This is a genomic window from Xylanimonas oleitrophica, assembly GCF_003244315.1.
GTDB classification, from domain to species: Bacteria; Actinomycetota; Actinomycetes; order Actinomycetales; family Cellulomonadaceae; genus Xylanimonas_A; species Xylanimonas_A oleitrophica.
This window is the reverse complement of the sequence record NZ_QKWH01000012.1, coordinates 57,507-109,764: the sequence shown is the minus strand read 5'-3', so window position 1 is coordinate 109,764 and position 52,258 is coordinate 57,507. Positions and strand designations below refer to the sequence as shown.

The 52,258-nt window shown below is 74.9% G+C and carries 51 protein-coding genes and 1 riboswitch (1 of these 52 running past the window's edge); of the genes, 28 read left to right on the top strand and 23 right to left on the bottom strand.

Going from position 1 to position 52,258, the window contains the following annotated elements; translation table 11 throughout:
- Positions 1–156: 156 nt before the first annotated feature.
- A complete protein-coding gene (locus DNL40_RS13400; RefSeq protein ID WP_111251750.1) occupies positions 157–861 on the bottom strand; it encodes a YqjF family protein in 705 nt (234 codons plus the stop codon).
- Positions 862–997: 136 nt separating this feature from the next.
- Between DNL40_RS13400 and DNL40_RS13395 the strand changes: the two genes are divergently transcribed.
- The 3 genes from DNL40_RS13395 (at position 998) to DNL40_RS13385 (ending at position 3,448) form a co-directional block, all read left to right on the top strand.
- On the top strand, positions 998–1,879 hold the full coding sequence (locus DNL40_RS13395; RefSeq protein WP_111251749.1) for a manganese catalase: 882 nt from the start codon (positions 998–1,000) through the stop codon (positions 1,877–1,879).
- Positions 1,880–2,216: 337 nt separating this feature from the next.
- On the top strand, positions 2,217–2,492 hold the full coding sequence (locus DNL40_RS13390) for a hypothetical protein (protein WP_111251748.1): 276 nt from the start codon (positions 2,217–2,219) through the stop codon (positions 2,490–2,492).
- Complete coding sequence (locus DNL40_RS13385) at positions 2,489–3,448, top strand: UDP-glucuronic acid decarboxylase family protein (RefSeq protein WP_111251747.1); 960 nt, start codon at positions 2,489–2,491, stop codon at positions 3,446–3,448. The genes DNL40_RS13390 and DNL40_RS13385 overlap by 4 nt, the downstream gene beginning before the upstream one ends.
- A 293-nt stretch (positions 3,449–3,741) precedes the next feature.
- Here the strand turns inward: DNL40_RS13385 and DNL40_RS13380 are convergent, their stop codons facing one another.
- The 9 genes from DNL40_RS13380 to DNL40_RS13335 are packed head-to-tail and all read right to left on the bottom strand — an operon-like array spanning position 3,742 to position 14,512.
- Positions 3,742–4,878, bottom strand: coding sequence for a glycosyltransferase family 9 protein (locus tag DNL40_RS13380; protein ID WP_245885922.1), 1,137 nt, complete (start codon positions 4,876–4,878; stop codon positions 3,742–3,744).
- The gene (locus DNL40_RS13370; protein WP_111251746.1) at positions 4,875–5,615 is read right to left on the bottom strand and encodes an SDR family oxidoreductase; all 741 of its coding nucleotides are present in this window, start codon (positions 5,613–5,615) and stop codon (positions 4,875–4,877) included. Before DNL40_RS13370 ends, DNL40_RS13380 begins: the two co-directional genes overlap by 4 nt.
- 47 nt (positions 5,616–5,662) lie before the next feature.
- Positions 5,663–7,150: a PfkB family carbohydrate kinase gene (locus DNL40_RS13365; protein ID WP_111251745.1), complete on the bottom strand. Its 1,488-nt coding sequence runs from the start codon at positions 7,148–7,150 to the stop codon at positions 5,663–5,665.
- Positions 7,147–7,833, bottom strand: coding sequence for a D-sedoheptulose-7-phosphate isomerase (locus DNL40_RS13360; RefSeq protein WP_111251744.1), 687 nt, complete (start codon positions 7,831–7,833; stop codon positions 7,147–7,149). The genes DNL40_RS13365 and DNL40_RS13360 overlap by 4 nt, the downstream gene beginning before the upstream one ends.
- Positions 7,830–9,122 (bottom strand): glycosyltransferase, encoded by a 1,293-nt coding sequence (locus DNL40_RS13355; RefSeq protein WP_111251743.1) that lies wholly within the window; start codon positions 9,120–9,122, stop codon positions 7,830–7,832. The genes DNL40_RS13360 and DNL40_RS13355 overlap by 4 nt, the downstream gene beginning before the upstream one ends.
- Positions 9,123–9,136: 14 nt before the next feature.
- The gene (locus DNL40_RS13350; protein ID WP_245885921.1) at positions 9,137–10,186 is read right to left on the bottom strand and encodes a glycosyltransferase; all 1,050 of its coding nucleotides are present in this window, start codon (positions 10,184–10,186) and stop codon (positions 9,137–9,139) included.
- Positions 10,183–11,232, bottom strand: coding sequence for a glycosyltransferase family 9 protein (locus DNL40_RS13345; protein WP_218926071.1), 1,050 nt, complete (start codon positions 11,230–11,232; stop codon positions 10,183–10,185). The genes DNL40_RS13350 and DNL40_RS13345 overlap by 4 nt, the downstream gene beginning before the upstream one ends.
- Complete coding sequence (locus tag DNL40_RS13340) at positions 11,229–12,818, bottom strand: HAD-IIIA family hydrolase (protein ID WP_111251741.1); 1,590 nt, start codon at positions 12,816–12,818, stop codon at positions 11,229–11,231. The genes DNL40_RS13345 and DNL40_RS13340 overlap by 4 nt, the downstream gene beginning before the upstream one ends.
- Entirely contained in the window at positions 12,815–14,512 is a 1,698-nt protein-coding gene (locus DNL40_RS13335) for a carbamoyltransferase family protein (protein ID WP_111251740.1), read from the bottom strand. The genes DNL40_RS13340 and DNL40_RS13335 overlap by 4 nt, the downstream gene beginning before the upstream one ends.
- Positions 14,513–14,837: 325 nt before the next feature.
- On the opposite strand from DNL40_RS13335, the gene DNL40_RS13330 reads away from it, so the two are divergent.
- Entirely contained in the window at positions 14,838–15,590 is a 753-nt protein-coding gene (locus DNL40_RS13330; RefSeq protein ID WP_111251739.1) for a PAS domain-containing protein, read from the top strand.
- Between the two features lie 136 nt (positions 15,591–15,726).
- Here the strand turns inward: DNL40_RS13330 and DNL40_RS13325 are convergent, their stop codons facing one another.
- Positions 15,727–15,999, bottom strand: a complete 273-nt coding sequence (locus DNL40_RS13325; protein WP_111251738.1) for a DUF4235 domain-containing protein — start codon at positions 15,997–15,999, stop codon at positions 15,727–15,729.
- Positions 16,000–16,097: 98 nt separating this feature from the next.
- A riboswitch (TPP riboswitch) is annotated at positions 16,098–16,201 on the top strand.
- A gap of 84 nt (positions 16,202–16,285) precedes the next feature.
- On the opposite strand from DNL40_RS13325, the gene DNL40_RS13320 reads away from it, so the two are divergent.
- From DNL40_RS13320 to DNL40_RS13305, 4 genes are read left to right on the top strand one after another with little or no spacing between them, the layout of a single operon-like run.
- Positions 16,286–17,374 (top strand): thiamine ABC transporter substrate-binding protein, encoded by a 1,089-nt coding sequence (locus tag DNL40_RS13320; RefSeq protein WP_111251737.1) that lies wholly within the window; start codon positions 16,286–16,288, stop codon positions 17,372–17,374.
- 20 nt (positions 17,375–17,394) lie between these two features.
- The gene (locus tag DNL40_RS13315) at positions 17,395–19,125 is read left to right on the top strand and encodes an ABC transporter permease (RefSeq protein ID WP_111251769.1); all 1,731 of its coding nucleotides are present in this window, start codon (positions 17,395–17,397) and stop codon (positions 19,123–19,125) included.
- Positions 19,125–20,144, top strand: a complete 1,020-nt coding sequence (locus DNL40_RS13310; protein ID WP_111251736.1) for an ABC transporter ATP-binding protein — start codon at positions 19,125–19,127, stop codon at positions 20,142–20,144. The genes DNL40_RS13315 and DNL40_RS13310 overlap by 1 nt, the downstream gene beginning before the upstream one ends.
- 44 nt (positions 20,145–20,188) lie before the next feature.
- Positions 20,189–20,494, top strand: a complete 306-nt coding sequence (locus tag DNL40_RS13305; RefSeq protein ID WP_111251735.1) for a DUF4235 domain-containing protein — start codon at positions 20,189–20,191, stop codon at positions 20,492–20,494.
- 22 nt (positions 20,495–20,516) lie between these two features.
- Here the strand turns inward: DNL40_RS13305 and DNL40_RS13300 are convergent, their stop codons facing one another.
- From DNL40_RS13300 to pgi, 3 genes are all read right to left on the bottom strand, one after another.
- On the bottom strand, positions 20,517–21,662 hold the full coding sequence (locus tag DNL40_RS13300) for a PrsW family intramembrane metalloprotease (RefSeq protein ID WP_111251734.1): 1,146 nt from the start codon (positions 21,660–21,662) through the stop codon (positions 20,517–20,519).
- Positions 21,663–21,774: 112 nt separating this feature from the next.
- Entirely contained in the window at positions 21,775–22,644 is an 870-nt protein-coding gene (locus DNL40_RS13295; protein WP_111251733.1) for an aldo/keto reductase, read from the bottom strand.
- A gap of 26 nt (positions 22,645–22,670) precedes the next feature.
- Positions 22,671–24,386, bottom strand: coding sequence for a glucose-6-phosphate isomerase (pgi, locus tag DNL40_RS13290; RefSeq protein WP_111251732.1), 1,716 nt, complete (start codon positions 24,384–24,386; stop codon positions 22,671–22,673).
- A gap of 129 nt (positions 24,387–24,515) precedes the next feature.
- Here pgi and DNL40_RS13285 point away from each other — a divergent pair, with 129 nt between their 5' ends.
- Positions 24,516–25,325 carry a copper homeostasis protein CutC gene (locus DNL40_RS13285; RefSeq protein WP_111251731.1) on the top strand — a complete coding sequence of 270 codons (810 nt, stop codon included), beginning with the start codon at positions 24,516–24,518 and terminating at the stop codon, positions 25,323–25,325.
- A gap of 19 nt (positions 25,326–25,344) precedes the next feature.
- On the opposite strand, the gene DNL40_RS13280 is transcribed toward DNL40_RS13285, so the two are convergent.
- A complete protein-coding gene (locus DNL40_RS13280) occupies positions 25,345–26,334 on the bottom strand; it encodes a LacI family DNA-binding transcriptional regulator (protein ID WP_425450784.1) in 990 nt (329 codons plus the stop codon).
- A 207-nt stretch (positions 26,335–26,541) separates the two neighbouring features.
- Between DNL40_RS13280 and DNL40_RS13275 the strand changes: the two genes are divergently transcribed.
- The 8 genes from DNL40_RS13275 to DNL40_RS13240 all read left to right on the top strand — a co-directional run bounded on the left by DNL40_RS13275 (position 26,542) and on the right by DNL40_RS13240 (position 35,439).
- Positions 26,542–27,849, top strand: a complete 1,308-nt coding sequence (locus DNL40_RS13275; RefSeq protein ID WP_111251729.1) for an extracellular solute-binding protein — start codon at positions 26,542–26,544, stop codon at positions 27,847–27,849.
- Positions 27,850–27,854: 5 nt separating this feature from the next.
- Positions 27,855–28,910: a carbohydrate ABC transporter permease gene (locus DNL40_RS13270; RefSeq protein WP_111251768.1), complete on the top strand. Its 1,056-nt coding sequence runs from the start codon at positions 27,855–27,857 to the stop codon at positions 28,908–28,910.
- Between the two features lie 59 nt (positions 28,911–28,969).
- Positions 28,970–29,770: a carbohydrate ABC transporter permease gene (locus tag DNL40_RS13265; protein ID WP_245885928.1), complete on the top strand. Its 801-nt coding sequence runs from the start codon at positions 28,970–28,972 to the stop codon at positions 29,768–29,770.
- A 208-nt stretch (positions 29,771–29,978) separates the two neighbouring features.
- The gene (locus DNL40_RS13260) at positions 29,979–32,375 is read left to right on the top strand and encodes a beta-xylosidase/alpha-l-arabinosidase (protein ID WP_111251766.1); all 2,397 of its coding nucleotides are present in this window, start codon (positions 29,979–29,981) and stop codon (positions 32,373–32,375) included.
- Between the two features lie 82 nt (positions 32,376–32,457).
- On the top strand, positions 32,458–32,820 hold the full coding sequence (locus tag DNL40_RS13255) for an RNA-binding S4 domain-containing protein (protein WP_111251728.1): 363 nt from the start codon (positions 32,458–32,460) through the stop codon (positions 32,818–32,820).
- 36 nt (positions 32,821–32,856) lie between these two features.
- Positions 32,857–34,050 carry a dipeptidase gene (locus tag DNL40_RS13250; RefSeq protein WP_111251727.1) on the top strand — a complete coding sequence of 398 codons (1,194 nt, stop codon included), beginning with the start codon at positions 32,857–32,859 and terminating at the stop codon, positions 34,048–34,050.
- A 144-nt stretch (positions 34,051–34,194) separates the two neighbouring features.
- Positions 34,195–34,731, top strand: coding sequence for a hypothetical protein (locus DNL40_RS13245; protein ID WP_111251726.1), 537 nt, complete (start codon positions 34,195–34,197; stop codon positions 34,729–34,731).
- A gap of 45 nt (positions 34,732–34,776) precedes the next feature.
- The gene (locus DNL40_RS13240; RefSeq protein ID WP_111251765.1) at positions 34,777–35,439 is read left to right on the top strand and encodes a response regulator; all 663 of its coding nucleotides are present in this window, start codon (positions 34,777–34,779) and stop codon (positions 35,437–35,439) included.
- On the opposite strand, the gene DNL40_RS13235 is transcribed toward DNL40_RS13240, so the two are convergent.
- Positions 35,436–37,214, bottom strand: a complete 1,779-nt coding sequence (locus DNL40_RS13235) for a sensor histidine kinase (protein WP_245885919.1) — start codon at positions 37,212–37,214, stop codon at positions 35,436–35,438. The two genes, DNL40_RS13240 and DNL40_RS13235, sit on opposite strands and share 4 nt — an antisense overlap.
- A gap of 168 nt (positions 37,215–37,382) precedes the next feature.
- Between DNL40_RS13235 and DNL40_RS13230 the strand changes: the two genes are divergently transcribed.
- The gene (locus DNL40_RS13230) at positions 37,383–38,267 is read left to right on the top strand and encodes a universal stress protein (protein WP_111251725.1); all 885 of its coding nucleotides are present in this window, start codon (positions 37,383–37,385) and stop codon (positions 38,265–38,267) included.
- An 8-nt stretch (positions 38,268–38,275) separates the two neighbouring features.
- On the opposite strand, the gene DNL40_RS13225 is transcribed toward DNL40_RS13230, so the two are convergent.
- The 3 genes from DNL40_RS13225 to DNL40_RS13215 form a co-directional block, all read right to left on the bottom strand.
- A complete protein-coding gene (locus DNL40_RS13225) occupies positions 38,276–38,518 on the bottom strand; it encodes a hypothetical protein (RefSeq protein ID WP_245885918.1) in 243 nt (80 codons plus the stop codon).
- Positions 38,519–38,665: 147 nt separating this feature from the next.
- On the bottom strand, positions 38,666–39,232 hold the full coding sequence (locus DNL40_RS13220; RefSeq protein ID WP_245885917.1) for a GNAT family N-acetyltransferase: 567 nt from the start codon (positions 39,230–39,232) through the stop codon (positions 38,666–38,668).
- Positions 39,233–39,296: 64 nt separating this feature from the next.
- Positions 39,297–39,884, bottom strand: a complete 588-nt coding sequence (locus tag DNL40_RS13215) for a 1-acyl-sn-glycerol-3-phosphate acyltransferase (RefSeq protein WP_111251723.1) — start codon at positions 39,882–39,884, stop codon at positions 39,297–39,299.
- Between the two features lie 182 nt (positions 39,885–40,066).
- On the opposite strand from DNL40_RS13215, the gene DNL40_RS13210 reads away from it, so the two are divergent.
- Positions 40,067–40,564 (top strand): CinA family protein, encoded by a 498-nt coding sequence (locus DNL40_RS13210; RefSeq protein WP_111251722.1) that lies wholly within the window; start codon positions 40,067–40,069, stop codon positions 40,562–40,564.
- Positions 40,565–40,638: 74 nt separating this feature from the next.
- Positions 40,639–41,391 carry a hypothetical protein gene (locus DNL40_RS13205; RefSeq protein WP_111251721.1) on the top strand — a complete coding sequence of 251 codons (753 nt, stop codon included), beginning with the start codon at positions 40,639–40,641 and terminating at the stop codon, positions 41,389–41,391.
- Positions 41,392–41,440: 49 nt separating this feature from the next.
- Here the strand turns inward: DNL40_RS13205 and DNL40_RS13200 are convergent, their stop codons facing one another.
- Positions 41,441–42,289, bottom strand: a complete 849-nt coding sequence (locus tag DNL40_RS13200; protein ID WP_111251720.1) for a GAP family protein — start codon at positions 42,287–42,289, stop codon at positions 41,441–41,443.
- A 111-nt stretch (positions 42,290–42,400) separates the two neighbouring features.
- Between DNL40_RS13200 and DNL40_RS13195 the strand changes: the two genes are divergently transcribed.
- The 3 genes from DNL40_RS13195 (at position 42,401) to DNL40_RS13185 (ending at position 44,978) form a co-directional block, all read left to right on the top strand.
- Positions 42,401–42,841 carry a GNAT family N-acetyltransferase gene (locus tag DNL40_RS13195; RefSeq protein WP_111251719.1) on the top strand — a complete coding sequence of 147 codons (441 nt, stop codon included), beginning with the start codon at positions 42,401–42,403 and terminating at the stop codon, positions 42,839–42,841.
- Between the two features lie 65 nt (positions 42,842–42,906).
- On the top strand, positions 42,907–44,238 hold the full coding sequence (locus DNL40_RS13190) for a sensor histidine kinase (RefSeq protein ID WP_111251718.1): 1,332 nt from the start codon (positions 42,907–42,909) through the stop codon (positions 44,236–44,238).
- 80 nt (positions 44,239–44,318) lie between these two features.
- On the top strand, positions 44,319–44,978 hold the full coding sequence (locus tag DNL40_RS13185) for a response regulator (protein ID WP_245885916.1): 660 nt from the start codon (positions 44,319–44,321) through the stop codon (positions 44,976–44,978).
- Between the two features lie 24 nt (positions 44,979–45,002).
- On the opposite strand, the gene yidC is transcribed toward DNL40_RS13185, so the two are convergent.
- The gene (gene yidC, locus DNL40_RS13180) at positions 45,003–45,872 is read right to left on the bottom strand and encodes a membrane protein insertase YidC (RefSeq protein WP_179951081.1); all 870 of its coding nucleotides are present in this window, start codon (positions 45,870–45,872) and stop codon (positions 45,003–45,005) included.
- Positions 45,873–46,004: 132 nt separating this feature from the next.
- Positions 46,005–46,364 carry a hypothetical protein gene (locus DNL40_RS13175; RefSeq protein WP_218926070.1) on the bottom strand — a complete coding sequence of 120 codons (360 nt, stop codon included), beginning with the start codon at positions 46,362–46,364 and terminating at the stop codon, positions 46,005–46,007.
- 248 nt (positions 46,365–46,612) lie between these two features.
- Here DNL40_RS13175 and DNL40_RS16915 point away from each other — a divergent pair, with 248 nt between their 5' ends.
- From DNL40_RS16915 to DNL40_RS13150, 5 genes are all read left to right on the top strand, one after another.
- Positions 46,613–47,542, top strand: coding sequence for a cold-shock protein (locus tag DNL40_RS16915; protein WP_111251716.1), 930 nt, complete (start codon positions 46,613–46,615; stop codon positions 47,540–47,542).
- A gap of 133 nt (positions 47,543–47,675) precedes the next feature.
- On the top strand, positions 47,676–49,550 hold the full coding sequence (gene dnaK, locus DNL40_RS13165; RefSeq protein WP_111251715.1) for a molecular chaperone DnaK: 1,875 nt from the start codon (positions 47,676–47,678) through the stop codon (positions 49,548–49,550).
- Positions 49,547–50,173 carry a nucleotide exchange factor GrpE gene (gene grpE, locus DNL40_RS13160; protein ID WP_111251714.1) on the top strand — a complete coding sequence of 209 codons (627 nt, stop codon included), beginning with the start codon at positions 49,547–49,549 and terminating at the stop codon, positions 50,171–50,173. Before dnaK ends, grpE begins: the two co-directional genes overlap by 4 nt.
- A gap of 125 nt (positions 50,174–50,298) precedes the next feature.
- The gene (locus tag DNL40_RS13155; RefSeq protein ID WP_111251713.1) at positions 50,299–51,327 is read left to right on the top strand and encodes a DnaJ C-terminal domain-containing protein; all 1,029 of its coding nucleotides are present in this window, start codon (positions 50,299–50,301) and stop codon (positions 51,325–51,327) included.
- 80 nt (positions 51,328–51,407) lie between these two features.
- Positions 51,408–51,866, top strand: coding sequence for a heat shock protein transcriptional repressor HspR (locus DNL40_RS13150; protein WP_111251712.1), 459 nt, complete (start codon positions 51,408–51,410; stop codon positions 51,864–51,866).
- Between the two features lie 225 nt (positions 51,867–52,091).
- Here the strand turns inward: DNL40_RS13150 and DNL40_RS13145 are convergent, their stop codons facing one another.
- On the bottom strand, positions 52,092–52,258 hold the final stretch of the coding sequence (locus DNL40_RS13145) for a hypothetical protein (protein WP_245885915.1). 598 nt of this gene lie beyond the right edge of the window; only the last 167 of its 765 coding nucleotides appear in the window; the start codon falls outside the window, past its right edge; the stop codon is at positions 52,092–52,094.

The window sequence follows — 52,258 nt, the reverse complement described above, 5'->3', positions numbered from 1 at the left end:
GGAAGCTCAGCCCTACAGCGCCGATGGTACTGCCCTGGAGACGGGGTGGGAGAGTAGGACGCCGCCGGACACCCTTTCACCGAAGGCCCGCACCACATGGTGCGGGCCTTCGGCATACCCCCACACAACCAGAACGCCCGCCACGGCGACGGCTCGTTACGGTTCCGTGGCGGTACTCCGCACGCGTCGTGGCGCACCTATCCGGACAGGTACGCCGGGGGAGTGGTGGACCCACGGCTCGTCCTGAGGTTCGGGCAACCCGGTGGCGTTCCACAGGTCGGTGTGCAGCGAGAGCAGCCGTGCGTCGTGGAGCGGCCACGGAGGATGGGATATCGGCACCCGGAGCAGCGTGCCGAGATGACGGCTGTACGCGTTCCACCGGCCTGTGAGTCTCCCGGCAAGCGGTGAGGCACCGATGCGGGCACCCACGGTGACCTCTGCGCGGGTGTTCCCGATCGCGTACCGGACTGTCGCTCCAGTGAGCTCGACATGCCCGCTGCGGTACACGTACGGGAGCCCGAGCCCGGCGCGGAGACCGAGGGTCACCGACCGCCGCGCACAGTGGATGCGGAGGAACAGCACGCCGTCGTGCCGTCCGTCGGTCACGTAGGTGCGCAGGTTCAGCTCGGGGAACGTAGACCAGCGCGGTACAGCCGGCAGGCCGGGCAGACGCAGGTCGGCGAGCGTGAACGGGGTCAGGCCCAGCCAGGCGGTGCCGTCGTGCAGCTGAAGCCTCAGGCCCGCGGGGATGAACGGTTCGAGCGCGGCTGGCTCGTAGCGCCAGTGGAGGAACGTGATGTCGGCCCACCGCTGGAGGTTCAGCGGCACGCGCACGTGGTGGTCGGGTTCGGTTCCGCTCATCTCCTCACGGTGCGCCGGGCGCAAGCCACCCGCGCGCGCGACATCGTGCGAGCCCCTCCGGCAGCGCGCACGGTGGAGAGGCAAGCGACGGGTCGAGGAGTGGCTCGTGTGCAGCTGCAGCCCGAGAGGATCGCAGATGTTCTTCCACCGGCAAGAGCTCCAGTTCAAGGCCAAGCCCGACAAGCCTGACGCCGTGTTCGCCCGCAAGCTCCAGGAGGTCCTGGGCGGCCAGTACGGCGAGATCACCGTGGCCATGCAGTACGGGTTCCAGTCCTGGAACGCGCACATCCCCGGCAAGTACCGTGACCTGCTCTTCGGGATTGGTGCCGAGGAGATGGGGCACGTCGAGATGCTCGCCACGATGATCGCGCAGCTCCTCGAGGACGCCCCGCTCGGCGTGGTGGAGGGGGCCGCGCAGGACGACCCGGCGGTGGCCGCCATCGTGGGTGGCACTGATCCGCAGCACGCGATCGTGGCCGGTGCGGGCGCTCGCCCGGTCGACTCGAACGGCAACCCGTGGAGCGCGGGCTACGTGACCGCGAGCGGCAACATGCTGGCGGACTTCACGGCCAACGCGAACGCCGAGATGCAGGGTCGGCTCCAGGTCGCCCGGCTCTATCACATGACCGACGACAAGGGAGTGAAGGATCTCCTCGCCTTCCTGCTGGCGCGGGACACCATGCACCAGAACCAGTGGATCGTGGCGGCTCAGGAGCTGCGCGAGGAGGGCATCGAGGACCTGCCCGTGCCGATCACCTTCCCGGTCAGCAAGGAGAACCGCGAGGTGTCGTACCAGTACATCAACTTCTCCGACGGCCAGCACGCGTCGGAGGGCAAGTGGGCCAGCGGCCCGACCCCGGACGGCAAGGGGCAGTTCGAGTACGTGGCCGAGCCGCCGCAGGGGGTGCCGATGCCGCCGCCCACCAAGCCGGACGTGCGGTTCCACGGCACCACCGAGCGGCCGGGCACGCTCGAGAAGGCGGCTGGAGCGGTGCAGGACGCGCTCCACAAGGAGTAGCGCGAGGCACGCCGTCGCGGCGGCTGGGGCACGGACGGTGTCCCGGCCGCCGTCGTGCTCCCTGGCATCACCGCGACGGAGGCTCGCCGGAGCATCGCCGGTTGTGGGCGGGGGACTTGCCGCAATCCCCTCGGGATTGCGGCAAGTCCCCCGCCCACAACGAAGGCGAGGTGCTGCGCACGGGGCGGTACGCATGGACGCGCTCGCCGTGCGGCAGGTGCCGTGACCGGTCCGCGCCCGAGTGGCCGTGACCGGTCCGCGCGCGAGTGGCCGGGGCACGGGCCACGGTGAGAGGGCAGGTCGAGCCAGGGCCGACGAGACCGACAGGGAAGCGACCATGACGTCCGAGACGAAGACGACCACGGACCATGAGGAGGTCCGCCGCTGGGTGGACGCCCGCGGTGGGACGCCCGCGGTGGTGCGGGACGCACGTGACGATGGCGGGGGCGTGCTGCGGATCGACTTCCCGGGCGGCGTGGGCGGCGACCGGATCGAGACGGTGTCGTGGGACGAGTGGTTCTCGGTGTTCGAGGACCGCGGGCTGGCGCTGCGGTACCAGGCGGAGAAGGCCGACGGCGGCGACAGCACGTTCGCGAAGCTGGTGTCCCGGTGAGGGCGCTGGTCACCGGCGGTGCGGGGTTCGTCGGCAGCCACGTGTGCGAGGCGCTCCTGGCCGCCGGTCACGAGGTGGTCGCGGTCGACTCGATGATCTCCGGGACGCCGTCGAACGTGGCGGGCATCGCGCGCCACCCGGGGTTCCGGCTGCTGCGCCGTGACGTGTCCACAGGGTTGTCCACCAGTCTGGTGGGTGAGGTCGACCTCGTGCTGCACCTGGCCTGCCCGGCCTCGCCGGCGGACTACCTGGCGCACCCGCTGGAGACGTTGGACGTGTCCTCGCGCGGCACCCGGTCGGCGCTCGACGTGGCCCGTGCGTGCGGTGCCCGGTTCGTGCTCGCGTCGACGTCGGAGGTGTACGGCGACCCGCTGGTCCACCCGCAGCGCGAGGAGTACTGGGGCAACGTGAACCCGGTCGGGCCACGGTCGGTGTACGACGAGGGCAAGAGGTTCGCGGAGGCGCTGACGGCGGCGGTGCGCCGGGCCGAGGGCGTGAATACCGGCATCGTGCGCATCTTCAACACCTACGGGCCCCGGATGCGTGGGCACGACGGACGGGTGGTGCCCACGTTCGTGCGGCAGGCGCTCGACGGGGAGCCGCTGACGGTCGCGGGCGACGGGTCGCAGACGCGTTCGCTCTGCTACGTGGACGACCTGGTGGAGGGGCTGCTGCGCTTCGCGAGCACGGACGATCCTGGGCCGGTGAACCTGGGCAACCCGGAGGAGCTCACGGTGCGGCAGATCGCGCGGGACGTGATCGAAGCGACCGGATCGACGTCTCCGCTGGAGCAGATCGATCTGCCAGCGGACGACCCGAAGGTGCGGTGCCCGGACATCAGCCGTGCGCGGGAGCTGCTCGGCTGGGAGCCGAAGGTGCGCTGGCGGGAGGGGCTGCAGCGGACGGTCGCGTGGTTCCGGGAGGCCCGTGGCGCCGCCGACGAGGGCGCGGCCTGACCACCCGCCGTACGGGCGTCCCGCGGGACCCGGCCCGGCCTCGCGGCGAGCCGGGCTTCGCGGTGGACGGGAAGTCGTGATGCCCGATGCTGGACGCCGTCGCGCCGGACGCCGTCGCGCCGGACGCCGCTGCCGGGCTTCGTCGCGCCGGACGCCTGCGACACGCGCCGAGGACACCCCGCTCAGGTCAGGTCAGGTCAGGTCACGTCGGGAGGCAGGCCCCACCCCGGTCGTGCTCTGCCTGCCGGTGGGGCCCCGCTGCCCGGCGATGCGGCGTCGCCGGGTCGCGCTCCTCAGGCGACCTGCTCGACGGCGAGGAGCGCGGCGCACGCGTCGAGCACCTCAGCGGTGGTGATGCGGGCGAGCGTGGGGTCGAGGTAGGTGCCGTGCGGGTCGCCGGGCACCGCGGTGGGCCCGTGCCAGAGGGCCGTGTGCCGGTCGAGGTCGATGCTCGGGCCCCAGGCGGACGGCGGGACCGGGCCGAAGAGCGTGACCGAGGGCGTGCCCAGCGCGGTGGCGAGGTGCGCGACCCCGGTGTCCCCGCTGAGGAGGAGGCGCGCTCCGCCGACGAGGTCGGCGAGCTCGTCGAGGTCGAGGCGGCCGGAGGCGTCCTCCACGTCCGCGCCGGCGCCGGCCGCCGCGGCGAGGACGGCGCGGCACAGCGGTCGCTCCGCCGTCGACCCGGTGAGGACGACGCGCAGCCCGTCGTGGGCGAGGGCCGCCGCGACGGCGGCCCACCGCGCCACCGGCCAGCGGCGCGCGCCGGACGCCGCTCCGGGGTGCACGACGACGGTGCTGCCGCGCGGTGCGCGCGGCTCGGTCAGCCGCAGGTCCTCGGGGCCGCAGGGCCCGCCTGCCGCGGACACGAGTCGGCACCAGCGGCGCACCTCGTGCTCGCCCGGGTCCCAGGCCGGCCCGTCGTGCCCGGCCTCGGCGCACCCGAACGCGACGAGCGTCCCCGGCGCGGTCGCCTGGAGCGCCCGGTGGCTCGCCGGACCGCGCCCGTGCAGGTTCACCGCGACGTGCCTGCGGGCGGTTCGGCCCGCGGCCGCGACCTCGTCCCCCAGCAGGGTCCAGACGCCGCCCCCGTGCAGGGTCTCGCCCCCGTGCGCCAGCCCGGGCACGCCCCCGCCGGCACGGGCCCGGCCGCGCCTACCGGCTGCGGCTCCCTCGCCGTCATCGGGTACCGGCGGCTCGAGCGCCGCGAGGGCCGGCAGCTCCAGCGCCGCGAGAGCGTGGGGGGCGAGCGCCTGGGCGGGCACGACGTCGTCCACCACGCCGCGGGCGGCGAGGAACGCTCCGACGCCCGCAGGGGCGGCGAGCACCACCCGGTGCCCGGGCCATGCGCGCCGCACGCCCCGGAGCGCGGCGACGCCGGTGAGGGCGTCCCCGAGCCCCAGGGCACGCAGCACGAGGACGGTGCCGGTCACGGCCAGGACGCCTCGCCCGACGCCATGACGAGCATCTCGCGGATCTCGCTGCCCACCGGCTGGGTGAGGGCCGCGATGACGGCGCCGGCGGTGGCGGCGGGGTCGTTGAGGTCGGCGTCCGGGCCGGGCTTGTACTGCTCGGTGCGGCCGTCGAAGAACGGGGTGCGCATGCCACCGGGGATGAGGCAGGTGACACCCACCCGCCCGGCGTACTCGGCGGCGAGCGCCTGGGTGAAGCCCCGCACGCCCCACTTGGAGGCGCAGTAGGCGGTGGCGTCGCCGGCCCCGCGCAGCGCGAGGGTCGAGGCCACGGTGACCACGGTGCCGCGGCGCTCCTCCAGGTGGGGCAGCACCGCGCGCACCACGGCGACGGTGCCGAAGAGGTTGACGCGCACCACCCGCTCCCACGTCGCGGGGTCGATGTCGAGGAGGGGGCCGCACACGTCGGTGCCGGCGGCGGTCACGACGGCGTCGGGCGGCCCCACCTGTGCGACGAGCTCCTCGACGGCGCGGGCGGTGGCGGCCGAGTCGGACAGGTCCACGGTGGTGTGGGCGACGTCGGGCTGTGACGGTGCGGCGATGTCGAGCACCGCGGGCGTGCCGCCGGCGGCCGTGACGGCGTCGACCAGCGCGGCGCCGAGCCCGCTGGCGCCGCCGGTGATGAAGACCGTGCCGACGCGGCGCGGGGTGAGCGCCGCGGGCTCGGCGCGGCCGTCGAGGATGGGGGCGGAGGTCATGCGTCGGTTCCTTCCGTAGGGGGCGGCAGGTGCGGGGGCGCCGCGGGTCACGACGGCGCGAGCGCGCGGTCGAGCGGCGAGGTGCCGCGGGCACGGGCCACGAGCGCCGTGGTGGAGCGGCCGTCGAGGTAGGGCAGCACCACGGTGCGGCCGCCGTGGCGTGCCACGACCTCGGCCTCGGGCAGGTCCTCGACGGCGTAGTCGCCGCCCTTGGCCCACACGTCGGGGCGGAGCAGGTCGAGGGCGGCCGAGGGGTCGTCCTCGTCGAACACGACGGCGGCGTCCACCGCGTCGAGCGCCTCGAGCACGCGCACGCGCTCGGCGGCCGGCACGAGCGGGCGGTCGGGGCCCTTGAGGCGGCGCACCGAGGCGTCCGAGTTGACCAGCACCACCAGGCGGTCGCCCAGCGCGCGGGCCGCCTGCAGGGTGGCGACGTGGCCGGCGTGCACGAGGTCGAAGCAGCCGCCGGTGGCCACGAGCGTGCCGCCGGTGCGCAGGGTGGCGCCGAGCCGTTCGAGGGCGTCGGTGCTCGCCGGGACGCCCGGGTCCGGAGGCGTACCGTCGCCCTCGTCGCCGTCGGCTCGCCGGAACGCCTCCGCGCCGCCCGCCGCCACCCAGGCGCCCGCGGCGGCGACCGCTTCGCGCACGGCGCCCACGACGTCGCGTCCCCGGGCCAGGCACTCGGAGACGGTGGCGGCGAACCGGTCGCCGGCACCGCACGGGTCCCCGCCCGAGACGGGCACGGCGGCCACGTGCACCGCGCCTGCTCCACCGCCCCGCTGTGCCACGCAGGCTCCTCGGGCCCCGGCGGTGACGGCGACCGCCTGCGCACCCCACGCCTCCCGCAGCGCGGCGGCGAGGGCGGCCACGTCGTCGGGCGTCACGTCGAGGCCGAGCGCCTCGGCGGCGCCGACCGCCTCGCTGCGGTTGGGCGTCACCAGCGCGCAGCCGGGCACCGGCCGCCCGCCCCGGGGGTGAGGGTCCCAGACGACGGGGCGCTCGCGGGCGACGTCGGCGAGCACGGCCCGCAGCGTCTCGTCATGGGTGACGCCGCCGCCGTAGTCGGAGACGAGGACGACGTCGCAGGCGGCGAGCCGCGCGGCGACGACGGCGGGATCGACGTCGCGCGGGGTGCCGGGGCCGCCGTCGTCCACCCGCACGAGGCTCTGCCCGGAGCTGCGCACGCGCGTCTTGGTACGGGTACCGCCCTCGTGCCCGAGCGGCACGAGCTGCAGCCCCGCGAGCCGCGCGCGCAGCACGGCGCCACCGTCGTCGTCGGCGACGGGTGCCACGAGCACGACGTCGGCCCGGCCGGCGCACAGCAGCGCCGCGAGGCCCGCGCCGCCGGGGCTCTGGCGTACGGTCTCGACGTCCACCACGGGCACGGGCGCGTCAGGGCTGAGGCGGGTGACGCTGCCGTCCACGTCGCGGTCGAGCAGCACGTCGCCGACCACCCCGACCAGCGGGCGGGCTGTGCCCTGCGGGCGGGCCGCGCCCTGCGGGCGGCGCGGGGGCGTGCCCTGCGGGCGGCTCATGGCCGTGCCTCGCGCAGCGCGGCGCGGCGTGGGGCGCGTGCCCTGCGCGCGGCGCGTTCGCGGCGCGCCACCTGCTCGTCGAGCGCGGCGCACAGGGCGTGGACGGCCACGAGGTGCACCTCCTGCACGGCGGACGTCGACCCGGCGGGCACGGCCACCGCGTCGTCGCACGCGGCGGCGAGCGGGTTCGGCACGGGGCCGGTCAGGGCCCACGTCACGAGCCCCAGCTCGCGGGCCCGGCGCACCGCGGCGAGCACGTTGGCGCTCGCCCCGGAAGTCGACATCGCGACCAGCACGTCACCCTCGCGCCCGTGGGCGGCCACGCCGCGGGCGTACATCTCCTCGGGGCCGTAGTCGTTGACCACGGCGGTGAGAGCGGACGTCTCGGCGTGCAGGGCGATGGCGGACAGGGGCCGCCGCTCGCCCTCGAACCGGCCCACGAGCTCGGCCGTCAGGTGCTGGGCCTCCGCAGCGCTCCCGCCGTTGCCCGCCACGAGGAGGCGGGCGCCGTCGAGCAGCCGGTCGGCCAGCTCGGCGCCCCACGCCTCGATGCGCCCGGCGTCCGCGACGAGGGCGTCCAGCCCGGCCTGGAGGTCGCCCCGGTGACGCTGGAGCCACCGCCCTGCCGGGCGCCGCAGGGCCGAGGGCCCGGGCAGGGTGGTGGGCTGGGGGTCGGTGCTCATCGCGGTCCTCCCACGGTCAGGGGCGCGGGCCGCACGACGGCGGGCCGGGACGCCCTGAGGAGATCGGCGTAGACGTCGGCGGTGCGGGCGGCCACGGTGGGCCAGCCGTAGAGCCGCTCGGCGCGGGTGCGGGCACCGGCGCCGAGCCGTGCGCGCAGCCCGGGGTCGGCCAGGCGCTGCACGGCGCGAGCCAGCGCGGCGGCGTCGCGGGGGCGCACCAGCAGGCCGGTCTCGCCGTCGACGACGGTGTCGAGCAGCCCGCCGACCGCGGACCCCACCACGGGGCGCCCGCACGCCGCGGCCTCCAGCGGCACGATGCCGAACGGCTCGTACCAGGGGGCGCACACGACGACGTCGGCGGCGTGCAGCAGCGGCGGGACGTCGTCGTGCCCGACGGCGCCGAGGAACCGTACGCGGTCGGCGACGCCGAGCCGGTCGGCCAGGGCGCGCAGGCGCCGCACCTCGGGGTCGGTGCCGAGGCCCGTGGCGGGAGGGCCGCCCGCCACGGCGAGCTCGACGTCGAGCGGGCCGCCGCGGTGCCGGGCGCTGCGGAGCAGGGCGAGCGCCTCGACCACGGTGCCCACGCCCTTGCGCTCCACGAGCCGCCCGACGGTCAGCAGGCGCAGCCGCCCGGGAGGGCGGCCGTCGCCGGGAGCGGCGGCGGGCTCGTCGTCGGGCTGGAACTCGTCCAGGTCGACGCCGCACGGCACCACGCGCAGCCGCCCGCGCGGGGCGCCGAGGCGGTACAGCTCGTCCACCTCGTCGTGGCAGGTCGCGACCACGACGTCGACCTCGTGGCACAGGCCGGCCTCGAGCTCGACGCGGCCGGGCGGGCTGGTGTCCGCGGCGCCCTGGTGGCGGCGCTTGACGGAGCCGAGGGCGTGGAACGTCTGCACCACGGGCACGCGCGGCCCGGTGGTCAGGGCGCGGGCACGCACGGCTGCCAGGCCGGACATCCAGAAGTGCGCGTGGGCGACGTCGGGGCGGTGGCGCGGGTCGGACCACGCGCGGGCGAGGCCGTCCCCGAGCGCGTCCATGAAGGGCAGCAGGTCGTCCTTCGGCAGGGGGCGGGCGGGGCCCGCGGTCACGTGGACCACGTCCACCCCAGGGGCGAGCGGCACGCGCTCGGGCAGGTCCGGGTCGTCACGGCGCGTGTAGACGTCCACGTGGTGGCCGGCGGCGCCGAGGTGGCGGGCGAGCGCAGCGACGTGCACGTTCTGCCCGCCCGCGTCCGCCCCGCCCAGCGTGGCGAGCGGGCTGGCGTGCTCCGAGACCATGGCGATGCGCATCGTTCCTCCCGGGTTCAGTGCCGGCTCGAGGGCCGGCCGGCCGGCGCGTCGTCGACGAGCTCGGTCAGCAGGGCGGTCCAGCGGTCCAGGAACCGTCCCAGCGGGTAGTGGGTGAGGGCGTGCTCGCGCGCCGCCTTGCCGTGGGCGGCGGCCTCCTCGGGCTCGTCGACCCAGCGGCGGGCTGCGGCCACCAGCACCTCGGGGTCGGCGGAGAGCACCCCGGCCTCGGGCGGCACGGCCACGGGGGCCTCGGTGACCGGCAGGGCCAGCACGGGCAGCCCGATCGCCATCGCCTCCAGCAGGGACAGGCCCAGGCTGGTCCAGCGGTAGGGGTGCAGGTAGGCGCGGGCGCCGGCCAGCGCGTCGTGCAGCTCGTGCTGCGGGAGGTCGTGCAGGCGGGCTGCCGAGGCGGCGGCGACGGGCGAGCCGGACTCCAGGTGCGGGGCGAGCAGGTCGGTGCCCATGCCGTACACCTCGAGCGGCACGTCCTGCGCGACTCGCAGCAGCACGTCGGTGCCCGCCACCCGCCACCGGCGCACGGGCTCGTTCACGGCGGCGGCCACGTGGGGGCGTTCGCCGGTCCAGCGGTGGCCGGGGTCGGGGATGCCGTGGTCGACCACGAGGGTGCGGGCGTCGCCGCAGTCCCACATGAGCCGGTTGAACGCGGTCACGTGCACCACGGGCACGGTGCCGTCGGCGACGGTGTCGAGGTCGGCCAGAGGGTGGCGGCTGCGGGCGGCGTGGCCGGTGGGGGCGTTGTGCTCGACGTAGACCGCGGGCACGTCGCGCCCCGGCCGCCTCCCGGTCCACTCCTGCAGCAGCCGTACGTCGTCGGGCCGCTGGAGCAGCACGACGTCGACGGCGCCGTCGTCGAGCGCGGCCCGGACCTCGGTGGGGGACAGCTCGCGCACCGACGCGGGCCAGTCCCACGTCTGCGCCCGGCCGCGTCCCTCGGGGCCTCGCCCGGGGACCACGGGGACGAGGTACTCGTGCTGGCCCTGGACGAACGCCGTCGTCCAGGAGCCGTGCACGTGCCACAGCAGGACCCGCATCGGCGCGCTCATGCGGCCACCCCCGTGGCGGCGGGGCCGGCGAGGAGGTCGACGGCGGCCACCACGTCCTGCGGCGTCACCGAGGCCAGGCACGGGTGGCCGTCCACAGGGCACTCGCGGGCACGGCTGGCCCGGCACGGCGCGTCCTGGTCGCCCAGCAGCACGCGAGGCACCCCGTACGGGGCCCAGCGGGTGGCCGGCACCACGGGGGCGAAGAGGCTCACCACGGGGGTGCGCACGGCCGCTGCGAGGTGGGCCGGGCCGGTGTTGCCGACGACGACGCAGTCCGCGCCCTCGAGCACCGTGGCCAGAACCTCCAGGCTCGTGCGGCCCGCGAGGTCCACCGCACCCGGCGCGCCCCCGGCCACGTGCGCCGCCAGCTCTCGCTCACCAGGCCCGCCCGTCACGACGACGGCACGGCCTGCGGCGGTCAGCGCGGCCACGTACCGCCGGGCGTCGTCCGGTCGCGGGGCGCGCGCGGGCACCGAGGCGCCCGGGTGCACGACGACGTAGCGCTCGGGCAGGTCGGCGGGCGCGGCGGGCAGCGGGCGGCGCACCGCCAGACGCCCGTCGTCGCCGTCGGGCAGCCGTGCGCCGGCCGCCCGGACGAGGTCGAGCATCGCCTCCGCCTCGTGCAGGTCACCGCCGCCGGGCCGCTCCGGGCGGCGGTGGCGCACGTCGAGCAGGCTGCCCGGGTAGTCCTCGCTGGTCGCGCTCACCCGCGGCACGCCGGCGAGCCGCAGCAGGAGCGCCATCGGGAGCGGCGACTGGTGGAACGAGGTGAGCACCACCGCCTCGTCGTAGCGGCGCTCGCGGAGCGTGCGCACGAGCGCCTCGACGGCGCCGGTGTCCACGGGCGGGGGAGCGAACCCGCTCCAGGGGGCGTCGAACGTCAGCACGTCCTGCACGCCGGGCAGCATCCGGGCGGCCTGGGCCCCGGCCGTGGAGGCGAGCACGTCGACCAGGCCGTGCGTGGCCGCCAGGGCCCGCACCGCCGGCCCGCTCAGCAGCACGTCGCCGTCGTTGTCGAGGCGTACCGCCAGCACGCGCGCGCTCACAGCAGCCTCACCGCCTCCTCGAGCGAGACCGCGACGAGAGGGGCGGCAGCCACCTCCTCCGGCCGCGTCTCGGGCGTCGGCACCAGCACGGTGCGGGCGCCCGCCGCGAGGGCGGCTCCGACGTCGGCCCCGATGTCGCCCACCACCGCGCACTCCGCGGGGGCGACGCCGAGCGCCGCGGCGGCGCGCAGCACCATGCCCGGCTCCGGCTTGCGGCACCCGCAGGCGTCCTCCGGCACGTGGGGGCAGCGCTGCCACGTGCCGAACGGTCCCAGCAGAGACTCGACGCGTGCCTGGACGGCGTCGACCTGGGCGGGCGTCAGGAGACCCCGGCCGATGCCCGACTGGTTGGAGACGACACCGAGACGCAGGCCCCGTGCCCGCGCCGCGTCGAGCGCCCGGCGCGCGCCGTCGAACGGCACGACCAGGGCCGGGTCGCCGTTGTAGGGGACGTCGTGCACCAGGGTGCCGTCCCGGTCGAGCAGCAGGGCCCGCACGGGCACCGGCCACGGGGCAGGGGCCACGCCGCCCAGCGCCCGTCGGTGCTGCCAGGCGCCGCGGGCGCGGTGGGCGACGGCGGCGAACGGGATCGCGACGCTGGTCACCGCCATCCGGCGCAGCTCCGCGGCGAACCCCTCCTCTCCCGGGCGCGGACCAGGCAGCACGCGGCGGCGCAGGAAGTCGGCGGTGAGCGCGGCCCAGACGCCGGCCGCGAGGGCCGCGGGGCGCGGGCGGTGTGCGGCGGCGAGCCCGGCGGCGGCCCCCGCCGCGGCGACAGTGGCGGTGTGCCACGGCAGCCGCCCGCGCCCGACCTCGGCGTCCTGGCGCCAGCGCGGCCCGTGGAGGGCGCGCATGAGGGCGTCGTCCCGGTTGCCGCGCTGCACGCGCAGCGACACGTGGTCGTCGGCCGGGCGCACCGGGTGCGTGACGGTGCGGCTGCCGCGGCGCAGCGTGCCGCCCGCCTGCCGGACCCGCAGCGCCAGGTCGGCGTCCTCCCGGTAGGCCCGGGGGAACCGCTCGTCGAACCCCGCCACGCGCCGCAGGACGTCGAGCCGGTACGCCATGTCGGCGGTGGCCCACGCCGCGCGCTCCAGCCCGGCGGTGCTGCGCTCCCAGTCCGTGGGGCGCCGGTGGGCCGGCAGCGGCACCACGATCCGTGCCTGCACGGCAGCGACGTCGTCGACGTCCGCCTTGGCCAGGTCCTCGGCGAGCCGCCCGGCCCAGCCCGGCGGCAGCACGACGTCGTCGTCCAGGAAGGCGACCCACCGCGGAGGGGAGGCGGTGGCGGCCGCCGTGCGCCAGCCCGCGTTGCGGGCGGCGGCAGGCCCCCGCCCCCCGGAGCGGACCACGTGCAGCGGCAGGCCGTGCTCCGCGGGCAGGGGCAGCGGCCCCGGGCGTGCGGGGCTGCCGTCCGCCGCCGAGCCCAGCGGGCGGTCGTCCACCACGACGACCGCGGCAGGCGCAGCGACCTCCGGGCACCGCTGCAGCGTCGCCGCCAGGGAGTCGAGCATCGCCCGCAGCTGCGGGCGGCCCACCGTGGGGACGACGACGGACCAGCCCAGGACGTCGGAGGAGACCGCCGTCATGCGCCCACCCCGAACAGGTCGCCGCGGCGCACCAGGTGCGGGCCCATCACCAGCAGGTCCACCGGGGCGGAGCCGAACAGCTCGAGGGCGTCGCGCGGATCGTCCACCATCGGCCGCCCCGCGGTGTTGAGGCTCGTGTTGACCACCACCGGCAGGCCCGTGCGCTCCTTGAAGGCGCTGATGGTGGCGTGCAGCCGCGGCTGGTCCGTGCTCACCGTCTGGATGCGGGCCGTGCCGTCCACGTGCACCACGGCCGGGATGCGCTCGCGCCACGCCGGGGCGACCTCGTGGACGAACAGCATGTACGGGCTCGGGACCGGGCCGCCCGAGAAGATCTCCGCGGCGTCCTCCAGCAGCACCATCGGGGCGACGGGGCGGAACTGCTCCCGACCCTTGACGTCGTTGAGGCGCCGCACGTTGTGGGCGTGCCCCGGGTTCGCGAGCAGCGAGCGCTGACCCAGCGCACGCGGGCCGAACTCGGACCTGCCCTGGAACCAGGCCACGACGCCGTCGGCCGCCAGGACGTCGGCGACCTGCGCGGGCAGGTCGTCAGGCGTGGTGAACGGCACGCGTGCCGCCCGCAACCACTCGGCCAGCTCGTCGTCCGGCCACTCGCGGCCCAGCGCCGCCGAGCCCATCGGCTCCACCGTGACGCCCGCCTCGGCCGTCAGCTGCAGGGCCGCGCCCAGCGCCGTGCCCGAGTCGCCCGCGGCAGGCTGCACCCACACGTGCTCGAACGGCGTCTCGCGCCACACCCGGGAGTTGGCCACGCAGTTGAGCGCCGTGCCGCCCGCCAGCGTCAGTGCCGTGTCCCCCGTGCGTCCGTGCAGCCACGTCGCGAGGTCGACCAGCACCTCCTCCAGCCGTGCCTGGACCGACGCCGCCAGGTCCGCGTGCGCGGGAGGCAGCCCGCCGTGCGCGTCGTCCGGGGCCAGGCTGGCAGCGGTCGCCGGGTCCTGCAACGAGCCCGGTGACGCCGGCGGGGCCCACCGCGACCAGTCCGGAGCCTCGGCCACGAACCCGCCCTCGGGGGTGGCGTAGAAGACGTCCCGCAGGTCCTCCAGGAACCGCGGCTCCCCGTACGAGGCCAGTGCCATCACCTTGTACTCGTCGCTCGAGCGCAGGAACCCGAGGTGCTCGGTGAGCGACTCGTAGAGCAGCCCCAAGGAGTGCGGCAGCTCCTGGCTGGCCAGCACCTCCAGCCGCCCCTCGTGGTAGCGGCCCGACAGGTGCGAGGAGCGCTCGCCGCGCCCGTCCAGCGACATCACGCTGCACGTGGGGAACGGGGAGGCCAGGGCGGCCGACGCGGCGTGCGCCACCTCGTGCGGCACGAACCGCACCGCCGCCGGGTTCAGGCCGGGCAGCGCCGCCGCGAGGAACTGCGGGGCACGCTCCGCGTACTGCCGCCGCAACCAGTCCCACGGGTCCGGCAGGCCCATCTCCTCGGCGGGCTTCGCCAGCCCCGGGTCGAACGAGTACGCCACCGCGTCCAGGTCGCCGGGTTCCAGCCCGGCCGCCTCCAGGCACCACCGCATCGCCTGCTCCGGCAGCTCCCACGCCGCGAACGGCACCGGCCGCTTGCCGTGCTTGCGCCGGGAGAACCGCTCCTCCTCCGCGGCCGCCACGATCTGACCGTCCACCACCAGGGCAGCGGCCGGGTCGTGGAACAGCGCGTTGACACCGAGGACTCGCATCGCGGGCGACCTCCACGTGGGTTCGGGACCGGCCCGCACCGGCCGGTGCCTCGACGGTGCGCAGGCTTTCGGTCGCTCGCACTTCGAACCGCTTCTCCCGGTGAGGGGCACCGCGAGGGGTGCCACGAGGGGCCTGCGAAGCTGCCGCGAGGGGGGCGCCGAGGGCGCCGCTGCCACCGGGGCGGCCGGCGCACCGCGCTGACCAGCGGTTTCGTCGAAGTCTGAATCCATCGTTCCAGATGACGACCTGTTGAGGACTCTGTAGGGTGATTTTCCAGGTGGTCAGGAAGCGGCCCCGTGAATCTCGGTTCTGGGAGGTAGTCGAATGACTGCAACCACGCTCGCTGCCCCGAAGGCCGCTACGGAGCAGTCCGCCCCCGTCGACGTCGCAGGGCTCGTCCAGGCGCTCGCCGTCGGCACGCCAGTCCTCGTCGGCTCGTACCGGGTCGAGCTCGCGACGGGCAAGTGGTGGTGGTCGGACGAGGTCTACCTCATGCACGGCCGCACGCCGGGCGAGATCGAGCCCAACCTCGACGCTCTGTGCTCGCGCAAGCACCCCGACGACCGCACGCGCCTGGTGCGCACGGCGGCCAGCGCTCTGCGGTCCGGCAAGCCGTTCGCCACCACCCACCGCATCGTCGACGCCACCGGCAAGGCGCGCTCGGTCGTCGTCACCGGCCAGGCCCGCCGGGAGCGGGGACGTGTCACGCACGTCCTCGGCTACATCGTCGACGTCACCGCCGTGCAGCGCGAGGCCCTCGAGCGCGAGTCGCAGCAGGCCGTGGACCGTGCGTTCGTCCACGCCGCCGCCGTCGAGCAGGTCAAGGGCGTGTTCATGATCGTCAAGGGCATCGACGACATCACCGCCTCCCGTGAGCTCGCGGACATCGCCAGCCGTGTGGGCATCCCCGTCCACACCGCCGCAGCCCAGATCATGGGTGCCCTCGCGAAGGCGCAGGGCACCGGCCCCACCGCCGAGGCCACGCTCGAGGCCGCGTGCGCGGCCGTGCACCCGGTGGAGCGCCCGCGCGGCCACGAGGCCCAGCTCACGCGCCGCCGCAGCCGCGCCCGCGGCTGACGGCGCGGCGCCGGGCTGCGACCGAGCGCAGACCGGACGTACCGAGCGCAGGCCGGACGCACGGGAGGGCGGGTCCCCAGCGGGACCCGCCCTCCCGTGCGTCCGGCCCGGCCTGGGTCAGCGCCCGTCAGTGCCGTCAGTGCAGCTGCTTGGAGGCGTACCGCCCGGCGGCACGCAGGGCGCCCTGACGCGCCAGGCGGCGGGCGAGCACCGCGACGGCGCCCGAGACCGCTGCGAACGTCACCGCCTGGACGCCCGAGATCTCGTCGTCGTCCAGGTCGTGCGGGGCGACGTGGCCCGTGCTCTTCTCCCAGACCATGCCCACGAGCCGCTGGGCGGCCCAGCCGGCCGCCAGCGTCAGCACCAGCGTGCCGACCTTGACCGCGAGCGTCTCGTCCCGGTTCGCCACGTGTCTTCCCCTCTCGACGGTGCGTGCCCGACCACCGTATCCCCAGGTCGGCGACGCGCCACCGGTGCGTGGCACGTGCCGCCACGAGGTAGGCTCGAGGCGAACGACAGGGGAGCGCCACGGGGCGCTGAGAGTGCGGGTACCGCAGACCCTCGAACCTGATCCGGTTAGCACCGGTGGAGGAAGTCGGGCTTCTCGATCCTCGCGTGTCGTCCGGTGCGCGGGCCCTCGACGGCCGGTGGGCCGGGTGGCGCGGGGCCCCCTTCTCGACGTCCGAGGAGGACCTATGACCACCATCCGTCCGCGCCGTGCCGCCGCTGCGGCGCTCGCCGTCGGGCTGCTGCCCGCGCTGGCCGCCTGCGGGTCGGGAGCCAGCGGCTCGGGAGCCGAGGGCGAGGCGACACCGTCGAGCACCGTCACCCTCGTGACCCACGACTCGTGGGCCGTGTCGGAGGAGGTGCTGGCGGCGTTCGAGGAGGAGAGCGGCCTGACGGTGCGGCACGTGCCCGCGGGCGACGCGGGCACCCTGGCCAACCAGCTCGTGCTCACCAAGGACTCGCCGCTGGGTGACGTGGTGTTCGGCATCGACAACACCTTCGCCTCCCGCGTGGCGGACGCCGGCGTGCTCGAGCCGTACACGCCCGGCTCCCTCAGCGACTCCGCGGCGCGGTACGGCATCGGCGACGGGGCGCTCACGGCGATCGACTTCGGGGACGTGTGCCTCAACACCGACGTCGCCTGGTTCGAGGAGCGGGGGCTGGACGAGCCCGAGACGCTCGAGGACCTGACGAGGCCGGAGTACCGGGACCTGACGGTGGTGACCAACCCGGCGTCGTCGTCGCCCGGCCTCGCGTTCCTCCTGGCGACCGTCGGCGCGTTCGGGGACTCCGGCTACGACGGTCAGGGCTGGGAGCAGTACTGGGCGGACCTGCGCGACAACGGCCTCAAGGTCGACGACTCGTGGGAGGACGCCTACTACGCCGACTTCTCCGGTTCCGGCGAGGGCGGCCAGCGGCCCGTCGTCCTCTCCTACGCGACGTCGCCGTCGTACACGCTGAACGAGGACGGCTCGGCGTCGACCACCCGTGCCCTGCTCGGGACGTGCTTCCGCCAGGTCGAGTACGCGGGCGTGCTCGCGGGGGCGCAGAACCCCGAGGGGGCGAAGCAGCTCGTGGACTTCCTGGTCTCCGCGCAGTTCCAGGCGGACGTGCCCGAGCAGATGTACATGTACCCGGCCGACGTCGCGGTGCCGCTGCCGGCCGAGTGGGAGCGGTTCGCGCCGCTGGCGCCCGAGCCGTTCGAGGTGGACCCGGCCGACGTGGCCGAGCACCGCGACGAGTGGATCGAGCGGTGGACCCAGACGGTCGTCGGCTGACGGCGCAGGGCCGGGGAGCGGTGGCCTCCGCTCCCCGGTCCGCCGCGCCCCGAGGTGCCGCCGGGCGGTGGGCCGCCCCGCTCGGCTGGGGCCTGGCCGTGGCCGTCCCGCTCGGGTTCCTCGGCCTGTTCTTCGCGTGGCCGGTGGCCGCGCTGGTGGCGCGCGGCTTCGTGTCCGACGTCGGCGCGCCCGACCTGAGCGGGGTGCAGGAGGTGCTGTCGGCGCCGCGCACCTGGCGGCTCGTGGGCCAGACGCTGGGCCAGGCCGTCGCCGGGTCGGTGGGGGCGGTGCTGCTGGGGCTGCCGGGTGCGTACCTGCTCTACCGCACCACGTTCCCGGGCAGGTCCGTGGTGCGCGGCCTGGTGACGGTCCCGTTCGTGCTGCCCACGGTCGTGGTGGGTGTCGCGTTCAAGTCGTTGTTCCAGCCGGGCGGGATGCTGGGGTGGATGCAGCTGGAGGAGACGTTCGCCGCCGTGGTGGTGGCGCTCGTCTTCTTCAACTACTCGGTGGTGGTGCGCACCGTGGGCGGCCTGTGGGAGCGGCTGGACCCGCGTGCCGAGCAGGCTGCCCGGGCGCTGGGCGCCTCGCCGGTGCGGGCGTTCTGCACGGTGACGCTGCCGGCGCTGGCGCCGGCGATCGCGTCCGCCGCGGCGGTGGTGTTCCTGTTCTGCGCGACGGCGTTCGGCGTCGTCATGGTGCTGGGCGGTATCGGCTACGGCACCATCGAGACGGAGATCTACCAGCGCACCACGCAATTCCTGGACCTGCGCAGCGCGTCGGTGCTCTCGGTGCTGCAGCTCCTGGTGATCACGCTGGCGCTGTGGGTGGCGGGGCGGGCCCGGGCACGGCGGGAGCACGCCCTGCACCTGGAGTCCGACCGGACGGCGGCGCACCGGCTGCGGCCGCGCGACCTCGCCGACGGCGCCGCCCTCGCCGTGACGGCGGTGACCGTGGTGGGGCTGCTGGTGCTCCCGCTCGCCGGCCTGGTGGTGCGCTCGTTCCGCACGCCCACGGGCGGCTGGGGCCTGGACAACTACGTGGCCCTGGGCACCACCGGGGGGCGCAACGCCCTGGTGGTCACGGTGTGGGAGGCGCTGGGCACGTCGTTGCGCACCGCTGCGCTGGCCACGGTGATGGCCGTGGTGGTGGGTGGGCTCGTGGCGCTGGTGGTCTCGCGGCGCCCGCGGGCACGTGCGGCCCGCCGGGCGGTGGGCCTGCTCGACGCCGTGGTGATGCTGCCCCTCGGGGTCTCGGCGGTGACCGTGGGCTTCGGGTTCCTCATCACCCTCGACCGGCCGCTGGGCCTCGACGTGGACCTGCGCACCTCGGGCCTGCTGGTGCCGATCGCGCAGGCGGTGGTGGCGGTGCCCCTGGTGGTGCGCACCGTGCTGCCGGTGCTGCGCGCCATCGACCCGCGCCTGCGCGAGGCTGCCGGGGTGCTCGGCGCCTCCCCGGGGCGTGTGCTGCGCGACGTCGACCTCCCGATCGCCCTGCGCTCGCTCGGCCTCGCGGTCGGGTTCGCGTTCGCCGTCTCCCTCGGGGAGTTCGGCGCGACGGCGTTCCTGGCCCGCCCCGACTCGGCCACGCTGCCCGTGGTGATCTACCGGCTGATCGGGCGGCCCGGCGCCGAGAACTACGGCATGGCGCTGGCCGCCTCCGTGGTGCTGGCGCTGCTCACCGCCACCGTCATGATGCTCGCGGAGCGGCTGCGCGGGGACCGCGCCTCCGGTGCCGCCGGAGGGGAGTTCTGATGGGCCTCGAGGTGCGCGACGTCGTCGTGCGGTACGCGGGTGCGACGGCGGACGCCGTGGCCGGCGTCGACCTGGACGTCGCCGACGGCGAGATCCTGGCGCTGCTGGGGCCCAGCGGGTGCGGCAAGTCCTCGCTGCTGCGGGCCGTGGCGGGGCTCGAGCCGCTCGCACGCGGGCAGGTGCGGTACGACGGCGCCGACCTCGCGGGCGTGCCCGTGCACCGCCGCGGGTTCGGGCTGCTCTTCCAGGAGGGTCAGCTCTTCGCCCACCGGGACGTGGGGCGCAACGTCGCCTACGGGCTCGAGACGGCGCGCGTGCCGCGGGCCGAGCGGACGGCCCGCGTGCGCGAGCTCCTCGACGCCGTGGGCCTGGCCGGGTACGAGCGCCGGCCGGTCACCACCCTGTCGGGCGGGGAGCGGCAGCGCGTCGCCCTCGCCCGGGCGCTCGCCCCGCGGCCCCGGCTGCTGCTGCTCGACGAGCCGTTCTCCGCCTTGGACCGCGGCCTGCGCGAGCGCCTGGCGGTCGAGGTCCGCGAGGTGCTGAAGGCCACCGGCACCACCGCCGTCTTCGTCACGCACGACCACGACGAGGCGTTCACCGTGGCGGACCGCGTCGGCGTCATGCAGGCCGGGCGGCTGCTGCAGGTGGCGCCCCCCGAGGAACTGTGGCGCCGTCCGGCCTCCCGCGCCGTGGCCCGGTTCCTGGGGTACCAGGCGTTCGTGCCCCGCGCCGACGGCGGGCTGCTCGCCGTCGGCCCGACGGGGCTGCGCGCGGCCCCCGAGGGCTCCGGCGCGCCCGGAGGGCCGGGGGAGCCAGGCGAGCCGGGTGCGCCGGCCACATGGGCCGAGGTCGTGGGCTCGGCGTTCCGCCGCGGTCGCACGGAGATCACCGTGGAGGCCGACCTGGGCTCAGGTCGGCGACGGCTGGTCGCGCTCGCCGACGGCGTGAGCGCCCCGGCGCCGGGCACCAAGGTGGCGGTGACGCTCGACCCGGCGGGCTGCGCCGTCGTGCCGGACTGACGGTGCGCGCTGCGAGCGGCCGGGACCCTGCCTAGCGTCGTGGCATGAACGACGCTAGGCAGCCGGCCAAGTCCTCGACGTCGGCCAAGATCCTGTACCGGCCGTTCGGCCTCGTGAGCTCGATGGTGGGCGGTCTGGTGGCGGGGGCGGTGTTCCGCCAGGTCTACAAGCGGGTGGTGCCCGGCCACCGCACGCAGGCGCCCAAGCCGCTGGAGTCCGAGTACTCGATGCGCGAGGTCCTCCTGGGCTCGCTGCTCCAGGGCGCCGTCTTCTCGGTGGTCAAGGCCCTCATCGACCGTGGCGGAGCCCGCGTCTTCCAGCGCATGACCGGGGAGTGGCCGGGCAGCTGACCCTCGCGAGGTGTGCTGAGCGTCAGGCTCGGTCGCCCGGCGGCGGCTGCGCCGCACGGAGGAACGCCTGCCGGGCAGCGTGCATGAGCCCGAGCAGCGCCTCGCGGCGGCGGCCCGCCTCGGACGCGTCGGTGCCGCCGCGCTCGGCCCGCTGGTGCAGCATCGCGAGCTCGGTCGCGGCCTGCTGGTAGTCGGACATCGCCCGGGCGGCCCCGCGGCCGCCCGCGGCGCGGGCCCACGTGCGGGCCGCCCGACGGGTGGGCAGGTGGGTGAGCATCCGCAGGTCGGCCTCGGAGACGACGCCGAGCGGGGCGTAGCGCGGCAGGTGCCGGCCGATGAGCGCGACCGTGCGCCTGCGCTCCACGAGCACGACGGACAGCAGGGCGACCAGCACCACGGCCCCCACGAGGTAGGCGAGGGCGAGCGCCCCGAGACCGAACGCCGTCGAGCCGTTCCACAGGCCGTGCAGCGTCATGGCACCGAGCAGGCCCAGCAGCGGCGGGCCGAGCCGCCCGGCCCCCGGGCGGCGCTGGGCGGCGGCCGCGATGCCGATGCCCGTCAACGACGTGCACAGCGGGTGCAGCAGCGGGGTCAGCACGCCCCGCAGCACGAACGTGGTGGACAGCTCGCCCGTCTGGGCGGTGGCCGCGTAGTAGCTGACGTTCTCCACGGTGGCGAAGCCCAGGCCCACCATCGAGGCGTAGATGATGCCGTCGGTGGGGCCGTTGATCTCGTGGCGGCGGAACCACAGCATGCCGAACAGGACGGCGCCCTTGAGGGTCTCCTCGACCACGGGGGCGCCGAACGTGGCGCTGACGAACCGGCCGCCCTCGGGGCCGAACAGCGGCTCGGTGACCAGCGTCATCGTCAGGGTGTTGACGAACATCGCCACCAGCACGGAGATGCCGGCTCCCCACAGGAAGGCCAGGACGAGCGCGTCGGGCGGTTCCGGCTCCAGCCGGTCGAGGGCGAGCACGCCCGCGAGCAGGAGCGGCAGCGGCAGCAGGGCGAGCAGCAGCCCCACCACGAAGGACGGCCCCTCGAGCGACATGAAGCCCAGCGCCACGAGCAGGCACGCCGAGGAGACGGCGATGGTGAGGATGACGCCGATCGGCGGCCGGCCGTGCGTGCGCCCCGCGAGGATCGCCCGCGGGTCCAGAGGGGCCATGCGGTGATGCTACGGCTCAGGCCGGCTCCCCGGACGGTCACGGGTCCCCGTGCCTGCGGTCCTGAGAGGCCAGGACCGCGGGCACGGGGACCCGCGGTGCGCGCCGGAGGCGTCAGACGGCGGCGCTCAGGCGCGCCACCTCGTCGTCCGTCAGCACCAGGTCCGCCGCCTTGGCCGAGTCCTGCACCGACTCCGGCCGCGAGGCGCCCGGGATGGGCACGACGACGGGCGCCAGCGCCAGCTCCCACGCGAGCGTCACCTGGAACGGGGAGACGTCGTGCTGCTCGGCCACGTCCAGGAACGCCTGGAACTCGGCCCCCAGCTCACCCGACCGGGCCAGCGCGATGCCGCCCAGAGGGCTCCACGGCAGGAACGCGATGCCCAGCTCGGCGCACAGCTCGAGCTCGGGCAGGGAGGAGCGGAACCGAGGCGAGAACTGGTTCTGCACCGAGACCAGGCGCCCGCCCAGGATCTCGTCCGCCTCGCGGATCTGGTCCGGGTCGGCGTTGGAGATGCCCGCCATCTGGATGACGCCCTCGTCGAGGAGGTCCCGGATCGCGCCCACCGAGTCGGCGTAGGGCACGGCCGGGTCGGGGCGGTGGAACTGGTAGAGGCCGATGGCGTCCACCCCCAGGCGCCGGGCCGACGCCTTGGCGGCCTCCTTGAGGTAGGCCGGTTCGCCGTTCTGCGTCCACGACCCGTCGCCCGGGCGCAGGTGCCCGCCCTTGGTGGCCACCAGCACGTCGTCCGTGGACGGGCCGTAGGTGCGCAGCGCCTTGGCGATGAGCTCCTCGTTGTGGCCCACCTCGTCCGCGTCGCGGTGGTAGGAGTCGGCGGTGTCGATGAACGTGACGCCGGCGTCGAGCGCGGCGTGGATCGTCGCGATCGAGCGGGCCTCGTCGGGGCGGCCCTCGATCGACATGGGCATGCCGCCGAGGCCGATCGCGCTGACCTGACGGCCTCCGATGGTGCGGTATTGCATGGGCGTCTCCTTCGTGGAGGGGACGGTCAGCCGCGGCGCAGCGACCGGTACCGCGAGACGAGCGAGCGGGTCGACGGGTCCTGCGCGGCCAGCGCGTCGGCGTCGCCCGAGACGGCCGGGGCGATCTCCAGCGCGAGCTTCTTGCCGAGCTCCACGCCCCACTGGTCGAACGAGTCGATGCCCCACACCACGCCCTGGGTGAAGGTGACGTGCTCGTAGAGGGCCACGAGCTGGCCCACCACGGACGGGGTCAGCGCCGGGGCCAGGATCGACGTCGTCGGGCGGTTCCCGCTGAACACGCGCGCCGGGACGATCTCCTCGGCGGTGCCCTCGGCACGGACCTCCTCAGCCGTCTTGCCGAAGGCCAGCGCCTTGGTCTGGGCGAAGAAGTTCGCCAGGAACAGCTCGTGCACGTCCGAGCCGGGCTGGACGGCCCCACCGTCGCCCACGGCGTCGACCAGCGGGTAGGCCGGGTTGGCCACCGCGATGAAGTCGGCCGGGACGAGCCGCGTGCCCTGGTGGATGAGCTGGTAGAACGCGTGCTGCCCGTTGGTGCCGGGCTCGCCCCAGAACACCTCGCCCGTCTGGGTGGTGACGGGCGTGCCGTCCCAGCGCACCGACTTGCCGTTGGACTCCATGGTGAGCTGCTGCAGGTACGCGGCGAAGCGGTGCAGCTGCTGGGCGTACGGCAGCACGGCGTGGGTCTGGGCACCCAGGAAGTTGGTGTACCAGACGTTGAGCAGGCCCATGAGAGCGGGCACGTTGCGCTCGAACGGCGTGGTGCGGAAGTGCTCGTCCACCGCGCGGAAGCCGGCCAGCAGCTCACGGAACCGGTCGGGGCCGATCGCGACGGCCACCGACGTGCCGATGGCGGAGTCCACCGAGTAGCGGCCGCCCACCCAGTCCCAGAACCCGAACGCGTTGGCGGGGTCGATGCCGAACGCCGCCACCTTGTCGAGCGCGGTGGACACGGCGACGAAGTGCTGCCCGACGGCGCCGCGGCGGGCCTCCTCGGTGTCCTTGATCGCACCGCGCGCCACCAGCGCGTTGAGCAGCCAGGCGCGTGCGAGGCGGGCGTTGGTCAGCGTCTCCAGCGTGCCGAACGTCTTGGACGCGACGATGAACAGCGTGGTCTCGGGGTCGAGGTCGGCCGTCTTCTGCGCGACGTCGGTGGGGTCGATGTTGGAGACGAACCGGACCGACAGCCCGTCCTGCCGGTAGGGGGCCAGCGCCTCGTAGACCATGACCGGCCCGAGGTCCGAGCCGCCGATGCCGATGTTCACCACCGTCTCGACACGCTTGCCCGTCACACCGGTCCACTCGCCCGAGCGCACCTTGTCGGCGAACGCGCTCATCTTGTCGAGCTCGGCCGCGACGTCGGCGTCGACGTCCTGCCCGTCCACCACGAGCGGCGGCTGCGTGCCGGGGGCGCGGCGCAGCGCCGTGTGCAGCACCGCGCGGTCCTCGGTGACGTTGATCCGCTCGCCGGTGAACATCGCCTCGATGCGCTCGGGCAGGTTCACCTCGTGGGCGAGGCGGACCAGGAGCGCGAGCGTCTCGTCGGTGACGAGGTTCTTGGACAGGTCCACGAACAGGTCGCCAGCCTCGAACGACAGGCGCTCGGCACGGTCCGGGTCGTTGTCGAACCAGCCGCGCAGGTCGCCGCGGAATCCCTGGTAGTGGGTGGTGAGATCGGCCCAGGCGCTGGTGGTGGTCGGGTCGACGGGTGCAGGCGTCGTCATGGGTCCCACCGTAGTGAGGTCGGACCCTCCGTGCCGCGTGACGGTGGTCCCGAGCCCGGGGGTCCGACGGCGGTGGGCCGGGACGCCGCGCGCCGCCCGCGGGGCCGCGGCGGTCGCTAGGTTCTGTGCATGACGAACGAGCCCGCCGTGCCAGCGCCAGACACCGCCACCGGGTCCCAGGCCGTGCGCCACGTCCCGAGCGAGGTCGCGCTGGAGATCGCGGTGCAGGACGTCGCGGGTGCCGGCGTCGCCGCGCAGGGCGGCGCCACGAGGGTCGAGCTGTGCGCCGCCCTGGGAGCCACGGGCGGCCTGACGCCGTCGGCGGGCACGGTCGCCGCCGTCGTGGACGCGCTGGCGGGCACCGGGGTCGGCGTGCACGTGCTGGTGCGCCCGCGCCCCGGTGGTTTCGTCTATGCGCCCGAGGAGCTCGCCGTCCAGGTGCGTGACGTGCGCGCGGTGCTCGACGCCGGCGCCGACGGCGTCGTCGTCGGCGCCCTCACCGACGCGGGTCGGGTGCACGCGGCGGCGCTCGCGGCTCTCGTGGACGCGGCGGGCGGTGCCGAGGTCACGTTCCACCGGGCGTTCGACGTCGTCGCGGACCGTGCGGCTGCCGCCCGCGCCCTGGCTGCGGCAGGGGTGCGCCGGGTGCTCACGTCGGGCGGCGCGGTACGGGCCGGAGCGGGCGTGGACGCCCTCGCGGCGCTGGCCGGCCTCGGTCGAGGGCTGGGGCTGCAGGTCATGGCGGGCGGGGGAGTGCGGCCCGACGACGTCGCTGCCCTGGTCGCGGCCGGCGTCGACGCGGTGCACCTGTCGGCCCGCCGGTCGGTGGCGGACGACGGCGGGCCCGGGGGTGGGGCGGACGGCGGGTACGACGTCACCGACCCCGGGGTCGTGGCGGCCGCGCGCACGGCTCTGGACGCGGCTCTCGTGCGCCGGTGACGCCGCCCCGCCGGACCGGTCAGGCGGGCGGGGGTGCGGTGGTCTCGCGGACGATCAGGCGGGCGGGCATGTGGACGTGCTCCTCGGTGCCTGCGCCGTCGAGCATGGCGAGCAGCATCTGTGCGGCGCGGGCGCCCATCTGCCGCAGGGGCTGGGCGACGGTGGTCAGCCTCCGGGTCCCTGAGGAGGCTTCGGGGATGTCGTCGAACCCGACGACGGACAGGTCCTGCGGCACCCGCAGCCCCAGCTCGTGGGCCACCTCGATCACCCGCAGCGCGGACAGGTCGTTGGCGGCGAAGACGGCGGTGGGGCGGTCGTGGCGCGACAGCAGCTCGCGGGCGGGCTCGGTGGTGTCCGCAGCCCGGTAGCCGCCGTCGCGGACCAGCGCGGGCTCGAGCCCGATACCCGCCTCGGCCAGGGACTCGCGGTAGCCCTGCTCGCGCAACCGCGCCGACTCCAGGTCGTTGCGACCACGGACGTGGGCGATCCGCCGGTGGCCGAGCTCGACCAGGTGGCGGGTGGCGGCCCGGGCGCCGCCCACGTTGTCGGAGTCGATCGTCGACGGGCCGGCGGGACCGGTGTGCGGGTCGATGGCGACGACGGGGATGCTCGTCGTCGGGAACAGCACCGTCGGGGTCACGATCACGGCCCCGTCGATCAGCGTTCCCGCCAGGCGGGACAGCGACCGCCGCTCCCAGCCCACCCGGTTGCTGTCCGTGACGCCGCCGGAGTAGGCGAGCAGCTCGTAGCCGGTGCCGCCCACCGCGCCAGAGATGCCCTTGAGCAGCTCGGTCGAGAACGGCTCGAACTCGGCCACGAGGATGCCGATGACGTTCGTCTTGCGCCGCCGCAACGAGCTGGCCACCAGCGAGGTCTCGTAACCAAGACGGGAGACGACCTCCAGGACGCGCTCGGCGGTGGCGGCGGCGACGCCGTGACGGCCGTTGACCACCTTCGAGACGGTCGCCACCGAGACGCCCGCAGCACGGGCCACGTCGGAGATGGTCACGCGGCCGACGGGCTCGGAGGCGAGGTCGGCAGGGTGGGCGTCGGTGCTCACGGACGCACCGTAACCCCGGGCGGCACTTGCTGACATCCCGGGCCTATCGGGTGACGAAATCGTTATCGACATCGATTGACACCCTGCCTCGTGCCCTGCCAGGCTCGCTGGTGACAGATCCTGTCGACCCGTCGATGACGACCAAGGGGTTCCACGATGACGAGGAAGATTCGGGGCGCGGCCATCGTCGCGCTCGGCGCGAGCATCGCGCTCCTGGCCTCCGGCTGTGCCGGCCAGGGCGGTTCCAGCAGCAGCTCCGGCTCCAACGGTGGGGACGAGAACACCATCACCTGGTGGCACAACTCGAACACCGGTGAGGGCAAGGAGTTCTACGACAAGGTGGCCGCCGACTTCGAGGCCGCCAACCCCGGTGTGACCGTGCAGGTCAGCGCCATGCAGCACGAGGACATGCTGACCAAGCTCGACGCCGCCTTCCAGGCCGGCGACGCCCCCGACGTCTTCATGGAGCGTGGTGGCGGCGAGCTCGCGGACCACGTCGAGGCGGGCCTCCTCAAGGACCTGTCGGACTCCGCTGCGGACACGATCAGCACCATCGAGCCGTACATGGCCGGCTTCCAGGTCGAGGGCCGCTCGTACGCCCTGCCGTACTCCATCGGCGTCGTCGGGTTCTGGTACAACAAGGCGCTCTTCCAGCAGGCCGGCATCACGCAGACGCCCACCACGATGGACGAGCTCTACGCCGTGATCGACCAGCTCAAGGCCGCGGGCATCACGCCGGTCTCCGTGGGCGCCGGGGACAAGTGGCCGGCCGCGCACTACTGGTACTACAACGTCATCCGCGAGTGCTCGCAGGAGACGCTGGAGTCGGCCATCGCCAACGTCGACTACTCCGACCCGTGCTTCGTCAAGGCGGGCCAGAACCTCGAGGGTCTCATCGCCAAGGAGCCGTTCAACGCGGGCTTCCTCACCACGCAGGCCCAGGCCGGCCCGACGTCGGCCTCCGGTCTGCTCGCCACGCGCAAGGTGGCCATGGAGCTCGCCGGCCACTGGGAGCCCGGCGTCATGCAGGGCCTGACCGAGGACGAGCGCGGCCTGGGCGAGGACACCGGCTGGTTCCCGTACCCCTCGTTCGAGGGCCAGCAGGGCGACCCCGAGGCGCAGATGGGTGGCGGTGACGCCTGGGCCGTGTCGCAGGACGCGCCGGACATCGCCGTCGAGTTCGCCCAGTACCTGCTCTCGGACGAGGTGCAGCGCCGCTTCGCCGAGCTCGACATGGGCCTGCCGACCAACCCGACCGCCTCGCAGTACGTGTCGGACCCGGCGCTCGCCGAGCTGCTCGACGTGCGTGACAACGCCCCGTCGATCCAGCTCTACCTCGACACCCTGTTCGGCACCTCCGTCGGTGGTGCGATGAACGACGAGATCGCCCTCCTGTTCGCCGGCCAGGCGAGCCCCGAGGACGTCGTGAACGCGGTCCAGTCCGCGGCTGACGCGGAGCAGTGATCGACGTGGCAGACGACGTGACCGCTCCTGCGGCCGCCTCGCCTGCGACGTCCACCGCCGTGGCAGAGCCCGTCGCCCGCGCCTCTCAGGCGCGGCCGGCGGGCTCGGCCCCGGGAGGACGCCGCAAGACCGGTGCCGCTGCCTGGCGCAAGCGTGCGGAGATCGCGTTCTTCGTGGCGCCCGCCCTCGTGCTGATGTTCCTGTTCGTGATCCTGCCCATCCTCACCGCCGTGCAGATGTCGGTGTACCGGTGGAAGGGATTCGGGCCGATGGTCGACTTCGTCGGCCTGCGCAACTACGTGTCGGTGCTGAACAACAACGTCTTCACCGACGCGCTCACGCACAACCTGATCATCGTGGTCGGGTCGATCCTGCTCCAGCTGCCGCTCGGCCTGGCGATCGCCCTGCTGCTCAACCGCAAGATGTGGGGCCAGGGCCTCCTGCGCACCATCATCTTCGTCCCGTACGTGCTCGCCGAGGTCATCGCGGGTGTCGTCTGGTTCCAGCTCCTGCAGCCGCAGTACGGCGTGATCGACACGATCCTCGCCTCCCTCGGCATCCAGGGTCCGCCGCAGGGCTTCCTGGGCACCCCGGACCTGGCGCTGTGGACCGTGCTCGTCGTGCTCACCTGGAAGTACCTCGGCCTGGCCGTGATCCTCTTCCTGGCCGGCCTGCAGGGCGTCTCGGAGGACCTCTACGAGGCCGCCGCCCTCGACGGCGCCTCCTGGTGGCAGGTGCAGCGCAAGATCACGATCCCGCTGCTCGGCCCCACGATGCGCACCTGGGGCTTCCTGTCGATGATCGGCTCGCTCCAGCTCTTCGACATGGTGTGGATCCTCACCGGCGGCGGCCCCGCCAACGCCACCACCACCATGGCGACGTTCCTCGTCAACGAGGGCACCAGGCGCCAGAACTTCGGCATCGCCGGCGCCGCGTCGGTGATCCTGTTCGTCGTCGCGCTCGTGCTCGCCCTCGCGTACCAGTACTTCATCCTGCGTCGTGACACCCAGCCGGACGACGGCCGTGGCGCGCGCAAGAAGCGGAAGGGGGCCGACGCGTGAGCACCGCAACCGCATCGCCCGCCCGCCGGCGCTCGGCCGGCAAGGTCACGGGCAGCAAGATCGTCGTCTACGCGATCTCGCTCGTCGTGGTCGCCCTCACGATGGGCCCCGTGCTCTACGGCGTCCTCGGCGGCTTCCGCACCAACGCGCAGATCGCTGCCGACCCTGCGGGTCTGCCGGGCCCGTGGGTCTTCAGCAACTACGCGAACGTGCTGCAGAACCCGAGCTTCTGGCAGTACTTCCTCAACTCCACGATCATCGCGGTGCTCACCACCGCCGTCGTGGTCGTGTTCGGCATCATGGCGGCCTACCCGCTGGCCCGGTACCAGTTCAAGGGCCGCGAGGCGCTGTTCCTGGTGTTCGTCATCGGCCTGCTGTTCCCGGCCACCGTGGCGATCGTCCCGCTGTTCATCCTGATCACGCAGAACTTCGGGATGGGCAACACCTGGTGGGGCGTGGCGCTGCCGCAGGCCGCGTTCGCGCTGCCGATGACGGTGGTCATCCTCCGGCCGTTCCTCATGGCGCTGCCCAAGGAGCTGGAGGAGGCCTCGATGCTCGACGGCACGAGCCGCATCGGGTTCTTCTGGCGGATCCTGCTGCCGCTGTCGGGCCCCGGCATGGTCACGGTCGGCGTGCTGGCGTTCGTCGGGTCGTGGAACGCGTACCTGCTCCCGCTGCTCCTGCTGCGGGGCGACATGAAGACGCTGCCCCTCGGGGTGGCGGACTTCTCCTCGGAGCACTCCGCCGACACCGCGGGCGTGTTCGCCTTCACCACCCTGGCGATGATCCCCGCCCTGGTGTTCTTCCTCGCGATGCAGAAGCGCATCGTCAACGGCCTGCAGGGAGCCGTGAAGGGCTGACGCCCTGGTGCCCGACGGCGGTTGCGCACCGCCGTCGGGCACGCCCCCGCGGGTCTGCGCCCCGCGCACCCTGACGGCCCCTAGCGTGGACGCGCTACGGGGCCGCACCCATGACCCCCGTGTACGTCGAAGGAGATGGACCGTGACCGAGGTCGCCACCCAGCCCCCCGCCAGCGCCTCTGCTGGCACTCCCGCCGGTGTCCCGGCGATGCCCGAGGTGTCGGAGCGCGTGCGAGCCCTGCACGCGCAGATGACGCTCGAGGAGAAGCTCGCCCAGATCGTGGGCTACTGGCTCGACCAGGGTGGCAACGTCGTCGCCCCGATGCAGGGCGAGATGGCCGCGGAGAACGCGGGGACCCCCCTGGCCGAGATCACCAAGGACGGGATCGGCCACTACACCCGCGTGTACGGCACCCGGCCGGTGGACCCGGCCGAGCGCGCCGCGTGGCTGTGGGCCGAGCAGCGCCGCCTGAAGACCGAGACCCGCCTGGGGATCCCCGCCCTGGTGCACGAGGAGTGCCTCACCGGCCTGGCCGCGTGGAAGGCCGCGACCTTCCCGACGCCGCTGGCCTGGGGTGCCTCGTTCGACCCCGAGCTGGTCTACGAGGCCGGCCACGTGATCGGCGAGTCGATGAAGGCGCTGGGCGTGCACCAGGGCCTCGCCCCCGTCATGGACGTCGTCCGCGACCCGCGCTGGGGCCGTGTCGACGAGTGCATCGGCGAGGACCCGTACCTGGTCGGCACCGTCGGCACCTCGTACGTGCGGGGCCTGCAGGACGCCGGCGTGCACGCCACGCTCAAGCACTTCGTCGGCTACTCCGGCTCGCGTGCCGGCCGCAACCACGCCCCGGTGTACGCGGGCCCCCGCGAGATCGCCGACGTGTTCCTGCCGCCGTTCGAGATGGCCATCCTCGACGGCGGCGTGAAGTCGGTCATGAACTCCTACACCGACCTCGACGGCGTGCCCATGGCGTCCAGCGTCGAGTACCTGACGGAGATCCTGCGCGAGAAGCTCGGGTTCGACGGCGTGGTCGTCGCCGACTACTTCGCCGTCGCGTTCCTCGAGGTGATGCACGCCGTCGCCAGGGACCGCGGCGAGGCCGCGGCGCTCGCGCTGACCGCGGGCATCGACGTCGAGCTGCCCACCGGTGACGCCTACCTCGCGCCGCTCGCGGAGAAGGTGCGTGCGGGCGAGCTCGACGAGGCCTACGTGGACCGTGCCGTGCTGCGCGCCCTGCGCCAGAAGGAAGAGCTCGGCCTGCTGGACGCGGACGCGTTCGAGGACGAGCCGCCCGCCACGATCGACCTCGACTCCCCCCGCCACCAGGAGCTCGCGCGCCGCCTGGCCGAGGAGTCGGTCGTGCTGCTGAGCAACGACGGCGTGCTGCCCCTCGGTGCCTGGCAGGACAAGCCGGGCCGGGTCGCCGTCATCGGCCCCAACGCCCACCGGGCCGAGGCGCTGCAGGGCTGCTACTCGTTCGCCAACCACGTGCTGGCCCACTACCCGGACCACGAGCTCGGGTTCGCCATCCCCACCCTCCACGAGGCCCTGGGCACGGCCTTCGGCGAGGCAGGGCTGCCCCAGCCGGAGCTGGTCTACGCCGAGGGCTGTGCCGTCGAGGGCGGCGACACCTCCGGGTTCGACGCCGCGGTGGCCGCTGCCGCGTCGGCCGACGTCGCCGTCGTCGTGGTGGGCGACCAGGCCGGTCTGTTCGGTCGCGGCACCGTGGGCGAGGGTAACGACTCCGAGTCGCTCGAGCTGCCCGGCGTCCAGCGCCAGCTCGTGGAGGCGGTGCTCGCCACCGGCAAGCCCGTGGTCATGGTGCTGCTCACCGGCCGGCCCTACGCGATCAACTGGGCGCTGGACGGGCAGGGCCCCAAGCCCGGCGCCGTGCTCCAGGCGTTCTTCCCCGGTGAGGGCGGCGGCCTCGCGCTCGCCGACGTCATCACGGGCCGGGTCAACCCGTCGGGCCGCCTGCCCGTGTCGCTGCCCCGCTCGACCGGGTCGCAGCCGTACTCCTACCTGCACCCGATCCTGGGTGGGCCGTCCGACGTCACGAGCACGGACTCGACGCCGCTGCGGCCCTTCGGGTTCGGTCTCTCGTACACCTCGTTCGAGTACTCGGACCTGCTGGTGGACGGTGCCGTGCGGGCTGGCGGCACCTTCACCGCCGTCGTCACGGTGACCAACACGGGTGACGTGGCCGGCACGGACGTGGTGCAGCTCTACGGCCGCGACCTGCACGGCTCGGTCGCCCGCCCGGTGGTCCAGCTGCTCGGCTACGCCCGTGTCACGCTCGAGCCGGGTGAGTCCCGGCAGGTGGCCTTCACGGTGCCGACCACGCGCCTCGCGTTCAGCGACCGTCGCATGGTCAAGATCGTGGAGCCGGGCGACGTCGAGGTGTGGGTGGGCTCCCACGCCACCGCCTCGTCGGCCGCTGCGCGGACCGAGGAGACCACGGGTGGCGCGATCACCAACGAGAAGGCCGTCGAGAAGATCGAGATCCCCGGCACGGCCACGGACCGCTCGGCGCTGGAGATCACCGGCCCGGTGCACGAGGTGAGCCGCGAGGACGCCCGCTGGGTCGAGGTCACCGTCTCCTGACGCCACGGCCCTGACACCTGCCGACGAGGCCCGGCACCGGAACCGCTCCGGTGCCGGGCCTCGTCGCCGTTAGGGTGACGGGATGCGGGTGGACGTGTGGCTGTGGGCGGTGCGGCTCTTCAAGAGCAGGTCCGCCGCTGCCACGTTGCTGCGCGCCGGGCGGGTGCGCGTCAACGGCTACCCGGCCAAGGCGTCGGCGAGCGTGAAGCCAGGGGACCGGGTGACGTGGCGGGACCCGCTGCGCGAGCGTGACGTCGAGGTGGTCGAGCTGCTGCCCAAGCGGGTGGGCGCGCCGTTGGCGGTCAAGGCGTACGTCGACCACAGCCCACCGGTGCCGCCCCGGGAGGAGCGGCTCGCCGTCGGCATCCGCGACCGGGGGGCGGGCCGTCCCACCAAGCGCGAGCGGCGCGAGATCGACCGGCTGCGCGGGGCCCGGCGCGACTGAGCCGGCCCGCCGGGCCCGGGGCGGTACGGTGCCGGCATGACCTCCCCGGACACCGCCGCACGCATCGCCCAGCTCCTGGAGAGGCACCCCGTCTGGGACGGGCACAACGACCTGCCGTGGGAGGCCCGCGAGCAGGTGGGCTACGACTGGTCCGCGCTGGACCTCGCGGCGGGCACGGCGGGCCGCACCCACACCGACGTGCCGCGGCTGCGCGCCGGCGGTGTGGGCGCCCAGTTCTGGTCCGTCTACGTGCCCTCGGACCTGCCGGGCAGCGAGGCGGTGACGCAGACGCTCGAGCAGGTGGACGCCGTGCGCCGCATGGTGGAGACGTGGCCCGAGACGTTCGCGCTGGCGCTGACGGCGGACGACGTGGAGGCAGCCTGGGCGGGCGGTCGGGTCGCGAGCCTGATGGGCGCGGAGGGCGGTCAGTCGATCGACTCGTCGCTGGGTGTGCTGCGGATGCTGTACGCGCTGGGCGTGCGGTACATGACCCTGACCCACAACCACGACAACCCGTGGGCCGACTCGGCCACGGACGCCCGCTCCGCGCACGGCGGGCTGTCACGGTTCGGTGGCGAGGTGGTCCGGGAGATGAACCGGCTCGGCATGCTGGTGGACCTCTCGCACGTCTCGCAGGGCACCATGCACGCGGCCCTGGACGTGACCGAGGCCCCGGTGATCTTCTCCCACAGCTCGGCGCGGGCGGTGTGCGACGTGCCGCGGAACGTGCCGGACGACGTCCTGACCCGCCTGGCCGGCAACGGTGGGGTGTGCATGGTGACGTTCGTCCCGAGCTTCGTGACCCCCGAGGTGGCTGCGTGGCGGGCCGGCGCGGCCGAGGCGGCGCGGGCGCGGGGCATCGACCCGGCGAGCTACGCGGCGTTCGCGCGGTTCAGCGCGCAGTGGCGCGAGGAGCACCCGGTGCCGCCCACCACGCTGGACGACGTCGTCGCGCACGTGGAGCACGTGCGGGACGTGGCCGGCGTCGAGCACGTGGGCCTCGGTGGGGACTACGACGGCGCGGACGGGTTCGCGCCCGAGCTGGCCGACGTCTCCGGGTACCCGGCGCTGCTGGCGGCGCTCGCCGAGCGCGGCTGGTCCGACGAGGACCTGGGCCGGCTGACGAGCGGGAACGTGCTGCGGGTGCTGCGCGAGGCGGAGGCCGTGGCGGCCCGCCTGCGGTCGGAGCGGGGCCCCAGCACCGCGCGCATCGAGGACCTGGACGCCTGAGGGAACGCCCCTCGCCGACGCACCGTCACGAGGGGGCCGAAAGGCCCCCTCGTCGAGGACCCTTCCCCCTGCCGCGCCTACCGCGTGGGCGGTGACGCTGGTGGTGACGCCGGGAGGTTCCCGGCCCGACCGACGGAGGTCGCCATGAGTGCAGTGACCGAGCGCCAGCGGGGCGCTCTCCCCACCGCCACCACCCTGCCGCCCGTGGCCCGGTACGCGTTCACGGTGCTGCGGCTGCTCCTCGCCTTCCAGTTCCTGTGGGCGTTCTTCGACAAGACGTTCGGCCTCGGGCGGTCCACGCCGTCCGAGCGCTCGTGGATCAACGGCGGCTCGCCGACGTCGGGGTTCCTCGGCGGTGTCGAGGGCCCGCTGCGCGGCTTCTACAACGGGCTCGCCGGCAACGGGTTCGTCGACGTGCTGTTCATGCTCGGCCTGCTCGGCATCGGCACGGCGCTCGCGCTCGGCATCGGGATGCGGGTGGCGGGCGTGTGCGCCGCCCTGCTGCTGGTGATGATGTGGGGCGCCGCGCTGCCCGTGGCCACCAACCCCTTCGTGGACGACCACCTGATCAGCGCCGCCGCCGTCGTCGGCCTCGCGTGGGCCGGCGCGGGCGACGTGTGGGGCCTGGGCCGCTGGTGGGGTTCCACGGAGCTGGTCCGCAAGAACCGCTGGCTGCGCTGAGGCGGCTGCGGCGTGACGACGACGACGGAGGCTAGCGTGGGCACCATGACGACCACCGTGCGCGTGTTCCTGGTCGACGACCACGAGGTGGTCCGGCGGGGGGTCGCCGACCTCCTGGACGCCGAGCCCGACCTCGAGGTGGTCGGCGAGGCGGGGACCGCCACCGAGGCCCTCGCCCGCGTGCCCGCGCTGGCCCCCGACGTCGTCGTGCTGGACGTGCGCCTGCCCGACGGCGACGGCGTGAGCGTCTGCCGCGACCTCAAGGCGCGCATGGACGTGGCCTGCCTGATGCTGACCTCGTTCGACGACGACGAGGCGCTGTTCGACGCGATCCTGGCCGGGGCGGCGGGCTACGTGCTCAAGCAGGTGCGCGGCACCGACCTGGTCGAGGCGATCCGTACCGTGGCCTCCGGCGGCTCGACCCTGGACCCGCGCGCCGCGGAGCACGTCATGGCCCGGATGCGGATGCAGGCCCAGCAGGAGGACCCGCTGGCCGAGCTGACGCAGCAGGAGCAGAAGATCCTGGCGCTGATCGGGCAGGGGATGACGAACCGGCAGATCGGCGCGGAGCTGTTCCTCGCCGAGAAGACGGTGAAGAACTACGTCTCGAGCCTGCTGTCGAAGCTGGGGCTCGAGCGGCGGGTGCAGGCCGCGGTGCTGGCGACCCGGCTGGAGCAGAACGGCTCCTCGACGCGCCCCTCGCGCTAGGCCGGGCTCACGAGCGGCACCTGCCACCGCACGAGCGTGCCCACGCCGCCAGGGCACGGGCCCACGGTGAGGGTCCCGCCGAGCTCGTCGGCGCGGCGGCGCAGGTTCGCCAGCCCGCTGAGGGTGACGTCCCCCGGCATCCCCACACCGTCGTCGGCGACGGAGAGGACGACGTCGTCCGTGGCGGTGAGCACCACGTCGACCCCGCGGGCGCGGGCGTGGCGGGCCACGTTGGACAGGCTCTCGCGCACCACGGCGACCAGGTGGTCGGCCGTGCCGGGCGGCACCAGGGCGTCCACGGCGCCCTCGAAGCGCAGGGCCGGTGGGAAGCCGAGCGTGCGGGTGGCGGCCTCCACCTCCGCGATGACACGGGAGCGCACGCCCACACGGCGGGCGTCGTCGGCCGGGGGCTGCAGGCCCCGGATGGTGGTGCGGATGAGGCTGATCGTCTCGTCGACGTCGTCGACGGCGGAGGCGACGCGCCCCGCCTCCTCGGCGGCGTCCCGGCGCTCCAGGCGCCGGGCCACACCCTGCAGGCCCAGACCGGTGGCGTAGAGGCGCTGGATCGCGAGGTCGTGCAGGTCGCGGGCGATGCGGTCCCGGTCGCGCACGACGGCGAGGCGCTCGGCGTCACGACGCCGCTCCGCCAGCTCGAGCGCCACGGCCGCCTGGGAGGCGAAGCCGCGCAGCGCGTCGACCACCACCTCCGGGAACGCCAGGGCGCCGTCGCGCCGGCCCACGGACAGCACGCCACGGGTGCGGCCCGGCTCGCCCAGCGGCAGCGCGGCGAGCGGGCCCACGCGCAGGCGCCCGCCGAACGCCGTCGCCCCGCGCGGGTCTCTCGCGGCGTCCACGGTGACGATCGGCTGCCCCGACTCGTACACCTCGGTGGCGTAGGCGCTCTCGTCGGGCACCGTCGCGCCGACCAGGCCGCCGGCGTCGGAGCCGAACGCCGCGCGCACCACCAGGCCGTCGCCGTCCGGCACCACGATCGTCGCGACGTCGGCCCCCGCCACGTGCGTGGCGTGGGCGGCGACCAGCCCCAGCACCTCGTCGGGGGCGTCCCCGGCCAGCAGGCGGCGCGAGATCTCCTCGCTCGCCACGGCCCACCGCTCCCGCAGCCGGGCGTCGTCGTACAGGCGCGCGTTCTCGACGGCGACGCTCGCCGCCGCCGCGAGCGCCTCGATGCGCCGCTGGTCCTCGGCGGTGAAGTCCCCGCCGTCGCGCTTCTCGGTGAGGTACAGGTTGCCGAACGGGGTGCCGTGGACGCGCAGCGGCACCCCGAGGAACGTGTGCATGGGCGGGTGGCCGGCAGGGATGCCCGCCGAGCGCGGGTCGCGTGCCAGGTCGCTCAGGCGCAGCGGTGCCGGGTGGCGGATGAGCTCGCCGAGGATGCCGTGCCCGGTGGGGTAGTGCCCGATCGCCCGCACCTCGTGGGGCGACATGCCGACGGTCAGGAACTGGCCGATCCGGCCTGCGGCGTCCAGGATGCCGAGCGCGGCGTAGCGCGCCCCGGCCAGGTCTGCCGCGGCCTGCACCAGGCGCTGCAGCGTGGTCTCCAGCTCCAGGCCGCGCCCGACGGCGAGCACCGCCTCCAGCAGCACGTCGACCTCGCTCGGTGCGGGGCCGGCGCCGTCGGTCGCCTCGCTGCCGTCCGGCCGCAGCGGCGGAGCGGGGTCGGCCGGGACGGCGTCGGGCGTGCTGGCACGCACGGGCACCGCAGCGCCCTGCTCGTGCCCGGTCTGGGCGTCTGCCCCCTGCTGGTCGTGCCGCACGCCTGCCTCCGTCCGTCGCCCCCAACCTATCCGCCCGCCGGCCGCGCCGGCCGGGACCTTCGGCACACGACGCCGGTCCGCCGGGCCCTGGGGTGCGGCGCCCGGGCGGCGGTGGACTGGTGAGGTCGCCACGTCCAGCCGGACGAGGCCGGGGGAGGAGGGGTCACCATGGCCAGGTGGTGCCGCGGGGTGGTGGTCGGGGTCGACGGCTCCGAGGAGGGGTACCGGGCTCTCGACTGGGCCGCCGCGGCCGCGGACCGGCACGACGCCGCGCTGGGTGTGCTCGGCAGCTATGTGGTGCCGCTCTCGCCGGTGCCCGCGGGGCCGCTGCTCGCCGCCGGCGGTCTGCACGCTGCCACCGGCCGGGCCGTGGCGGGAGCGCTGGCACGGCTGGAGGCACGTGGCACGGCCGGGCGGGAGGTCGGCACGGAGGTGGTCCCTGGGGCGGCCGCCCACGTGCTCGTCCAGCGCTCGCGCACCAGCGACCTCGTCGTCGTCGGGCGGCGCGGGCTGGGGGCCGTGGACCGTGCCCTGGCCGGGTCGGTGTCGTCGGCGCTCGCGGCGATGGCGTACGGGCCCGTGGCGGTGGTGCCGGCGTCGGCGTCGGTGACGCTGCCGCGCCGTGTGGTGGCGGGCGTCGCCACCGACGACTACCCCGGTCACGTGCTGGAGACGGCGTTCGAGGAGGCCGAGCTGCTGGGGGTGCCGCTCGAGGTGGTGCACGCCGTGGACCCCGGACCTCTGGGCAGCGCGCTGCGGCTCTACGAGGGCTGGGGGGACGCGTGGCGGGCCTCGGCCGCCGACGCCGTGCGCGACGACGTGCAGCGGTGGGCGCAGAAGCATCCCGGCGTGGCGTGCACGACGACGGTGGCCGAGGGGCGCCCGGCCGACGTGCTCCAGCGCTGCCTGCACCCCGACGACCTCGTCGTCGTGGGCGGCCGGTCGCACCTGCGGGTCACCGGGCGCATGCTCGGCTCGGTGGCGGACCGGCTGCTGCGCGTGGCGCCGTGCGCGGTGATCGTCTCCCACGCCCGGCCCGGCCGGAAGGGCTGACCTCGGGCTCAGAGAGCCAGGCGCCGCCGGGTCCAGCCCACGCCGAGCGTCTGCAGCACGGACTCGCGGTCGCGCTGGGTGGCGTCGGTGAACGCCCGCAGCGACACCACCGAGGCGGTGAGCATCGTGGTCAGCACGGCGCGAGCGGTCTCCGGGTCCGCGCTGGCCTCGTCGAGCATCTCCTGGACCACGCGTGATCGGATGCCCGGGCCGTCGGGCTCGGAGCACGCGGTCAGTAGAGCGATGGTCATCGACCCTGCGTCGACCTCACCCATGTCGAACCCCCCGGTGGTGCGCTCGTGGTGCGCTGGTGGTCCCAGGGTTACCGCACGCGGCGTCATCGCGCACCCGGAGAGATTGGTCACAGGGTTGGGCGGTCGTGAAGATCCTCTCCCGGCTCAGTCGTGGAGGATCCGCTGGAACAGCACGTGGTCCTGCCAGCGGCCTGCGATCCGCAGGTACCGCGGCGCGAGCCCGACCCGCTCGAAGCCGTTCCGCGCCAGCACCGCCTGCGAGGCGCCGTTGTGCAGCAGGGTCGCAGCCTCCAGGCGGTGGAGCCCCAGCACGTCCCGGGCGTGGACCACCGCGGCCGCCACGGCCGCGGACATCAGCCCCTGCCCCGTGCGGCCGCCGTCCACCCAATACCCCAACGACGCCGACATGAAGGCGCCGCGGACGATCGTCGCCACGTTCAGCCGGCCCACCACGCTGCCGTCGTCCGCCGCGAGCACCAGCGGCACGTGACGGCCCGCCGCGTGCTCCGCCACGGCCCCGGCGACCTGCTGCTCCTGCCAGGCGGGGTCGTAGAAGTCGTCGGGTCGCTCCGGGTCCCACGGCGCCAGGTGCTCGCGGTTGCGCGCGTAGGCGGCAGCGAGCGCGGCCCCGTCGCCCTCTCGCAGCAGGCGCAGCTCGACGTCGTCGGACAGGCGGACGGGCAGCGACGGACGGGCAGCAGGCTCGGGCACCCCCACACCCTACGGACGCCCAGGCCGGCGCCGCCGCCGGCGCGTCCGGGGGCCCGGGGCGTGCTCAGCCGGCGTCCGGGCGCTCCTCCGCCGCGAGGCGCGGCTCGGCACGCAGCGCAGGCTTGTTCCCCGCCTTGTCCGCGTAGAAGGCGCGGATGCGGTCCATGTCCGCGCGCACGTCACCGGAGAGGTGGAACGTGGGGCCGATGCCCAGGGTCATCGTGGTGCGGTCCACGAACCCCAGAGTCACGGGCAGCCCCGCCTCGCGGGCGATCCGGTAGAAGCCCGACTTCCAGTAGCCCTGCGACGACCGCGTGCCGTCCGGCGTCACCACGAGCTGGAACACGCGGCCCGCCCGCAACTCTGCCAGCACCTCGTCCACCACGCCCGAGGGGTTGGTGCGGTCCACCGGGATGCCGCCCAGACGGCGCATGATCGGCCCGCGCCACCCCGTGAACAGCGTGTGCTTGCCCAGCCATCGCACGTCCGCCTCGTTGCGCCAGGCCAGGCCCAGCATGTGCACGAAGTCCCAGTTCGAGGTGTGCGGGGCGCCCAGCATGACGGCGGGCTCGCGGGGGAAGGCGTCGTCGACCGGGGTCCAACGGCTCAACCGCCAGTAGAGCTGGGCGACGGTGCGGCGCAGGGAAGGCATCCCGAAACCGTACCGGGCACCCCGGGTGCTCGCCGACGCTGCGGCCCGTGTCCCGTGCGGCACGCCCCGCCCCCGCGGTGGCCTCTGCGGTGGCCTCCGTGGTGCCTCCGTGGTGCCTCGCTGAGGCGCCGCCTCGCACCGCCGGCCCTGCGGGAACCCCTGGTCGGGGGCACGCTAGGCCGATGCACAACCTCCAGGTTGCCGTCGAGAGGACGGCTGACGCCGCGCAGGACCTGGCCACCGGGCTGGCCGACGCCGTCGGCGCCCGCGGCTGGCACGTGGCCACCGCCGAGTCGCTCACCGCAGGGAACATCGCCAACGTGCTGGCGGCCGCGCCGTCGGCCAGCACGTGGCTGCGCGGCTCGCTCGTCGCGTACTCGCCGGAGGTGAAGTTCCGGCTCGGCGTACCCCGCGGGCCCGTGGTCACCGAGGAGTGCGCGCTCATCCTGGCGCGCCGCGCGGTGGAGCTGCTCGACGCCGACCTGTGCGTCGCGGTCACCGGGGTGGGCGGGCCCGAGCCCGACGAGGGGCACGCCCCCGGCACCGTGTGGTTCGCCGTCGTCTCCCCGGCGGGCGAGCACACCGTCAAGGAGGTGTTCGACGGCGACCCGCCCCAGGTGCTGGTGGCGACGACCGAGCGGGCGATCGCGCTGCTCACCGACGTCGCACGCGGGGCGTAGGCGCGTCTGCTGTGCTCGGCCGTGGTCGCTCTGTCCGTGCTGCGAGCGCTGCGACGCGGTGCCACGGTGGCCGCATGCCGTCCCTGCCGCTCCGTGCCCTCGCCCGCTCCGCCGGGCTGGTGCTGGCTGGTGCCGTCGGTGCGGCCGCAGCCGTGCTGCGCACCCGGCCGCTGCACCCCGACGGCGTCGTCCTCGACGGGGTGCTGGTGGTGGACGGCCCCCACGGGGGCGCGGCGGAGGACGGTGCGGCGGTGGCCGGCGACGGCGCGGCAGCGGCCCGGGGAGCTGCCGTCGTGGCCGCGCTGCCCGCCGGGCGCACCCCCGTCGTCGTCCGGCTCTCGCTCGGGGCAGGCATGCCCCGCACGTGGCCCGACGTCGCCGGGATCGCGATCCGCTGGCACGCCGGCGGGCTCTCCCAGGACCTCCTGCTGGGCTCGGCCCGCCCCGGGCCGCTCGGCAGGTTCGTGCCCACCCCGCGCCGCCGCGTCCTGGGCTGGTTCAGCACCGTGATGCCGCTGCGCACCGAGGCCGGGCCCGTGCTGCTGGGCCTGCACCCTGCCGCCGTCCAGCCGCCCGGGCACGTGGCCCTCGACCTGGTGCAGGCCGCCCCGAGAGGACCTTGGCAGCGCGTGGGCGCCCTCGAGCTGCTCGGCCCCGCCGGCACCGCACCGCACGACGAGGAGCACCTGCGGTTCGATCCCACCGCCAACGCGCCCCGCGGCCTGGGCACCTACCGCTGGGAGGACGCGCTGCGGGCGCCGTCGTACGCCGCCGCCCGCCGCTGGTCCGGCGCTGCGGGCACCGCCGGACCGTCCGACCGGCGCTGACCGCCGCGCTCGACGACCCGGCGCGGCGCGCCCGGCCGGCAGGCCCGGCTCAGCCCATGATCCCCAGGTTCCCCGCCGCGTTCAGCGCCAGCAGCGCCCCCACCACCCCCAGCACCCAGCCCGTCATCTCCTCACCGTTGCGCGCGAACCAGGCGTCCACCCGGCGCAGCAGCGGCTCCACCAGCCGCGCCGCCACCAGCCGGCCCCCGAGCAGCAGCAGCGCGGGCAGCACCATCACCACGCAGTACCCGGCCAGCACCGCGGCGCTCGCGGGCGTGCCCAGGCCCGACGACGTCACGATCCCGATCGCGGCCAGGTACGGCAGCATCGTGGCCACCTCCAGCGCCGCCGCGGCCAGCGCCAGCCCCACGAGGGAGAAGGTCGAAGCCCGGCGGCGGACGAGCGCCGCGCCCGGCGTCGTCCCCGCCCCGGCCGTGCTGGTGGCGCCCGGGGACCCGCTCTCCACGCCGAGCGCGCGGTCCCGCCACCGGCTCAGGCGGCTCGGCGGCGGCGTGATACCTGCGGACTCCTGCTCGGCGCGCCGCCGGGCGGCACGCTTGCCGTCGAACCGGAAGCTCAGCGCGAACAGGCCCACCCCGAGCAGGAGCTGGGCCACCCAGGCAGGCGGAGAGCCGAGCGCGTCCTGGTAGCGGTCGAGCACCACCCCGGCCCCGGCCATGACCACCAGCCCCACGGCGAGGTAGAAGCCGGCGACGGTGCCGAGGTACACGAGCAGGCGTGCCGGGCGGGGCCGGCCCGGGGCGAGCAGCAGCCACACGGGGATCGCGAGGGTGCCGAAGCTCGTGGAGTCGATCAGGGCGAGCACCACGAGCACGCCGGCGAGCCCCAGCACGCCCTCGGGCGAGCCGACGTCGAGCAGGTCGAAGGGGAGGTCCATGAGAGGAGCCTCCCCGCGCGCCGGGGGTCGCGGCGTCGGCCGGGCGGCCGATCCTCGCCCCGGCCCGTACATCGTTCGTCGGACGCCGGTGCGCGGCTAGGCTCCCAGGACGTGAACGTCGAGGTGTCCCCGCCCGTGCCCGCGGAGCACGCCCTGCTCGTCGCCGTGTGGCGCCGTGCCGTCGAGGCGACGCACCACTTCCTCTCCCCGGCCGACGTCGACTGGTACGAGGAGCGGGTCGCGGCGCACCTCGACCAGGCCGACGACGTCCTCGTCGCCAGGGCCCCGGACGGCACGCCGCTCGGGTTCGCCGGGGGCTCGGACGGCCGGATCGACATGCTGTTCGTCGACCCCGAGGTGCACGGGCAGGGCGTGGGCACGCGCCTGCTCGAGGCCCTGGCCGCCGGCCACGAAGAGGTGCACGTCGACGTCAACGAGGGCAACGAGAGCGGTCGGCGGTTCTACGCGGCCAAGGGGTTCGTCCAGGTGGGCCGCTCTGCCCTGGACGACGACGGGCGCCCCTTCCCGATCCTGCACCTGCGCCGGGGCTGAGCCGCAGCGACCGGTACATCGTTCGCCGGATGCCCGTGCCGCGGGCCTCGTGCTGGGATGGTCCGGTGAGCACGGAACCCTGGTGGCGCCGCGCCGGGGCTGCGGTCGCCCGGGCGGCCCGCGCCGACGACCGGCGCGGAGACGTCGTGACGGCGGCGGTGACCTTCCTCCTCGGCGTCCTGACCCTCGTGGTGGGGCTCGTGGGCCTGTACCGCGACGCGCCCCAGGTGCCCCTGTGGTGGCACGCGGTGCTGCTGGCCGCGGGCTGCCTGCTCGTCGTGGTCAAGAGGCGCAGCCCGGTGCGGGCCCTGCTGGGTGGCGTGGTGCTCGTGGTGGTCGACCTGTGGTGGGGCGGCAGCGTGGCGCTCGTGCTGGTGCTGTGGGACCTGCTGCACGCCGCCGCGCTGTGGTCGGGCGAGGCCGCCCGCCGGGCGCTGTGGACGGTGGCGACCGGCCTCGTCGTCGTCGCCGCGGTGGTGGCCGTGGTGGCGACAGGTGACCCGCGCGAGCTCGTGTTCACCGCCCTGCAGCTCGGCGCCGTGCTGCTGACGCCGCTGTGGTGGGCCACCGACGTGCGCCGCAAGTCCGACATGGCGCGCCTGGAGCGGCAGCGCGCCGACCTCGCGGGGGAGCGGGCGCACCTGGCCGAGCAGCAGGCCGAGCTCGAGCGGCAGCGTGCCCGGGACCTGGAGCGGCTCGCGGAGGCGGAGCGGCACGAGGCGGTGCGTGCCGAGCGTGCGGCGATGGCGCGAGACCTGCACGACGTCGTGGCCGCACACCTGTCCACCATCGCCATCCACTCGGGGGCGGCCCTGGCGTCCCCGCCCGACGCTGCCCGCGACCGTGCGGCGCTCGAGCAGGTGCGGGCCGCCTCGGTGGCGTCCCTGGAGGAGATGCGTTCGATGATCCTGCTGCTGCGCTCGGAGCCGCGAGCCGCCGGGGCGTCCGGGGACGACGTCGCGGCCCCGCCGCGCCTGACCGGGCCCGGCGCGCTCGATTCGCTGGTCGGCCGGGCGACGGCCGCCGGCACGGCGGTCCGTGTGGAGGGGGCCGACGACGTCGTCGCCGCCACGCTGCCCGTCGCCGTCGACCAGGCGCTGCACCGCATCGCCGCCGAGGCGCTGACCAACGCCGTCAAGCACGCGCCCGGTGCGCCCGCGGTGCTGCGGCTGGCACGCCCCGGCACCGACGTCGAGCTGGAGGTGCGCAACGCCGCGCCCGACGGCGCCCCGCCGCAGGGCGAGGCGGCGCTGAGCGGCGGCACGGGGCTCCTGGGTATGCGGGAACGGGCCGAGGCGCTGGGCGGCGGGCTGGTGGCCGGGCCCGCGGCCGACGGCGGGTGGAGCGTGCGGGCCCGGATCCCGCTGCGGGTCCCGGCCGGGCGGGCGGCGTCGTGAGCACGCCACCGCAGGGGTCTGTCCCTGACGCTCCCGTCCCGGTCGGTGTCGGTGCACCGGCGCCCGAGCAGCCCGTCCGCGTGCTGGTCGCGGACGACCACGCGGCCATCCGGGCCGGCCTGCGCCTGCTGCTCGACGGCGCGGAGGGCGTCGTCGTGGTCGGTGAGGCCGCGGACGGCGCGGCGGCCGTCACGAACGCGCGGGCGCTGCGCCCCGACGTCGTGCTCATGGACGTGCGGATGCCCGGTACGGACGGCATCGCCGCGACGCGCGCGATCGTGGCGGACGGGCTGGCCGAGGTGCTGGTGCTCACCACGTTCGACCTGGACGAGCACGTGGACGAGGCGCTGCGCGCGGGCGCGGCCGGGTTCCTGCTCAAGTCCGCCGAGCCCGCGGCGCTGGTCGACGCCGTGCGGCGGGTCGCCGCGGGCGACGGCGTCCTCGCTCCCGAGGTGACGCGGCGGCTCATCCGCCAGCTCGCCCGAGGGCCGGCCGCGGGCGCCGGGCAGGTCCCCGAGCGGGGCACCACCGCCGTCGACCCCCGCCTCGAGGCGCTGACGCCCCGCGAGCGGGACGTGCTGGCGGCCCTCGGTCGGGGCCTGGCGAACGCCGCCGTGGCCGAGGAGCTCGTCATCACCGAGGCCACGGCCAAGACGCACGTCTCGCGGGTGCTGGCCAAGCTGGGCGTCACCTCCCGGGTGCAGGCGGCGATCGTGGCGCGCGAGGCAGGCCTGGCCTGAGCCCCGGCGCCAGACGGGTGCAGCTTAGGGCCTGTCTCGCAGGCCGGGGTGCGGCAGGAACCGGTTGACGAGCACCTGCTGCCCGGCCGACCACAGCGCGGACACCGCCCAGTAGAGGACCACGCCCACCGGCAGGTGCACCGCGGTCACCGCGAGCACCACGGGCAGCACCCACGTCATCGAGCGCATCGCCGACTCCATCGACTCCGCCAGGGGCCCGTCCGGCGTGGTGGCGGGGCGGTTGCGCAGCGCGAGCCGCTGGGTGAGCCGCTGCGCTGCGGCCATGACCACCACGAGCACGACGCAGAACGCGAGGGCGGCCCCGCCGTCGACGGTCAGCAGCGTCCCGGAGAGCGGGGCCCCGGCGATCTGGGCGGCGTCGGCCTGCCGCACGAGGACGGCGTCGAGCGCCCCCACCGACTCGTGGCGAGGGATGCCGCTGAGGGTGGCGTAGAGCGCGAAGAGCACGGGCGCCTGGAGCAGCGCGGGCAGGCAGCCGGCGAGCGGGCGGGCGCCGGCGGACCGCATCACCTGCTGCTGCTCCTCGCGCGCGGCCAGGAGCGACGCGCGGTCGGTGCGGCCCTGGTACTTGCGGCGGATCCGCTGGAGCTCCGGCTGGAGGGCGCTCATGGCGTGCCCGGCGCGCACCTGGCGCACCACGAGCGGCACGAGCAGCAGGCGGACGGCGACGACCAGCCCCACGATCGCCAGCGCCCACGCGGGCCCGCCCGCCGGGTCGAGACCGGTGGAGGTGGCGAGGTCGTGACAGCGGACGAGCACCCAGGCGACGGCCTGGCGCAGGGGCAGCAGCGGGGCCGCGACGGTGGAGACGAACGAGTCGGCGGCGATCGGGGCGGTGGACGGGGCGGGGAAGAGCAGGGGGGCGATGTGCACGGGGGACTCCGGGAGCCGAGGGGACGGGACGCGTGTTCCCGTGCGCGGCCACAGCCGCCGACCGCGCCTGCGGCGTCGGTGGTGGCGGCGTGGAGCCTGGGCGTGGTGCCCGGTCGCCGAGGGCGGCCGGGGTCAGCGGGCGCACGGGAGCGACGTCGCTCCCGGTGCGCGCGGCCGTGGGCGGCCTGGCGTGGTGGGGTCGTGCTGGCGCGACGGCGGCGGGGCCACGGCCTGGGGCGCCACCCGTGGCGCGGTGGCCACGAGCAGGACGGCGAGGGCGAGCGACGCGAGCAGCCCGACGGCGGTGGCGGTCACGGCCGAGGCGGCGGCTCCCAGCAGGAGGGCCAGGGTGCCGTGCGCAGAACCCAGCGGCGTGGCTGCCAGGACGACGAGCGCCAGCGCGCCGAGGGTCGGGACCAGCGCGACGGCGCGGGCCGAGGCGACGGCGGTCAGCCGTCGGCGGGGGCGCGCGCTCGTCGTCGTGCTCGGCACGTGGTCCACCTCCTCCTGGCCCGTCTGGTGCTCACGCTACCTGCCAGAGCGGCCGTGGCCGTCGCCCAGGGCGGCCGCGGCGTCGGTCGCGGGGTCCTGGCGGCCGGCCCGTGGCCGCGTCGTCCACCGGAGGAGGACCCGCCCTGGCCGGTCGGCGGTCGAAGGCCGTGGCGCCCGGACGCGCCCGTCCGCGGCTGGGTGGGGGGACACTGGGTCACAGCAATGTCTGCTGAGACGAGGAGTCCTAAGTGCCCCAGGGAACTGTCCGATGGTTCGACGCCGACCGAGGGTTCGGTTTCATCGACCTCGGGAACGAGGCCGAGGACCTCTTCGTGCACGCGTCCGAGATCGTCGGTGACGACGGGCCGAGGGTGCTCCGGGAGGGGCAGGCCGTCGAGTTCGAGGTCGGAGAGGGTGACCGTGGCCCGCAGGCGCGTCGCGTCCGCGTCACGGGCGACCGGGCGCCCGACGCGTCCCTGGGTGTGCTCGGCACCGTCTCCTGGTACGAGCCGGCCAAGGGGTACGGCTTCGTCATGCCCGACGGCGGTCGTGCCGAGGTCTTCGTGCACTCCTCGGCCATCGTCGGGGGCGGTGTGGTCTCGGAGGGCCAGCGGGTGGCGTTCCTCGTCGTCGACGGGGAGAAGGGGCCGCAGGCGGACCACCTGCTGCCTCTCGGGGCCCAGGCCGCGCGACCGGTGTCGGACGGCGCGGACGGCACGGTGTCCTGGTACGACGGCACCAAGGGCTTCGGGTTCGTCGCTCCCGACTCGGGCGGCGAGGACGTCTTCGTCCACGTCAGCGCGCTCGGCCCCGGGCTGACGGAGCTCTCCGAGGGGGCCCGTGTGACGTACGAGGTCGTCGACGGCGACAGGGGCCCGACGGCTCGCGACGTGCGGCTCGTGCGCGGCTCCGGGGGCGGGCGCGCCGCTGCGGACCGTGGCCGGTCGAGCCGGCCCGGCGCGTCCGGCGGGGCGGTGCGCGGAGGGGAGGGCACCGTCGCCCGCTACGACGCGGAGCGCGGTTTCGGGTTCATCACCCCTGACGCCGGCGGCGCCGACCTGTTCGTGCACGTGTCGGTGGTCCGGGACGAGGAGGTCCTGGAGGAGGGCGACCGGGTCCGCTTCAAGGTGCGGCAGAGCGACCGAGGGCCGCAGGCGGACAGCGTCGAGCTGCTGTGAGGCCGGAATAGGTGGGCCGTCGGTCAAGTTGAGTCAGGCAGGCTCAACTTTGGCCGCGCGGACTTGCCGCAGCGCAGCGCCCGACCTAGGTTGAGCGGAGCAGACTCAACCCGCACCACCGGAGGAAGCAACCATGGCTCGAGCAGTCGGTATCGACCTCGGCACCACCAACTCGGTCGTCGCCGTCCTGGAGGGTGGCGAGCCCACCGTCATCGCCAACGCCGAGGGGTCGCGCACGACGCCGTCCGTCGTCGCGTTCTCCAAGACGGGCGAGGTCCTGGTCGGCGAGGTCGCCAAGCGCCAGGCCGTCACCAACGTCGACCGCACCATCTCCTCGGTCAAGCGCCACATGGGCACCGACTGGAAGCAGGAGATCGACGACAAGAACTACACGCCGCAGGAGATCAGCGCCCGCATCCTCGGCAAGCTCAAGCGCGACGCCGAGGAGTACCTGGGCGAGCCCGTCACCGACGCGGTCATCACCGTCCCGGCCTACTTCAACGACGCCGAGCGCCAGGCCACGAAGGACGCCGGCCAGATCGCCGGCCTCAACGTGCTGCGCATCGTCAACGAGCCCACCGCAGCCGCCCTGGCCTACGGCCTCGACAAGGGCAAGGAGGACGAGCTGATCCTCGTCTTCGACCTGGGTGGCGGCACGTTCGACGTCTCGCTCCTCGAGGTCGGCAAGGACGAGTCCGACGGCTTCGCCACCATCCAGGTGCGCGCCACCTCCGGTGACAACCGCCTGGGCGGCGACGACTGGGACCACCGGATCGTCGAGCACCTCATCCAGCAGGTGAAGAACCAGTCCGGCGTGGACCTGTCCAAGGACAAGATCGCGCTGCAGCGTCTGCGCGAGGCCGCCGAGCAGGCCAAGAAGGAGCTCTCCTCGGCCACCTCGACGAACATCTCGATGCAGTACCTGTCGATGTCCGAGAACGGCCCCATCCACCTGGACGAGAAGCTCACGCGCGCCCAGTTCCAGCAGATGACGCAGGACCTGCTCGACCGCACCAAGGAGCCGTTCCACAACGTCATCCGCGACGCCGGCATCTCGGTCTCCGACATCGACCACGTCGTGCTGGTCGGTGGCTCGACCCGCATGCCCGCCGTCGCCGACGTCGTGCGCGAGCTCACCGGGGGCAAGGAGCCCAACAAGGGCGTCAACCCCGACGAGGTCGTGGCCGTCGGTGCCGCGCTGCAGGCCGGTGTCATCCGCGGCGACCGCAAGGACGTCCTGCTGATCGACGTCACCCCGCTGTCGCTCGGCATCGAGACCAAGGGCGGCGTGATGACCAAGCTCATCGAGCGCAACACGGCCATCCCCACCAAGCGCTCCGAGATCTTCTCCACGGCGGAGGACAACCAGCCCTCGGTGGCGATCCAGGTGTTCCAGGGCGAGCGCGAGTTCACGCGCGACAACAAGCCGCTGGGCACGTTCGAGCTGACCGGCATCGCGCCCGCCCCGCGCGGCGTCCCCCAGATCGAGGTCACCTTCGACATCGACGCGAACGGCATCGTGCACGTGTCCGCCAAGGACCGCGGCACGGGCAAGGAGCAGTCGATGACCATCACGGGTGGCTCGGCCATCCCGAAGGAGGACATCGACCGGATGATCAAGGACGCCGAGGCGCACGCCGCCGAGGACAAGCGCCGCCGCGAGGAGGCCGACACGCGCAACCAGGCCGAGGCGTTCGCGTACTCGATGGAGAAGCAGATCGCGGACAACCGCGACAAGCTCCCCGCCGACGTCGTGACCGAGGTCGAGGGCGACATCGCCGCCGTGAAGTCCGCGCTCGAGGGCGAGGACGCGGAGGCGGTCAAGACGGCCTACGAGAAGCTGGGCGTCTCGTCCCAGAAGATCGGCCAGGCGCTGTACGCGCAGGGCGAGCAGGGCGCCGCGGGCGACACCGGTGCCGGCACCGCGGGTGCGGGCACCGACACCCCGACGTCGGACGACGACGTCGTGGACGCCGAGATCGTCGACGACGAGGACGAGCGCAAGTGACGGACGAGCCGCAGGGCACGCCGGAGCCGGAGGGCTCCGACAAGCCCTTCCAGTTCACGGACAAGCGCAAGGTGGACCCCACCTCGGGCACCGCTCGCGAGAGCGCGCCCGAGGGCGGGGCCGCCGAGCCGGGCGGGGAGGCCGCCGCCGACCCGCTGGCCGCTCTCGACTTCGAGCCCGAGGGCGAGACTGCCGAGCTGGCCAAGGCCAAGGCCGAGGCCGCCGAGCACCTCGACGCGCTCCAGCGCGAGCGGGCGTCGTTCACGAACTACCGCAACCGGGCGCTGCGCGACCAGGAGGCCGCGCGTACCCGGGGCGTGCAGGACGTGCTGACGAGCCTGCTGCCCGTGCTGGACGACATCGAGCGCGCGAAGCAGCACGGGGATCTGAGCGGGCCCATGGCCGCCATCGCGGAGAAGCTGGACGCCTCCCTGGCCAGGTTCGGGGTGGAGCGGTTCGGTGTGGTGGGCGAGGAGTTCGACCCCACCGTCCACGAGGCGCTCATGCACCGCGCCGACGCCGAGGCGACCGCAGCGACGGTCGAGCTCGTCGTCGAGCCGGGCTACCGCATCGGCGAGAAGGTCGTCCGGGCTGCCCGCGTCGGGGTCGTCGGGCCGGAGTAGTCGTGGTCGAGGTGGGGCTTCAGGTCTCGTGAGCGAGAGCCGATCGAGCTTGCGAGCGGATCGTTCGAGCAAGTGAGACCTGAAGCCCCGCCCTGCACGCCCAGTGGATCGAGAAGGGAGGCGTCGTGACCGGTCAGGACTGGATCGAGAAGGACTTCTACGCCGCGCTCGGCGTCCCCAAGGACGCGGACGACGCGGCCATCAAGAAGGCGTACCGGAAGCTGGCCCGCCAGTACCACCCCGACCAGAACCAGGGTGACGCCAAGGCGGAGGCCCGGTTCAAGGAGATCGGCGAGGCGTACGCCGTGCTGTCCGACCCGGAGCAGCGCAAGCAGTACGACGCGCTGCGGGCGATGGCCGGTGGCGGGGCGCGCTTCACCGCCGGGGGCACCGGTGGCGGCGCGGGCGGGTTCGAGGACATCTTCGGAGCCATGTTCGGCGGGGGAGCGCCCGGCGGGGCGCAGGGCGGTCCGCGCGTGCGCTACTCCACCGGTGGTGCGGGCGCCGGGGCCGGCGGCGGGTTCGAGGACATCCTCGGCTCGATGTTCGGCGGCGCGGGAGCCGGCGGCTTCGGCGGCCGCCGTGCGGGCTTCGCCACGCCGGAGCAGGGCGCCGACCTCGCTGCGGAGACCACGCTGTCGTTCCGTACCGCGGTCGAGGGAGCCACCGTCGAGCTGATGGTGGACGGCAAGAAGGTCACCACGCGCATCCCCGCGGGCGTCAACGACGGCCAGAAGCTGCGCATCCGTGGCAAGGGGCGCCCCGGCGTCGGCGGCGGTGCCGCCGGCGACCTCGTGCTCACGGTGCACGTCGAGAAGCACCCCGTGTTCTCGTTGTCGGGACGCGACCTGCGGGTCACGGTGCCGGTCACGTTCGGCGAGGCCGCCCTGGGGGCTCAGGTCGAGGTGCCGACGCTCTCTGGCGATACGGTGCGGGTCAAGGTTCCGGCGGGGACGCCGTCGGGCCGCGTGCTGCGCGTCAAGGGCCGTGGCGTGGCCACCTCCAAGGGCGCGGGCGACCTGCTCGTGACCGTGCAGGTGGTGGTGCCGCAGAAGCTGAGCCGCAAGGCCAAGGAAGCGCTCGAGGCTTTCGTGGCGGAGAGCGACCGCGAGGACGTCCGCGCGGACCTGGTGGCCCGCGCGGCGCAGGGCTGACACGCTCGAGGTGACGGCTCTGCGGGCCTGACGGGACGAGGAGCTGACGCGCTGCTGACGGCAGGCGGGAGGAGGCTGCGATGAACGACGACGCACCGGTGCTGACCGTGTCGCAGGCCGCCGCGATGGCGGGCATGCACCCTCAGACGCTGCGCCAGTACGACCGGCTCGGGCTGGTCACGCCCCGCCGCACGGTGGGGCGGGGCCGGCGCTACTCGCGCAACGACGTGGCGCGGCTGCTCGAGGTGCAGCGCCTGGCGCAGGGCGAGGGCATCAACCTGGCCGGCATCAAGCGGATCATGGACCTCGAGCGCCAGGTCAGCGTGCTCGAGCAGCGGCTGGCCGAGCTGCTGGCCTTCCAGACCGAGCGGGTCGAGGCCGAGCGACGCGTCTTCGCGGCGGGCACGGCGGGTGACGTCGTCGTGGTGCCGCGGGGGCGGCGCGTGCGCAGCGCCGAGCTGCGGGTCGACGTCGAGCGCCGGCCCGGAGGGGGAGCGCTCGTGCTGTGGCGGCCTCACCGGCAGTCACGCCGCGACTGAATTACCGCGACGGCATTCTTTCCTATATCTGGAAAGGCAGACCTCAGTTTCTCGCGTGGTTTCTCTTTTCTGGCGAGCCTGCTTTTCTGCGCCTATTCTCGTCGTGTCCGTGAGGCACGTCGAGGAGGGGCCATGAGCTCGCTGACGGAGATGTCGCAGCCCCGGACGCACCAACGGCGGCCGCCCCGCAGGGGAGCGGCCGCCGTTCGCGTCCGGGAGGCTCGGTCAGCGGCTCAGCTGTGCGAGCAGCTCCACGGCGTCGGCGTGGGAGGCCGGCAGCTTCTCCACCCACACGCGGGTGGGGCGGCGCATGACCTCCGAGAGCCCCAGGATCTCGGCGTTCTTCTCGATCACGCGGCGCAGCGTCTGCGCCAGCTGCGGGGTTCCCTGGC

Excerpts from the sequence above, each read along its gene's own strand:
- DNL40_RS13295 (WP_111251733.1), bottom strand. The coding sequence starts at position 22,644 with ATGCAATACCGCACCATCGGAGGCCGTCAGGTCAGCGCGATCGGCCTC.
- DNL40_RS13205 (WP_111251721.1), top strand. The coding sequence starts at position 40,639 with ATGCCGTCCCTGCCGCTCCGTGCCCTCGCCCGCTCCGCCGGGCTGGTG.
- DNL40_RS13355 (WP_111251743.1), bottom strand. The coding sequence starts at position 9,122 with ATGCGCATCGCCATGGTCTCGGAGCACGCCAGCCCGCTCGCCACGCTG.
- DNL40_RS13395 (WP_111251749.1), top strand. The coding sequence starts at position 998 with ATGTTCTTCCACCGGCAAGAGCTCCAGTTCAAGGCCAAGCCCGACAAG.
- DNL40_RS13250 (WP_111251727.1), top strand. The coding sequence starts at position 32,857 with ATGACCTCCCCGGACACCGCCGCACGCATCGCCCAGCTCCTGGAGAGG.
- DNL40_RS13300 (WP_111251734.1), bottom strand. The coding sequence starts at position 21,662 with ATGGCCCCTCTGGACCCGCGGGCGATCCTCGCGGGGCGCACGCACGGC.
- DNL40_RS13350 (WP_245885921.1), bottom strand. The coding sequence starts at position 10,186 with ATGAGCGCGCCGATGCGGGTCCTGCTGTGGCACGTGCACGGCTCCTGG.
- dnaK (WP_111251715.1), top strand. The coding sequence starts at position 47,676 with ATGGCTCGAGCAGTCGGTATCGACCTCGGCACCACCAACTCGGTCGTC.
- DNL40_RS13390 (WP_111251748.1), top strand. The coding sequence starts at position 2,217 with ATGACGTCCGAGACGAAGACGACCACGGACCATGAGGAGGTCCGCCGC.
- DNL40_RS13365 (WP_111251745.1), bottom strand. The coding sequence starts at position 7,150 with ATGAGCCGCCCGCAGGGCACGCCCCCGCGCCGCCCGCAGGGCGCGGCC.
- DNL40_RS13310 (WP_111251736.1), top strand. The coding sequence starts at position 19,125 with ATGGGCCTCGAGGTGCGCGACGTCGTCGTGCGGTACGCGGGTGCGACG.
- DNL40_RS13240 (WP_111251765.1), top strand. The coding sequence starts at position 34,777 with ATGACGACCACCGTGCGCGTGTTCCTGGTCGACGACCACGAGGTGGTC.
- DNL40_RS13400 (WP_111251750.1), bottom strand. The coding sequence starts at position 861 with ATGAGCGGAACCGAACCCGACCACCACGTGCGCGTGCCGCTGAACCTC.
- DNL40_RS13330 (WP_111251739.1), top strand. The coding sequence starts at position 14,838 with ATGACTGCAACCACGCTCGCTGCCCCGAAGGCCGCTACGGAGCAGTCC.
- DNL40_RS13230 (WP_111251725.1), top strand. The coding sequence starts at position 37,383 with ATGGCCAGGTGGTGCCGCGGGGTGGTGGTCGGGGTCGACGGCTCCGAG.
- DNL40_RS13245 (WP_111251726.1), top strand. The coding sequence starts at position 34,195 with ATGAGTGCAGTGACCGAGCGCCAGCGGGGCGCTCTCCCCACCGCCACC.
- DNL40_RS13370 (WP_111251746.1), bottom strand. The coding sequence starts at position 5,615 with ATGACCTCCGCCCCCATCCTCGACGGCCGCGCCGAGCCCGCGGCGCTC.
- DNL40_RS13260 (WP_111251766.1), top strand. The coding sequence starts at position 29,979 with ATGCCCGAGGTGTCGGAGCGCGTGCGAGCCCTGCACGCGCAGATGACG.
- DNL40_RS13360 (WP_111251744.1), bottom strand. The coding sequence starts at position 7,833 with ATGAGCACCGACCCCCAGCCCACCACCCTGCCCGGGCCCTCGGCCCTG.
- DNL40_RS13215 (WP_111251723.1), bottom strand. The coding sequence starts at position 39,884 with ATGCCTTCCCTGCGCCGCACCGTCGCCCAGCTCTACTGGCGGTTGAGC.
- DNL40_RS13210 (WP_111251722.1), top strand. The coding sequence starts at position 40,067 with ATGCACAACCTCCAGGTTGCCGTCGAGAGGACGGCTGACGCCGCGCAG.
- DNL40_RS13320 (WP_111251737.1), top strand. The coding sequence starts at position 16,286 with ATGACCACCATCCGTCCGCGCCGTGCCGCCGCTGCGGCGCTCGCCGTC.
- DNL40_RS13225 (WP_245885918.1), bottom strand. The coding sequence starts at position 38,518 with ATGACCATCGCTCTACTGACCGCGTGCTCCGAGCCCGACGGCCCGGGC.
- DNL40_RS13200 (WP_111251720.1), bottom strand. The coding sequence starts at position 42,289 with ATGGACCTCCCCTTCGACCTGCTCGACGTCGGCTCGCCCGAGGGCGTG.
- pgi (WP_111251732.1), bottom strand. The coding sequence starts at position 24,386 with ATGACGACGCCTGCACCCGTCGACCCGACCACCACCAGCGCCTGGGCC.
- DNL40_RS13340 (WP_111251741.1), bottom strand. The coding sequence starts at position 12,818 with ATGACGGCGGTCTCCTCCGACGTCCTGGGCTGGTCCGTCGTCGTCCCC.
- DNL40_RS13255 (WP_111251728.1), top strand. The coding sequence starts at position 32,458 with ATGCGGGTGGACGTGTGGCTGTGGGCGGTGCGGCTCTTCAAGAGCAGG.
- DNL40_RS13150 (WP_111251712.1), top strand. The coding sequence starts at position 51,408 with ATGAACGACGACGCACCGGTGCTGACCGTGTCGCAGGCCGCCGCGATG.
- DNL40_RS13285 (WP_111251731.1), top strand. The coding sequence starts at position 24,516 with ATGACGAACGAGCCCGCCGTGCCAGCGCCAGACACCGCCACCGGGTCC.
- DNL40_RS13335 (WP_111251740.1), bottom strand. The coding sequence starts at position 14,512 with ATGCGAGTCCTCGGTGTCAACGCGCTGTTCCACGACCCGGCCGCTGCC.
- DNL40_RS13275 (WP_111251729.1), top strand. The coding sequence starts at position 26,542 with ATGACGAGGAAGATTCGGGGCGCGGCCATCGTCGCGCTCGGCGCGAGC.
- DNL40_RS13305 (WP_111251735.1), top strand. The coding sequence starts at position 20,189 with ATGAACGACGCTAGGCAGCCGGCCAAGTCCTCGACGTCGGCCAAGATC.